Source organism: Pseudonocardia sp. Ae717_Ps2, from assembly GCF_001932475.1.
Classification (GTDB): Bacteria; Actinomycetota; Actinomycetes; order Mycobacteriales; family Pseudonocardiaceae; genus Pseudonocardia.
The window spans coordinates 1-52813 of sequence record NZ_MCIS01000004.1; the positions used below are offsets into that span (position 1 = coordinate 1).

Here is a 52813-nt window from a genome sequence, read left to right on the forward strand (position 1 = left end):
GTGATCTCCACGTCGGAGACCGACAGCCCCGGCCGGCCAACGGAGCCGGGACCTCGCCGTCGAGGGGTCGCCGATCAGCAGCTCGATCCGGACCCACTCCGATCCGCGCGGGTAGACCCGGATCCGTCATAGCCCAGCGCCGCCGCGATCCGCCGCGACGCCTCGTCAGCACGGAAGTCCTCGATGAGCTGGCCGTGGATCTTGCGCACCACCAGCACCGGGTCCGGCCCCGACAGTCCGCCCGGGCCAGGGTCGGGATGACGATCGTGGTGCCGGAGGCGACCTGCACCGTGTGCGAGAGCCCCGAACCCGCTCACAGACCCGGCGCCACGGGTTCACCAGCCGGTCGACGAACTCGCGGGCGGCCCGATCCTCGGCCGCTGCCTGCTCCACATGATCAGTGCTCCTGTCGTGAAGACGGCCCCGGTCCGGGAGGGGGTTCTCCGGGCCGGGGCCGTGTCGAGCGGGGTCAGTTGCTCAGCGGGCGATGAGGGCGGCGACCGCGGTAGTGACGGCGACACCAACAGGGATCTGCACCTGGTGGTGGACGGCCTGATCCATCAGGGCGCGACCGTTCACTCCGTGATCAGCCAGGCCGTGGAACCGCTTCTGTCGGCCGATCCGGGCGCCGTGCTCGTCACGCTGGCGACCCGGGATCGCGGCAAACCGAGCGAGCAGACGGCCGTCATCGATCACCGCATGCACCACGCCCTCCGCCACCACGCCGGTGAGCTGGGCCAGCCACGGGGACCCGGACACCGGCAGTCCGGTAGAACGCCCACTTCGTGACGGCCTGCGCCGCGGCATAGGTGGAGGCGTGCAGAGCAAGTTCCGGCGACCCTGCCCGGTGCGGTGCTGCTTGTGGCCGACATGCAGTCGTCCTGGGCCAAGTAGTCCCCGCCGTGATGACCCAGCAGGGCCCCCAGCGCCGTCAGGACGGTGATCGCGATCCGCTCGGACATGCCTTTGCTCCTTGATCAGCTAGCGACAGCGGTGAGTGGTCGACACGAGTGCGCCGGTGAAAGCCCAGCCGTCGCAGCGGGGCACTGATCCGGCAGGCGGCCGCCGTCGTCCGGATCTCCTCGGCGTGCTGGCACGAGGTGCAGGTCAGCACCACCAGCACGAGGCCCATCTGGCCGTCGAGCACCGGCCACCGGCGGCCCGCCATCACGCGCCTGCTCGTTCTTCCGGCCCGAGCCGCCGATCGGCGGATCGCGTCGGCGCGGTAGTAGACCTGCGCCCCGACGACCTTTGTCCTCACCGGTGTTCTTGTCCTTGATCGTCTTGTCCATCACGCCGACCTCGAAGCCGACCAGCTCGCAGGGCATCCCGGGCTGAAACCCGTGGCGCGGGTCCTCGTGCGACGCGATCGTCACGTTCAGCACCGAAAACGACGGCCGCCCGAACGCCTGGAACCCCACCGTGACCTGGGCAACCCACTTCGGGGTGCCGTTCCGCAAGCACTCCTGATCGGTGTCGCTGCCGAACTTCAGCTTCGGCGCCAGGTCCATGACCATCACCATCGTGAAACTCGTCGGGTCGATCTTGAAGTTCATCGGGCCCTGGTTCGACATGCGCATCTCCCATGTTTTTCGATCCGCCACTCCGGGCCAGACCGTCCTGTGGTTCTTGTCCTCAGTTCGCAGCCTCGAAGGTCTGGACGTCTGGACTGATAGAACTACCGTAGCATGAGTCCCCTCAAAGGTCTAGACGTATGAATCAGAGGAGTCAGACGATGGCCCGGAAGTACGAGAAGATCGCCCGCGAGCTGCGAGAAAGGATCACCAACGGCACCTATCCGCCGGGGTCGACCCTCCCCGCACTCCCCGAGTTGATGGGCGACGTACGAGGTAGCGCGGGAGACCGTGCGCAGCGCGGTGTCGGCCCTTGCCAACGAGGGCCTGGTGACGCCGCTGTCAGGTGTCGGAACAGTCGTGCGCGACCTCGGCACCGTGGACATGCACAGCCAGCCCGGAGACGCGCATCCCGCGTGGGGAGCACCACCGGGGATGACTCAAAGATCGAGACCGTCGAGGCGTCCTACGACGTCGCGAACCACGAAGTAGCGCAGCGCCTCGGCATTGGCCGGGGGGATCGGGTTGTCCACCGAGTCCGGCGGTACTACAAGGGCCGCCACATCGTGTTGCTGCACGATCAGTGGCTCCCCAGGCGGGGATCGGGTTGTCCACGAGTCCGGCGGTACTACAAGGGCCGCCACATCGTGTTGCTGCACGATCAGTGGCTCCAGGCGAGGTAGGTGCGCGAATCCACTCAGAGACCGGGTACGACCGGCGACAAGGACGCCCACGAGCGGACCGACCTGTACTCGTTCATGCGCGAGGCCGGATACCAGCCTGCACAGACAACCGAACGAGTGAGCACTCGGATGCCTGACCCGGACGAACGGGACGTCATGTCGATCCCGCTGGCGTACCGTGCTGATCAGCTGCGGACCACGCGCGACGCGAGCCAGATCGAGCTGGAAACCAGCACCTTCGTAGCAACTGGTGATCGAGCAGAGCAGACCTACACAGTGGCGATGTAGGTTCCTGGCCAATCGCGGCAGAGCCCATCGCCGCGGTTGGCCGGCCAGTCCGGCACTCATCAGTTGTCAGTAATACTGACTGGCAACGTCAGGGCTTCTTGACAGCATTGCCAAGCTGTCTGACAGTTAATTGTCAGGCTATCTTGACGATTGGTTATTTCGCCAGGCAAGCTTGACTGACAGTGTCAAGGAAGGATGACTGACAAATGGCTCCGTGAAGGACTTGAGCGGCCCTGGAACGTCACCACCACGCATCCGGCTGCCGGTGAGCACGAGGGTCACGCGCTGGGGATCGTCGCCGGGCAGGACGAACGAGCCGATCAGCACGACACCGTGGAAGTGCACGTGCGGTAACGCGTCGTGCTCGTGGCGGGTGGTCCGGCCAGCTGCGCCACGCCCGGTGCCCGGCGAGCAGCTTGCGGACCGCCGGTACGGGCTCAGACCGGGAGGTCTGCCGCCCGAGTGGGATGCCACGTCGGTCAGTGGTCCTGAGCCGCTGTCGGCCCCGGACCAACCGAAGAACCCCGCGCCCCGCCGAGCCGCAGGGAGCATCTGAGCGTCCACAGCGACGGCGGCCGAGCAAGCGCGCCAAGCCGGTCGAGCCGACGGCCGCGCCGGAAGCCGCGGCCGTCGTCGTCGAGGACCAGGCGGTGCCGAGCCCGACCCGGAGCTCGTCTAGTCGAGGCCGCTGCCGTCGCCGGTACCGGCAGCCGCGCTGCCCGCCGAGCGAACGACGCCCTCACCGACGCCGTACGCGAAGCGCGCCAAGCCGGGATCTCCTGGGCCAAGATCGGCGCCGCCACGTCGATGAGCCGCCAGGCCGCACACGAGCGCTGGCGCGTCCTCTGACCACAGCCCGTCACTGACCCAGATCAAGATCAAATGCACCACCGCACCACCGCACCACGCACCACCGCACCACCGCACTATGCATCACATGGTCTTGAAGGCCGCGTAGCCACCCACCGTGTTCAGCTGCATCGTCGTCGTATCGACGACACGGCGTTTCCTTAGGAAAACGCCTAACTTGGGTCCGCCGGAGGCGCCCACCCAGACACGCCCCTGGCCGAAGATCATCAGATGATGCATAGGTCCTGGCGGTCCTGGCGGTCCTGGCCGTCGCCTCAGAGCGCCGTAGCGGGCCGGTAGTAGCTCCGGCGCCGTTCCCGGCGCTGTTCGGGGTCTTCGGCCGCGAGCGCGGCTTTGAGCCACGCAAACGGGGCGTCTCCGGGGTCGAGCTGGACGGCGCGTTCGGTGGTGTCAGCCTCGAACTCGAAGGCCAGGCCCGGGCGTCGAGCCAGGCGCGCGCGGCGGGAACTCCGCCGTGGCGAGTCGCGATGATCAGGTCCTCCGCGACCGGGTAGATCTTCTTCCAGCTCCGGGCCGGGAGGACTCCTGCCAGCTCTCCACCTCCGTCTTCTTCGGCGATCTCCTCGTCCTTGACCTCGGTGACCCCGCAGCGCTGCTTGAGGCCGTTGGACCACACGAGCTGCTGCATGCCGTGGCTGCCCTGTTCCACTCCTGCCAGAGCGCGACGTCGCGCTCGTTGCCGGTGTCGATCGCGTCGGCGAGGATCTGGAACGGCGTGCGGGAGCCGCGCTTGCCGCGCTTCCACCGGCCACCGGCGGTCTCGAAGGCCAGCTTCGAGATGTACTTGCCCATCTTCTCCACCGCGCCGTTACCGACCCGCACGTCGATGCCGTGCTCGGCGGTGGCGCTCATGCCCTTCTTCGCCAGCCCCGCGGCCCAGCGGGTGTAGACCTCGCAGGTCAGAGCAGGAATCTCCGCGCTCACATCGGTCGGGAAGATCAACAGGGCGTGGATGTGGAGGTGCCAGCCGTTGAGGTCGGTGTGGGTGCCCTCCACTCCCCGGACATAGTCCATGTCCAGGTCCGTCTTCCACCGCTTCCACCCCGCGACTGTGTGAGGTGTCGCCACGCCGCGCTCAGCGCTCGGCGAAGTTCGCGCAGGCTGTGGCCCCGGTGGTGGCGCATCGTCAGGGTCAGCAGTGCGACCGTGCCCCCCCGGTCGGCGTTCCAGTTGATCAGCTGTTCGAGATCCTTCGAGCGGCGCGCACTGATCTTGGCCGAGCACACCGGGCACGCCCACACGCTGCCGCAGGTCGCCAGGCCGCCGAAGCCTGCGGTGCCCGGTTCCCCTCCGGTCCGGGCGTGTGGTGCAACGAGACCTCTCCACCCTCGTTGGTCGAGACCCGACCGCACTTCTTGACCCGCGACAGGCTCGTGATCGCGGCCAGCTCCCGGCGAGCCCGGTACTTGTCGCGTAGCGCCTGATCCTGGCGGTCCCAGAAGGCCCCCGCGTGGTCCTGACCTGCGGTGGCCGCACTTTTCGCGTCGTTACCAAGCGCGGCCGCCGAAGGGCGCACCGAAGCCAGCGCGGCCGTCACCGCACACCGCCACGACGACGACGGCCGTGTCCGGCACCCGGCAGAGCCGGGCACCGGCCCGCTCAGCCTCCGGCCGGCGGGCCGGGCCCGGCACTGCCAAGCGCACACCTACGGCGACGCCGACAAACGGTCCGGTGCCAGCTGCGAGGGCGTGGTGCCCTCCCTCGAACCGGCCGAGGATCGAATGCTGATCAGAACCCGTCAAGGGCGGCTGCGCCGTCGCTCCGCGATCTTCGACCCTTGACTGAACCTGCCAGCCTTCAAGCGGCCTATATCGAGGAAGGGCAGGCGTCGAGACGGGCTGTGGAGCCGCTGGGGCGAGCCGCTGCCTGTTTCCGGGGTGGGGAAGTGCCCTCGTCGCGTAGCGCCGCGCTGGGGGGCTCTAGGTACGCTGTGGGTAGCCACGTTGGCCGGTGCTCCGATCGCTTCGCAGGGTGACCATTTCCGGCCGACGTGCGGGCCCCCGGGATGCCAGTCCTGGGGGCTCACTTCTGTGTCGACCTGGTTGCTAACTCTGGCCTGATCAGGCCGCTACCTCGTGGAGGCGCGCCGCGCCGTCCGCGATCTCGTCCCAGTAGCGGGCGTAGTCGGCGTCCTCCGAGGGGCCCATCAGCCGCGGTCCGCGGACCCGGCCCAACGGCCGGGCGGGTGCCTGGACCAGCGCGACCCCGGGCGGGGCGAGCTGGTGCTCCTCGAGGTGATCGCGGGCGGACTGGCCGTGGAGCATCACCAGGGCCTCCGGGTCGTCGAGCCGGAAGCTGATCCGCAGGCCGAGCTGACCGCGCTCGAAACCACCGACGACGGTCGCGTCCGCGCGCTGGGTGACCACCATCAGCCGCAGGCCCGCCTTGTGTCCCTCGGAGACCAGGCGGCCGTAGAGCGCGAGGAGCTGCTCACGCATCTTCGGCTGGCCCTTCTCGACCGGGGCCGTCGACGCCAGGCGCAGCAGCCCGGCGAACTCTTCGAGCACGACCACGATCAGCGGGAACCCGGCATGGAAGCGGGTGAACTTGTCCCGGCGAGGCGGCAGGTTCCGGATCCGGGTGTCCATCTCCGCGACCAGGCGGACCAGCAGATCCCGGTGTGCCTCAACGTCGGCCGACCCGGTGGCCTGCCACTCGTGGTGCCGGGTACCCACGTAGGGACGGCCCAGAAGCAACCCAGACAGGTCAGACCCCGCGATCAGGACATCGTCGAGGCGGGCGAGCTGCGCCAGCGCCGAATAGCACCACACGCTCTTGCCCGAGCGGGTCGCGCCCTGAATGCAGACGTGCGGCCCCTCCACCCAGGACTGGCGCAGAGGGTTGCCGAGCTCGTCTCGGGCGATGGTGATCTCCACGTCGGAGACCGACAGCCCGCGGCCGGCCAACGGAGCCGGGACCTCGCCGTCGAGGGGGTCGCCGATCAGCAGCTCGATCCGGACCCACTCCGATCCGCGCGGGTAGACCCGGATCCGGTCATAGCCCAGCGCCGCCGCGATCCGCCGCGACGCCTCGTCAGCACGGAAGTCCTCGATGAGCTGGCCGTGGATCTTGCGCACCACCAGCACCGGGTCCGGCCCCGACAGGTCCGCCCGGGCCAGGGTCGGGATGACGATCGTGGTGCCGGAGGCGACCTGCACCGTGTGCGAGAGCCCGGAACCCGCTCACAGACCCGGCGCCACGGGTTCACCAGCCGGTCGACGAACTCGCGGGCGGCCCGATCCTCGGCGCGCTGCCTGCTCCACATGATCAGTGCTCCTGTCGTGAAGACGGCCCCGGTCCGGGAGGGGGTTCTCCGGGCCGGGGCCGTGGTCGAGCGGGGGTCAGTTGCTCAGCGGGCGATGAGGGCGGCGACCGCGGTAGTGACGGCGACACCAACAGGGATCTGCACCTGGTGGTGGACGGCCTGATCCATCAGGGCGCGACCGTTCACTCCGTGATCAGCCAGGCCGTGGAACCGCTTCTGTCGGCCGATCCGGGCGCCGTGCTCGTCACGCTGGCGACCCGGGATCGCGGCAAACCGAGCGAGCAGACGGCCGTCATCGATCACCGCATGCACCACGCCCTCCGCCACCACGCCGGTGAGCTGGGCCAGCCACGGGACCCGGACACCGGCAGTCCGGTAGAACGCCCACTTCGTGACGGCCTGCGCCGCGGCATAGGTGGAGGCGTGCAGAGCAAGTTCCCGGCGACCCTGCCCGGTGCGGTGCTGCTTGTGGGCCGACATGCAGTCGTCCTGGGCCAAGTAGTCCCCGCCGTGATGACCCAGCAGGGCCCCCAGCGCCGTCAGGACGGTGATCGCGATCCGCTCGGACATGCCTTTGCTCCTTGATCAGCTAGCGACAGCGGTGGAGGTGGTCGACACGAGTGCGCCGGTGAAAGCCCAGCCGTCGCAGCGGGGGCACTGATCCGGCAGGCGGCCGCCGTCGTCCGGGATCTCCTCGGCGTGCTGGCACGAGGTGCAGGTCAGCACCACCAGCACGAGGCCCATCTGGCCGTCGAGCACCGGCCACCGGCGGCCCGCCATCACGCGGCCTGCTCGTTCTTCCGGCCCGAGCCGCCGATCGGGCGGATCGCGTCGGCGCGGTAGTAGACCTGCGCCCCGACGACCTTGTCCTCACCGGTGTTCTTGTCCTTGATCGTCTTGTCCATCACGCCGACCTCGAAGCCGACCAGCTCGCAGGGCATCCCGGGCTGAAACCCGTGGCGCGGGTCCTCGTGCGACGCGATCGTCACGTTCAGCACCGAAAACGACGGCCGCCCGAACGCCTGGAACCCCACCGTGACCTGGGCAACCCACTTCGGGGTGCCGTTCCGCAAGCACTCCTGATCGGTGTCGCTGCCGAACTTCAGCTTCGGCGCCAGGTCCATGACCATCACCATCGTGAAACTCGTCGGGTCGATCTTGAAGTTCATCGGGCCCTGGTTCGACATGCGCATCTCCCATGTTTTTCGATCCGCCACTCCGGGGCCAGACCGTCCTGTGGTTCTTGTCCTCAGTTCGCAGCCTCGAAGGTCTGGACGTCTGGACTGATAGAACTACCGTAGCATGAGTCCCCTCAAAGGTCTAGACGTATGAATCAGAGGAGGTCAGACGATGGCCCGGAAGTACGAGAAGATCGCCCGCGAGCTGCGAGAAAGGATCACCAACGGCACCTATCCGCCGGGGTCGACCCTCCCCGCACTCCCCGAGTTGATGGCGACGTACGAGGTAGCGCGGGAGACCGTGCGCAGCGCGGTGTCGGCCCTTGCCAACGAGGGCCTGGTGACGCCGCTGTCAGGTGTCGGAACAGTCGTGCGCGACCTCGGCACCGTGGACATGCACAGCCAGCCCGGAGACGCGCATCCCGCGTGGGGGAGCACCACCGGGGATGACTCAAAGATCGAGACCGTCGAGGCGTCCTACGACGTCGCGAACCACGAAGTAGCGCAGCGCCTCGGCATTGGCCGGGGGGATCGGGTTGTCCACCGAGTCCGGCGGTACTACAAGGGCCGCCACATCGTGTTGCTGCACGATCAGTGGCTCCCAGGCGAGGTAGGTGCGCGAATCCACTCAGAGACCGGGTACGACCCGGCCGACAAGGACGCCCACGAGCGGACCGACCTGTACTCGTTCATGCGCGAGGCCGGATACCAGCCTGCACAGACAACCGAACGAGTGAGCACTCGGATGCCTGACCCGGACGAACGGGACGTCATGTCGATCCCGCCTGGCGTACCCGTGCTGATCACGCTGCGGACCACGCGCGACGCGAGCCAGATCGAGCTGGAAACCAGCACCTTCGTAGCAACTGGTGATCGAGCAGAGCAGACCTACACAGTGGCGATGTAGGTTCCTGGCCAATCGCGGCAGAGCCCCCATCGCCGCGGTTGGCCGGCCAGTCCGGCACTCATCAGTTGTCAGTAATACCTGACTGGCAACGTCAGGGCTTCTTGACAGCATTGCCAAGCTGTCCTGACAGTTAATTGTCAGGCTATCTTGACGATTGGTTATTTCGCCAGGCAAGCTTGACTGACAGTGTCAAGGAAGGATGACTGACAAATGGCTCCCGTGAAGGACTTGAGCGGCCCCTGGAACGTCACCACCACGCATCCGGCTGCCGGTGAGCACGAGGGTCACGCGCTGGGGATCGTCGCCGGGCAGGACGACGAGCCGATCAGCAACGACACCGTGGAAGTGCACGTGCGGTACGCGTCGTGCTCGTGCGGGTGGTCCGGCCAGCTGCGCACCGCCCCCGGTGCCCGCGAGCAGCCTCTGCGGACCCGCCGGTACCGGGCTCAGACCCGGGAGGTCCTGCGCCCCGAGTGGGATGCCCACGTCGGTCAGTGGCTCCCTGAGCCGCTGTCGGCCCCGGACCCAACCGAAGACACCCCCGCCGCCCCGCCGGAGCCGCAGGGAGCATCTGAGCGTCCACAGCGACGGCGGCCGAGCAAGCGCGCCAAGCCGGTCGAGCCGACGGCCGCGCCGGAAGCCGCGGCCGTCGTCGTCGAGGACCAGGCGGTGCCCGAGCCCGACCCCGGAGCTCGTCTAGTCGAGGCCGCTGCCGTCGCCGGTACCGCAGCCGCCGCTGCCCGCCGAGCGAACGACGCCCTCACCGACGCCGTACGCGAAGCGCGCCAAGCCGGGATCTCCTGGGCCAAGATCGGCGCCGCCACGTCGATGAGCCGCCAGGCCGCACACGAGCGCTGGCGCGTCCTCTGACCACAGCCCGTCACTGACCCAGATCAAGATCAAATGCACCACCGCACCACCGCACCACCGCACCACCGCACCACCGCACCTATGCATCACATGGTCTTGAAGGCCGCGTAGCCACCCACCGTGTTCAGCTGCATCGTCGTCGTATCGACGACACGGCGTTTCCTTAGGAAAACGCCTAACTTGGGTCCGCCGGAGGCGCCCACCCAGACCACGCCCCTGGCCGAAGATCATCAGATGATGCATAGGTCCTGGCGGTCCTGGCGGTCCTGGCCGTCGCCCTCAGAGCGCCGTAGCGGGCCGGTAGTAGCTCCGGCGCCGTTCCCGGCGCTGTTCGGGGTCTTCGGCCGCGAGCGCGGCTTTGAGCCACGCAAACGGGGCGTCTCCGGGGTCGAGCTGGACGGCGCGTTCGGTGGTGTCAGCCTCGAACTCGAAGGCCAGGCCCCGGGCGTCGAGCCAGGCGCGCGCGGCGGGAACTCCGCCGTGGCGAGTCGCGATGATCAGGTCCTCCGCGACCGGGTAGATCTTCTTCCAGCTCCGGGCCGGGAGGACTCCTGCCAGCTCTCCACCTCCGTCTTCTTCGGCGATCTCCTCGTCCTTGACCTCGGTGACCCCGCAGCGCTGCTTGAGGCCGTTGGACCACACGAGCTGCTGCATGCCGTGGCTGCCCTGTTCCCACTCCTGCCAGAGCGCGACGTCGCGCTCGTTGCCGGTGTCGATCGCGTCGGCGAGGATCTGGAACGGCGTGCGGGAGCCGCGCTTGCCGCGCTTCCACCGGCCACCGGCGGTCTCGAAGGCCAGCTTCGAGATGTACTTGCCCATCTTCTCCACCGCGCCGTTACCGACCCGCACGTCGATGCCGTGCTCGGCGGTGGCGCTCATGCCCTTCTTCGCCAGCCCCGCGGCCCAGCGGGTGTAGACCTCGCAGGTCAGAGCAGGAATCTCCGCGCTCACATCGGTCGGGAAGATCAACAGGGCGTGGATGTGGAGGTGCCAGCCGTTGAGGTCGGTGTGGGTGCCCTCCACTCCCCGGACATAGTCCATGTCCAGGTCCGTCTTCCACCGCTTCCACCCCCGCGACTGTGTGAGGTGTCGCCACGCCGCGCTCAGCGCTCGGCGAAGTTCGCGCAGGCTGTGGCCCCGGTGGTGGCGCATCGTCAGGGTCAGCAGTGCGACCGTGCCCCCCCGGTCGGCGTTCCAGTTGATCAGCTGTTCGAGATCCTTCGAGCGGCGCGCACTGATCTTGGCCGAGCACACCGGGCACGCCCACACGCTGCCGCAGGTCGCCAGGCCGCCGAAGCCTGCGGTGCCCGGTTCCCCCTCCGGTCCGGGCGTGTGGTGCAACGAGACCTCTCCACCCTCGTTGGTCGAGACCCGACCGCACTTCTTGACCCGCGACAGGCTCGTGATCGCGGCCAGCTCCCGGCGAGCCCGGTACTTGTCGCGTAGCGCCTGATCCTGGCGGTCCCAGAAGGCCCCCGCGTGGTCCTGACCTGCGGTGGCCGCACTTTTCGCGTCGTTACCAAGCGCGGCCGCCGAAGGGCGCACCGAAGCCAGCGCGGCCGTCACCGCACACCGCCACGACGACGACGGCCGTGTCCGGCACCCGGCAGAGCCGGGCACCGGCCCGCCTCAGCCTCCGGCCGGCGGGCCGGGCCCGGCACTGCCAAGCGCACACCTACGGCGACGCCGACAAACGGTCCGGTGCCAGCTGCGAGGGCGTGGTGCCCTCCCTCGAACCGGCCGAGGATCGAATGCTGATCAGAACCCGTCAAGGGCGGCTGCGCCGTCGCTCCGCGATCTTCGACCCTTGACTGAACCTGCCCAGCCTTCAAGCGGCCTATATCGAGGAAGGGCAGGCGTCGAGACGGGCTGTGGAGCCGCTGGGGCGAGCCGCTGCCTGTTTCCGGGGTGGGGAAGTGCCCTCGTCGCGTAGCGCCGCGCTGGGGGCTCTAGGTACGCTGTGGGTAGCCACGTTGGCCGGTGCTCCGATCGCTTCGCAGGGTGACCATTTCCGGCCGACGTGCGGGCCCCCGGGATGCCAGTCCTGGGGGCTCACTTCTGTGTCGACCTGGTTGCTAACTCTGGCCTGATCAGGCCGCTACCTCGTGGAGGCGCGCCGCGCCGTCCGCGATCTCGTCCCAGTAGCGGGCGTAGTCGGCGTCCTCCGAGGGGCCCATCAGCCGCGGTCCGCGGACCCGGCCCAACGGCCGGGCGGGTGCCTGGACCAGCGCGACCCCGGGCGGGGCGAGCTGGTGCTCCTCGAGGTGATCGCGGGCGGACTGGCCGTGGAGCATCACCAGGGCCTCCGGGTCGTCGAGCCGGAAGCTGATCCGCAGGCCGAGCTGACCGCGCTCGAAACCACCGACGACGGTCGCGTCCGCGCGCTGGGTGACCACCATCAGCCGCAGGCCCGCCTTGTGTCCCTCGGAGACCAGGCGGCCGTAGAGCGCGAGGAGCTGCTCACGCATCTTCGGCTGGCCCTTCTCGACCGGGGCCGTCGACGCCAGGCGCAGCAGCCCGGCGAACTCTTCGAGCACGACCACGATCAGCGGGAACCCGGCATGGAAGCGGGTGAACTTGTCCCGGCGAGGCGGCAGGTTCCGGATCCGGGTGTCCATCTCCGCGACCAGGCGGACCAGCAGATCCCGGTGTGCCTCAACGTCGGCCGACCCGGTGGCCTGCCACTCGTGGTGCCGGGTACCCACGTAGGGACGGCCCAGAAGCAACCCAGACAGGTCAGACCCCGCGATCAGGACATCGTCGAGGCGGGCGAGCTGCGCCAGCGCCGAATAGCACCACACGCTCTTGCCCGAGCGGGTCGCGCCCTGAATGCAGACGTGCGGCCCCTCCACCCAGGACTGGCGCAGAGGGTTGCCGAGCTCGTCTCGGGCGATGGTGATCTCCACGTCGGAGACCGACAGCCCGCGGCCGGCCAACGGAGCCGGGACCTCGCCGTCGAGGGGGTCGCCGATCAGCAGCTCGATCCGGACCCACTCCGATCCGCGCGGGTAGACCCGGATCCGGTCATAGCCCAGCGCCGCCGCGATCCGCCGCGACGCCTCGTCAGCACGGAAGTCCTCGATGAGCTGGCCGTGGATCTTGCGCACCACCAGCACCGGGTCCGGCCCCGACAGGTCCGCCCGGGCCAGGGTCGGGATGACGATCGTGGTGCCGGAGGCGACCTGCACCGTGTGCGAGAGCCCCGGAACCCGCTCACAGACCCGGCGCCACGGGTTCACCAGCCGGTCGACGAACTCGCGGGCGGCCCGATCCTCGGCGCGCTGCCTGCTCCACATGATCAGTGCTCCTGTCGTGAAGACGGCCCCGGTCCGGGAGGGGGTTCTCCGGGCCGGGGCCGTGGTCGAGCGGGGGTCAGTTGCTCAGCGGGCGATGAGGGCGGCGACCGCGGTAGTGACGGCGACACCAACAGGGATCTGCACCTGGTGGTGGACGGCCTGATCCATCAGGGCGCGACCGTTCACTCCGTGATCAGCCAGGCCGTGGAACCGCTTCTGTCGGCCGATCCGGGCGCCGTGCTCGTCACGCTGGCGACCCGGGATCGCGGCAAACCGAGCGAGCAGACGGCCGTCATCGATCACCGCATGCACCACGCCCTCCGCCACCACGCCGGTGAGCTGGGCCAGCCACGGGACCCGGACACCGGCAGTCCGGTAGAACGCCCACTTCGTGACGGCCTGCGCCGCGGCATAGGTGGAGGCGTGCAGAGCAAGTTCCCGGCGACCCTGCCCGGTGCGGTGCTGCTTGTGGGCCGACATGCAGTCGTCCTGGGCCAAGTAGTCCCCGCCGTGATGACCCAGCAGGGCCCCCAGCGCCGTCAGGACGGTGATCGCGATCCGCTCGGACATGCCTTTGCTCCTTGATCAGCTAGCGACAGCGGTGGAGGTGGTCGACACGAGTGCGCCGGTGAAAGCCCAGCCGTCGCAGCGGGGGCACTGATCCGGCAGGCGGCCGCCGTCGTCCGGGATCTCCTCGGCGTGCTGGCACGAGGTGCAGGTCAGCACCACCAGCACGAGGCCCATCTGGCCGTCGAGCACCGGCCACCGGCGGCCCGCCATCACGCGGCCTGCTCGTTCTTCCGGCCCGAGCCGCCGATCGGGCGGATCGCGTCGGCGCGGTAGTAGACCTGCGCCCCGACGACCTTGTCCTCACCGGTGTTCTTGTCCTTGATCGTCTTGTCCATCACGCCGACCTCGAAGCCGACCAGCTCGCAGGGCATCCCGGGCTGAAACCCGTGGCGCGGGTCCTCGTGCGACGCGATCGTCACGTTCAGCACCGAAAACGACGGCCGCCCGAACGCCTGGAACCCCACCGTGACCTGGGCAACCCACTTCGGGGTGCCGTTCCGCAAGCACTCCTGATCGGTGTCGCTGCCGAACTTCAGCTTCGGCGCCAGGTCCATGACCATCACCATCGTGAAACTCGTCGGGTCGATCTTGAAGTTCATCGGGCCCTGGTTCGACATGCGCATCTCCCATGTTTTTCGATCCGCCACTCCGGGGCCAGACCGTCCTGTGGTTCTTGTCCTCAGTTCGCAGCCTCGAAGGTCTGGACGTCTGGACTGATAGAACTACCGTAGCATGAGTCCCCTCAAAGGTCTAGACGTATGAATCAGAGGAGGTCAGACGATGGCCCGGAAGTACGAGAAGATCGCCCGCGAGCTGCGAGAAAGGATCACCAACGGCACCTATCCGCCGGGGTCGACCCTCCCCGCACTCCCCGAGTTGATGGCGACGTACGAGGTAGCGCGGGAGACCGTGCGCAGCGCGGTGTCGGCCCTTGCCAACGAGGGCCTGGTGACGCCGCTGTCAGGTGTCGGAACAGTCGTGCGCGACCTCGGCACCGTGGACATGCACAGCCAGCCCGGAGACGCGCATCCCGCGTGGGGGAGCACCACCGGGGATGACTCAAAGATCGAGACCGTCGAGGCGTCCTACGACGTCGCGAACCACGAAGTAGCGCAGCGCCTCGGCATTGGCCGGGGGGATCGGGTTGTCCACCGAGTCCGGCGGTACTACAAGGGCCGCCACATCGTGTTGCTGCACGATCAGTGGCTCCCAGGCGAGGTAGGTGCGCGAATCCACTCAGAGACCGGGTACGACCCGGCCGACAAGGACGCCCACGAGCGGACCGACCTGTACTCGTTCATGCGCGAGGCCGGATACCAGCCTGCACAGACAACCGAACGAGTGAGCACTCGGATGCCTGACCCGGACGAACGGGACGTCATGTCGATCCCGCCTGGCGTACCCGTGCTGATCACGCTGCGGACCACGCGCGACGCGAGCCAGATCGAGCTGGAAACCAGCACCTTCGTAGCAACTGGTGATCGAGCAGAGCAGACCTACACAGTGGCGATGTAGGTTCCTGGCCAATCGCGGCAGAGCCCCCATCGCCGCGGTTGGCCGGCCAGTCCGGCACTCATCAGTTGTCAGTAATACCTGACTGGCAACGTCAGGGCTTCTTGACAGCATTGCCAAGCTGTCCTGACAGTTAATTGTCAGGCTATCTTGACGATTGGTTATTTCGCCAGGCAAGCTTGACTGACAGTGTCAAGGAAGGATGACTGACAAATGGCTCCCGTGAAGGACTTGAGCGGCCCCTGGAACGTCACCACCACGCATCCGGCTGCCGGTGAGCACGAGGGTCACGCGCTGGGGATCGTCGCCGGGCAGGACGACGAGCCGATCAGCAACGACACCGTGGAAGTGCACGTGCGGTACGCGTCGTGCTCGTGCGGGTGGTCCGGCCAGCTGCGCACCGCCCCCGGTGCCCGCGAGCAGCCTCTGCGGACCCGCCGGTACCGGGCTCAGACCCGGGAGGTCCTGCGCCCCGAGTGGGATGCCCACGTCGGTCAGTGGCTCCCTGAGCCGCTGTCGGCCCCGGACCCAACCGAAGACACCCCCGCCGCCCCGCCGGAGCCGCAGGGAGCATCTGAGCGTCCACAGCGACGGCGGCCGAGCAAGCGCGCCAAGCCGGTCGAGCCGACGGCCGCGCCGGAAGCCGCGGCCGTCGTCGTCGAGGACCAGGCGGTGCCCGAGCCCGACCCCGGAGCTCGTCTAGTCGAGGCCGCTGCCGTCGCCGGTACCGCAGCCGCCGCTGCCCGCCGAGCGAACGACGCCCTCACCGACGCCGTACGCGAAGCGCGCCAAGCCGGGATCTCCTGGGCCAAGATCGGCGCCGCCACGTCGATGAGCCGCCAGGCCGCACACGAGCGCTGGCGCGTCCTCTGACCACAGCCCGTCACTGACCCAGATCAAGATCAAATGCACCACCGCACCACCGCACCACCGCACCACCGCACCACCGCACCACCGCACCTATGCATCACATGGTCTTGAAGGCCGCGTAGCCACCCACCGTGTTCAGCTGCATCGTCGTCGTATCGACGACACGGCGTTTCCTTAGGAAAACGCCTAACTTGGGTCCGCCGGAGGCGCCCACCCAGACCACGCCCCTGGCCGAAGATCATCAGATGATGCATAGGTCCTGGCGGTCCTGGCGGTCCTGGCCGTCGCCCTCAGAGCGCCGTAGCGGGCCGGTAGTAGCTCCGGCGCCGTTCCCGGCGCTGTTCGGGGTCTTCGGCCGCGAGCGCGGCTTTGAGCCACGCAAACGGGGCGTCTCCGGGGTCGAGCTGGACGGCGCGTTCGGTGGTGTCAGCCTCGAACTCGAAGGCCAGGCCCCGGGCGTCGAGCCAGGCGCGCGCGGCGGGAACTCCGCCGTGGCGAGTCGCGATGATCAGGTCCTCCGCGACCGGGTAGATCTTCTTCCAGCTCCGGGCCGGGAGGACTCCTGCCAGCTCTCCACCTCCGTCTTCTTCGGCGATCTCCTCGTCCTTGACCTCGGTGACCCCGCAGCGCTGCTTGAGGCCGTTGGACCACACGAGCTGCTGCATGCCGTGGCTGCCCTGTTCCCACTCCTGCCAGAGCGCGACGTCGCGCTCGTTGCCGGTGTCGATCGCGTCGGCGAGGATCTGGAACGGCGTGCGGGAGCCGCGCTTGCCGCGCTTCCACCGGCCACCGGCGGTCTCGAAGGCCAGCTTCGAGATGTACTTGCCCATCTTCTCCACCGCGCCGTTACCGACCCGCACGTCGATGCCGTGCTCGGCGGTGGCGCTCATGCCCTTCTTCGCCAGCCCCGCGGCCCAGCGGGTGTAGACCTCGCAGGTCAGAGCAGGAATCTCCGCGCTCACATCGGTCGGGAAGATCAACAGGGCGTGGATGTGGAGGTGCCAGCCGTTGAGGTCGGTGTGGGTGCCCTCCACTCCCCGGACATAGTCCATGTCCAGGTCCGTCTTCCACCGCTTCCACCCCCGCGACTGTGTGAGGTGTCGCCACGCCGCGCTCAGCGCTCGGCGAAGTTCGCGCAGGCTGTGGCCCCGGTGGTGGCGCATCGTCAGGGTCAGCAGTGCGACCGTGCCCCCCCGGTCGGCGTTCCAGTTGATCAGCTGTTCGAGATCCTTCGAGCGGCGCGCACTGATCTTGGCCGAGCACACCGGGCACGCCCACACGCTGCCGCAGGTCGCCAGGCCGCCGAAGCCTGCGGTGCCCGGTTCCCCCTCCGGTCCGGGCGTGTGGTGCAACGAGACCTCTCCACCCTCGTTGGTCGAGACCCGACCGCACTTCTTGACCCGCGACAGGCTCGTGATCGCGGCCAGCTCCCGGCGAGCCCGGTACTTGTCGCGTAGCGCCTGATCCTGGCGGTCCCAGAAGGCCCCCGCGTGGTCCTGACCTGCGGTGGCCGCACTTTTCGCGTCGTTACCAAGCGCGGCCGCCGAAGGGCGCACCGAAGCCAGCGCGGCCGTCACCGCACACCGCCACGACGACGACGGCCGTGTCCGGCACCCGGCAGAGCCGGGCACCGGCCCGCCTCAGCCTCCGGCCGGCGGGCCGGGCCCGGCACTGCCAAGCGCACACCTACGGCGACGCCGACAAACGGTCCGGTGCCAGCTGCGAGGGCGTGGTGCCCTCCCTCGAACCGGCCGAGGATCGAATGCTGATCAGAACCCGTCAAGGGCGGCTGCGCCGTCGCTCCGCGATCTTCGACCCTTGACTGAACCTGCCCAGCCTTCAAGCGGCCTATATCGAGGAAGGGCAGGCGTCGAGACGGGCTGTGGAGCCGCTGGGGCGAGCCGCTGCCTGTTTCCGGGGTGGGGAAGTGCCCTCGTCGCGTAGCGCCGCGCTGGGGGGCTCTAGGTACGCTGTGGGTAGCCACGTTGGCCGGTGCTCCGATCGCTTCGCAGGGTGACCATTTCCGGCCGACGTGCGGGCCCCCGGGATGCCAGTCCTGGGGGCTCACTTCTGTGTCGACCTGGTTGCTAACTCTGGCCTGATCAGGCCGCTACCTCGTGGAGGCGCGCCGCGCCGTCCGCGATCTCGTCCCAGTAGCGGGCGTAGTCGGCGTCCTCCGAGGGGCCCATCAGCCGCGGTCCGCGGACCCGGCCCAACGGCCGGGCGGGTGCCTGGACCAGCGCGACCCCGGGCGGGGCGAGCTGGTGCTCCTCGAGGTGATCGCGGGCGGACTGGCCGTGGAGCATCACCAGGGCCTCCGGGTCGTCGAGCCGGAAGCTGATCCGCAGGCCGAGCTGACCGCGCTCGAAACCACCGACGACGGTCGCGTCCGCGCGCTGGGTGACCACCATCAGCCGCAGGCCCGCCTTGTGTCCCTCGGAGACCAGGCGGCCGTAGAGCGCGAGGAGCTGCTCACGCATCTTCGGCTGGCCCTTCTCGACCGGGGCCGTCGACGCCAGGCGCAGCAGCCCGGCGAACTCTTCGAGCACGACCACGATCAGCGGGAACCCGGCATGGAAGCGGGTGAACTTGTCCCGGCGAGGCGGCAGGTTCCGGATCCGGGTGTCCATCTCCGCGACCAGGCGGACCAGCAGATCCCGGTGTGCCTCAACGTCGGCCGACCCGGTGGCCTGCCACTCGTGGTGCCGGGTACCCACGTAGGGACGGCCCAGAAGCAACCCAGACAGGTCAGACCCCGCGATCAGGACATCGTCGAGGCGGGCGAGCTGCGCCAGCGCCGAATAGCACCACACGCTCTTGCCCGAGCGGGTCGCGCCCTGAATGCAGACGTGCGGCCCCTCCACCCAGGACTGGCGCAGAGGGTTGCCGAGCTCGTCTCGGGCGATGGTGATCTCCACGTCGGAGACCGACAGCCCGCGGCCGGCCAACGGAGCCGGGACCTCGCCGTCGAGGGGGTCGCCGATCAGCAGCTCGATCCGGACCCACTCCGATCCGCGCGGGTAGACCCGGATCCGGTCATAGCCCAGCGCCGCCGCGATCCGCCGCGACGCCTCGTCAGCACGGAAGTCCTCGATGAGCTGGCCGTGGATCTTGCGCACCACCAGCACCGGGTCCGGCCCCGACAGGTCCGCCCGGGCCAGGGTCGGGATGACGATCGTGGTGCCGGAGGCGACCTGCACCGTGTGCGAGAGCCCCGGAACCCGCTCACAGACCCGGCGCCACGGGTTCACCAGCCGGTCGACGAAACTCGCGGGCGGCCCGATCCTCGGCGCGCTGCCTGCTCCACATGATCAGTGCTCCTGTCGTGAAGACGGCCCCGGTCCGGGAGGGGGTTCTCCGGGCCGGGGCCGTGGTCGAGCGGGGGTCAGTTGCTCAGCGGGCGATGAGGGCGGCGACCGCGGTAGTGACGGCGACACCAACAGGGATCTGCACCTGGTGGTGGACGGCCTGATCCATCAGGGCGCGACCGTTCACTCCGTGATCAGCCAGGCCGTGGAACCGCTTCTGTCGGCCGATCCGGGCGCCGTGCTCGTCACGCTGGCGACCCGGGATCGCGGCAAACCGAGCGAGCAGACGGCCGTCATCGATCACCGCATGCACCACGCCCTCCGCCACCACGCCGGTGAGCTGGGCCAGCCACGGGACCCGGACACCGGCAGTCCGGTAGAACGCCCACTTCGTGACGGCCTGCGCCGCGGCATAGGTGGAGGCGTGCAGAGCAAGTTCCCGGCGACCCTGCCCGGTGCGGTGCTGCTTGTGGGCCGACATGCAGTCGTCCTGGGCCAAGTAGTCCCCGCCGTGATGACCCAGCAGGGCCCCCAGCGCCGTCAGGACGGTGATCGCGATCCGCTCGGACATGCCTTTGCTCCTTGATCAGCTAGCGACAGCGGTGGAGGTGGTCGACACGAGTGCGCCGGTGAAAGCCCAGCCGTCGCAGCGGGGGCACTGATCCGGCAGGCGGCCGCCGTCGTCCGGGATCTCCTCGGCGTGCTGGCACGAGGTGCAGGTCAGCACCACCAGCACGAGGCCCATCTGGCCGTCGAGCACCGGCCACCGGCGGCCCGCCATCACGCGGCCTGCTCGTTCTTCCGGCCCGAGCCGCCGATCGGGCGGGATCGCGTCGGCGCGGGTAGTAGACCTGCGCCCCGACGACCTTGTCCCTCACCGGTGTTCTTGTCCTTGATCGTCTTGTCCATCACGCCGACCTCGAAGCCGACCAGCTCGCAGGGCATCCCGGGCTGAAACCCGTGGCGCGGGTCCTCGTGCGACGCGATCGTCACGTTCAGCACCGAAAACGACGGCCGCCCGAACGCCTGGAACCCCACCGTGACCTGGGCAACCCACTTCGGGGTGCCGTTCCGCAAGCACTCCTGATCGGTGTCGCTGCCGAACTTCAGCTTCGGCGCCAGGTCCATGACCATCACCATCGTGAAACTCGTCGGGTCGATCTTGAAGTTCATCGGGCCCTGGTTCGACATGCGCATCTCCCATGTTTTTCGATCCGCCACTCCGGGGCCAGACCGTCCTGTGGTTCTTGTCCTCAGTTCGCAGCCTCGAAGGTCTGGACGTCTGGACTGATAGAACTACCGTAGCATGATCCCCTCAAAGGTCTAGACGTATGAATCAGAGGAGGTCAGACGATGGCCCGGAAGTACGAGAAGATCGCCCGCGAGCTGCGAGAAAGGATCACCAACGGCACCTATCCGCCGGGGTCGACCCTCCCCGCACTCCCCGAGTTGATGGCGACGTACGAGGTAGCGCGGGAGACCGTGGCGCAGCGCGGGTGTCGGCCCTTGCCAACGAGGGCCTGGTGACGCCGCTGTCAGGTGTCGGAACAGTCGTGCGCGACCTCGGCACCGTGGACATGCACAGCCAGCCCGGAGACGCGCATCCCGCGTGGGGGAGCACCACCGGGGATGACTCAAAGATCGAGACCGTCGAGGCGTCCTACGACGTCGCGAACCACGAAGTAGCGCAGCGCCTCGGCATTGGCCGGGGGATCGGGTTGTCCACCGAGTCCGGCGGTACTACAAGGGCCGCCACATCGTGTTGCTGCACGATCAGTGGCTCCCAGGCGAGGTAGGTGCGCGAATCCACTCAGAGACCGGGTACGACCCGGCCGACAAGGACGCCCACGAGCGGACCGACCTGTACTCGTTCATGCGCGAGGCCGGATACCAGCCTGCACAGACAACCGAACGAGTGAGCACTCGGATGCCTGACCCGGACGAACGGGACGTCATGTCGATCCCGCCTGGCGTACCCGTGCTGATCACGCTGCGGACCACGCGCGACGCGACCAGATCGAGCTGGAAACCAGCACCTTCGTAGCAACTGGTGATCGAGCAGAGCAGACCTACACAGTGGCGATGTAGGTTCCTGGCCAATCGCGGCAGAGCCCCCATCGCCGCGGTTGGCCGGCCAGTCCGGCACTCATCAGTTGTCAGTAATACCTGACTGGCAACGTCAGGGCTTCTTGACAGCATTGCCAAGCTGTCCTGACAGTTAATTGTCAGGCTATCTTGACGATTGGTTATTTCGCCAGGCAAGCTTGACTGACAGTGTCAAGGAAGGATGACTGACAAATGGCTCCCGTGAAGGACTTGAGCGGCCCCTGGAACGTCACCACCACGCATCCGGCTGCCGGTGAGCACGAGGGTCACGCGCTGGGGATCGTCGCCGGGCAGGACGACGAGCCGATCAGCAACGACACCGTGGAAGTGCACGTGCGGTACGCGTCGTGCTCGTGCGGGTGGTCCGGCCAGCTGCGCACCGCCCCCGGTGCCCGCGAGCAGCCTCTGCGGACCCGCCGGTACCGGGCTCAGACCCGGGAGGTCCTGCGCCCCGAGTGGGATGCCCACGTCGGTCAGTGGCTCCCTGAGCCGCTGTCGGCCCCGGACCCAACCGAAGACACCCCCGCCGCCCCGCCGGAGCCGCAGGGAGCATCTGAGCGTCCACAGCGACGGCGGCCGAGCAAGCGCGCCAAGCCGGTCGAGCCGACGGCCGCGCCGGAAGCCGCGGCCGTCGTCGTCGAGGACCAGGCGGTGCCCGAGCCCGACCCCGGAGCTCGTCTAGTCGAGGCCGCTGCCGTCGCCGGTACCGCAGCCGCCGCTGCCCGCCGAGCGAACGACGCCCTCACCGACGCCGTACGCGAAGCGCGCCAAGCCGGGATCTCCTGGGCCAAGATCGGCGCCGCCACGTCGATGAGCCGCCAGGCCGCACACGAGCGCTGGCGCGTCCTCTGACCACAGCCCGTCACTGACCCAGATCAAGATCAAATGCACCACCGCACCACCGCACCACCGCACCACCGCACCACCGCACCTATGCATCACATGGTCTTGAAGGCCGCGTAGCCACCCACCGTGTTCAGCTGCATCGTCGTCGTATCGACGACACGGCGTTTCCTTAGGAAAACGCCTAACTTGGGTCCGCCGGAGGCGCCCACCCAGACCACGCCCCTGGCCGAAGATCATCAGATGATGCATAGGTCCTGGCGGTCCTGGCGGTCCTGGCCGTCGCCCTCAGAGCGCCGTAGCGGGCCGGTAGTAGCTCCGGCGCCGTTCCCGGCGCTGTTCGGGGTCTTCGGCCGCGAGCGCGGCTTTGAGCCACGCAAACGGGGCGTCTCCGGGGTCGAGCTGGACGGCGCGTTCGGTGGTGTCAGCCTCGAACTCGAAGGCCAGGCCCCGGGCGTCGAGCCAGGCGCGCGCGGCGGGAACTCCGCCGTGGCGAGTCGCGATGATCAGGTCCTCCGCGACCGGGTAGATCTTCTTCCAGCTCCGGGCCGGGAGGACTCCTGCCAGCTCTCCACCTCCGTCTTCTTCGGCGATCTCCTCGTCCTTGACCTCGGTGACCCCGCAGCGCTGCTTGAGGCCGTTGGACCACACGAGCTGCTGCATGCCGTGGCTGCCCTGTTCCCACTCCTGCCAGAGCGCGACGTCGCGCTCGTTGCCGGTGTCGATCGCGTCGGCGAGGATCTGGAACGGCGTGCGGGAGCCGCGCTTGCCGCGCTTCCACCGGCCACCGGCGGTCTCGAAGGCCAGCTTCGAGATGTACTTGCCCATCTTCTCCACCGCGCCGTTACCGACCCGCACGTCGATGCCGTGCTCGGCGGTGGCGCTCATGCCCTTCTTCGCCAGCCCCGCGGCCCAGCGGGTGTAGACCTCGCAGGTCAGAGCAGGAATCTCCGCGCTCACATCGGTCGGGAAGATCAACAGGGCGTGGATGTGGAGGTGCCAGCCGTTGAGGTCGGTGTGGGTGCCCTCCACTCCCCGGACATAGTCCATGTCCAGGTCCGTCTTCCACCGCTTCCACCCCCGCGACTGTGTGAGGTGTCGCCACGCCGCGCTCAGCGCTCGGCGAAGTTCGCGCAGGCTGTGGCCCCGGTGGTGGCGCATCGTCAGGGTCAGCAGTGCGACCGTGCCCCCCCGGTCGGCGTTCCAGTTGATCAGCTGTTCGAGATCCTTCGAGCGGCGCGCACTGATCTTGGCCGAGCACACCGGGCACGCCCACACGCTGCCGCAGGTCGCCAGGCCGCCGAAGCCTGCGGTGCCCGGTTCCCCCTCCGGTCCGGGCGTGTGGTGCAACGAGACCTCTCCACCCTCGTTGGTCGAGACCCGACCGCACTTCTTGACCCGCGACAGGCTCGTGATCGCGGCCAGCTCCCGGCGAGCCCGGTACTTGTCGCGTAGCGCCTGATCCTGGCGGTCCCAGAAGGCCCCCGCGTGGTCCTGACCTGCGGTGGCCGCACTTTTCGCGTCGTTACCAAGCGCGGCCGCCGAAGGGCGCACCGAAGCCAGCGCGGCCGTCACCGCACACCGCCACGACGACGACGGCCGTGTCCGGCACCCGGCAGAGCCGGGCACCGGCCCGCCTCAGCCTCCGGCCGGCGGGCCGGGCCCGGCACTGCCAAGCGCACACCTACGGCGACGCCGACAAACGGTCCGGTGCCAGCTGCGAGGGCGTGGTGCCCTCCCTCGAACCGGCCGAGGATCGAATGCTGATCAGAACCCGTCAAGGGCGGCTGCGCCGTCGCTCCGCGATCTTCGACCCTTGACTGAACCTGCCCAGCCTTCAAGCGGCCTATATCGAGGAAGGGCAGGCGTCGAGACGGGCTGTGGAGCCGCTGGGGCGAGCCGCTGCCTGTTTCCGGGGTGGGGAAGTGCCCTCGTCGCGTAGCGCCGCGCTGGGGGGCTCTAGGTACGCTGTGGGTAGCCACGTTGGCCGGTGCTCCGATCGCTTCGCAGGGTGACCATTTCCGGCCGACGTGCGGGCCCCCGGGATGCCAGTCCTGGGGGCTCACTTCTGTGTCGACCTGGTTGCTAACTCTGGCCTGATCAGGCCGCTACCTCGTGGAGGCGCGCCGCGCCGTCCGCGATCTCGTCCCAGTAGCGGGCGTAGTCGGCGTCCTCCGAGGGGCCCATCAGCCGCGGTCCGCGGACCCGGCCCAACGGCCGGGCGGGTGCCTGGACCAGCGCGACCCCGGGCGGGGCGAGCTGGTGCTCCTCGAGGTGATCGCGGGCGGACTGGCCGTGGAGCATCACCAGGGCCTCCGGGTCGTCGAGCCGGAAGCTGATCCGCAGGCCGAGCTGACCGCGCTCGAAACCACCGACGACGGTCGCGTCCGCGCGCTGGGTGACCACCATCAGCCGCAGGCCCGCCTTGTGTCCCTCGGAGACCAGGCGGCCGTAGAGCGCGAGGAGCTGCTCACGCATCTTCGGCTGGCCCTTCTCGACCGGGGCCGTCGACGCCAGGCGCAGCAGCCCGGCGAACTCTTCGAGCACGACCACGATCAGCGGGAACCCGGCATGGAAGCGGGTGAACTTGTCCCGGCGAGGCGGCAGGTTCCGGATCCGGGTGTCCATCTCCGCGACCAGGCGGACCAGCAGATCCCGGTGTGCCTCAACGTCGGCCGACCCGGTGGCCTGCCACTCGTGGTGCCGGGTACCCACGTAGGGACGGCCCAGAAGCAACCCAGACAGGTCAGACCCCGCGATCAGGACATCGTCGAGGCGGGCGAGCTGCGCCAGCGCCGAATAGCACCACACGCTCTTGCCCGAGCGGGTCGCGCCCTGAATGCAGACGTGCGGCCCCTCCACCCAGGACTGGCGCAGAGGGTTGCCGAGCTCGTCTCGGGCGATGGTGATCTCCACGTCGGAGACCGACAGCCCGCGGCCGGCCAACGGAGCCGGGACCTCGCCGTCGAGGGGGTCGCCGATCAGCAGCTCGATCCGGACCCACTCCGATCCGCGCGGGTAGACCCGGATCCGGTCATAGCCCAGCGCCGCCGCGATCCGCCGCGACGCCTCGTCAGCACGGAAGTCCTCGATGAGCTGGCCGTGGATCTTGCGCACCACCAGCACCGGGTCCGGCCCCGACAGGTCCGCCCGGGCCAGGGTCGGGATGACGATCGTGGTGCCGGAGGCGACCTGCACCGTGTGCGAGAGCCCCGGAACCCGCTCACAGACCCGGCGCCACGGGTTCACCAGCCGGTCGACGAACTCGCGGGCGGCCCGATCCTCGGCGCGCTGCCTGCTCCACATGATCAGTGCTCCTGTCGTGAAGACGGCCCCGGTCCGGGAGGGGGTTCTCCGGGCCGGGGCCGTGGTCGAGCGGGGGTCAGTTGCTCAGCGGGCGATGAGGGCGGCGACCGCGGTAGTGACGGCGACACCAACAGGGATCTGCACCTGGTGGTGGACGGCCTGATCCATCAGGGCGCGACCGTTCACTCCGTGATCAGCCAGGCCGTGGAACCGCTTCTGTCGGCCGATCCGGGCGCCGTGCTCGTCACGCTGGCGACCCGGGATCGCGGCAAACCGAGCGAGCAGACGGCCGTCATCGATCACCGCATGCACCACGCCCTCCGCCACCACGCCGGTGAGCTGGGCCAGCCACGGGACCCGGACACCGGCAGTCCGGTAGAACGCCCACTTCGTGACGGCCTGCGCCGCGGCATAGGTGGAGGCGTGCAGAGCAAGTTCCCGGCGACCCTGCCCGGTGCGGTGCTGCTTGTGGGCCGACATGCAGTCGTCCTGGGCCAAGTAGTCCCCGCCGTGATGACCCAGCAGGGCCCCCAGCGCCGTCAGGACGGTGATCGCGATCCGCTCGGACATGCCTTTGCTCCTTGATCAGCTAGCGACAGCGGTGGAGGTGGTCGACACGAGTGCGCCGGTGAAAGCCCAGCCGTCGCAGCGGGGGCACTGATCCGGCAGGCGGCCGCCGTCGTCCGGGATCTCCTCGGCGTGCTGGCACGAGGTGCAGGTCAGCACCACCAGCACGAGGCCCATCTGGCCGTCGAGCACCGGCCACCGGCGGCCCGCCATCACGCGGCCTGCTCGTTCTTCCGGCCCGAGCCGCCGATCGGGCGGATCGCGTCGGCGCGGTAGTAGACCTGCGCCCCGACGACCTTGTCCTCACCGGTGTTCTTGTCCTTGATCGTCTTGTCCATCACGCCGACCTCGAAGCCGACCAGCTCGCAGGGCATCCCGGGCTGAAACCCGTGGCGCGGGTCCTCGTGCGACGCGATCGTCACGTTCAGCACCGAAAACGACGGCCGCCCGAACGCCTGGAACCCCACCGTGACCTGGGCAACCCACTTCGGGGTGCCGTTCCGCAAGCACTCCTGATCGGTGTCGCTGCCGAACTTCAGCTTCGGCGCCAGGTCCATGACCATCACCATCGTGAAACTCGTCGGGTCGATCTTGAAGTTCATCGGGCCCTGGTTCGACATGCGCATCTCCCATGTTTTTCGATCCGCCACTCCGGGGCCAGACCGTCCTGTGGTTCTTGTCCTCAGTTCGCAGCCTCGAAGGTCTGGACGTCTGGACTGATAGAACTACCGTAGCATGAGTCCCCTCAAAGGTCTAGACGTATGAATCAGAGGAGGTCAGACGATGGCCCGGAAGTACGAGAAGATCGCCCGCGAGCTGCGAGAAAGGATCACCAACGGCACCTATCCGCCGGGGTCGACCCTCCCCGCACTCCCCGAGTTGATGGCGACGTACGAGGTAGCGCGGGAGACCGTGCGCAGCGCGGTGTCGGCCCTTGCCAACGAGGGCCTGGTGACGCCGCTGTCAGGTGTCGGAACAGTCGTGCGCGACCTCGGCACCGTGGACATGCACAGCCAGCCCGGAGACGCGCATCCCGCGTGGGGGAGCACCACCGGGGATGACTCAAAGATCGAGACCGTCGAGGCGTCCTACGACGTCGCGAACCACGAAGTAGCGCAGCGCCTCGGCATTGGCCGGGGGGATCGGGTTGTCCACCGAGTCCGGCGGTACTACAAGGGCCGCCACATCGTGTTGCTGCACGATCAGTGGCTCCCAGGCGAGGTAGGTGCGCGAATCCACTCAGAGACCGGGTACGACCCGGCCGACAAGGACGCCCACGAGCGGACCGACCTGTACTCGTTCATGCGCGAGGCCGGATACCAGCCTGCACAGACAACCGAACGAGTGAGCACTCGGATGCCTGACCCGGACGAACGGGACGTCATGTCGATCCCGCCTGGCGTACCCGTGCTGATCACGCTGCGGACCACGCGCGACGCGAGCCAGATCGAGCTGGAAACCAGCACCTTCGTAGCAACTGGTGATCGAGCAGAGCAGACCTACACAGTGGCGATGTAGGTTCCTGGCCAATCGCGGCAGAGCCCCCATCGCCGCGGTTGGCCGGCCAGTCCGGCACTCATCAGTTGTCAGTAATACCTGACTGGCAACGTCAGGGCTTCTTGACAGCATTGCCAAGCTGTCCTGACAGTTAATTGTCAGGCTATCTTGACGATTGGTTATTTCGCCAGGCAAGCTTGACTGACAGTGTCAAGGAAGGATGACTGACAAATGGCTCCCGTGAAGGACTTGAGCGGCCCCTGGAACGTCACCACCACGCATCCGGCTGCCGGTGAGCACGAGGGTCACGCGCTGGGGATCGTCGCCGGGCAGGACGACGAGCCGATCAGCAACGACACCGTGGAAGTGCACGTGCGGTACGCGTCGTGCTCGTGCGGGTGGTCCGGCCAGCTGCGCACCGCCCCCGGTGCCCGCGAGCAGCCTCTGCGGACCCGCCGGTACCGGGCTCAGACCCGGGAGGTCCTGCGCCCCGAGTGGGATGCCCACGTCGGTCAGTGGCTCCCTGAGCCGCTGTCGGCCCCGGACCCAACCGAAGACACCCCCGCCGCCCCGCCGGAGCCGCAGGGAGCATCTGAGCGTCCACAGCGACGGCGGCCGAGCAAGCGCGCCAAGCCGGTCGAGCCGACGGCCGCGCCGGAAGCCGCGGCCGTCGTCGTCGAGGACCAGGCGGTGCCCGAGCCCGACCCCGGAGCTCGTCTAGTCGAGGCCGCTGCCGTCGCCGGTACCGCAGCCGCCGCTGCCCGCCGAGCGAACGACGCCCTCACCGACGCCGTACGCGAAGCGCGCCAAGCCGGGATCTCCTGGGCCAAGATCGGCGCCGCCACGTCGATGAGCCGCCAGGCCGCACACGAGCGCTGGCGCGTCCTCTGACCACAGCCCGTCACTGACCCAGATCAAGATCAAATGCACCACCGCACCACCGCACCACCGCACCACCGCACCACCGCACCTATGCATCACATGGTCTTGAAGGCCGCGTAGCCACCCACCGTGTTCAGCTGCATCGTCGTCGTATCGACGACACGGCGTTTCCTTAGGAAAACGCCTAACTTGGGTCCGCCGGAGGCGCCCACCCAGACCACGCCCCTGGCCGAAGATCATCAGATGATGCATAGGTCCTGGCGGTCCTGGCGGTCCTGGCCGTCGCCCTCAGAGCGCCGTAGCGGGCCGGTAGTAGCTCCGGCGCCGTTCCCGGCGCTGTTCGGGGTCTTCGGCCGCGAGCGCGGCTTTGAGCCACGCAAACGGGGCGTCTCCGGGGTCGAGCTGGACGGCGCGTTCGGTGGTGTCAGCCTCGAACTCGAAGGCCAGGCCCCGGGCGTCGAGCCAGGCGCGCGCGGCGGGAACTCCGCCGTGGCGAGTCGCGATGATCAGGTCCTCCGCGACCGGGTAGATCTTCTTCCAGCTCCGGGCCGGGAGGACTCCTGCCAGCTCTCCACCTCCGTCTTCTTCGGCGATCTCCTCGTCCTTGACCTCGGTGACCCCGCAGCGCTGCTTGAGGCCGTTGGACCACACGAGCTGCTGCATGCCGTGGCTGCCCTGTTCCCACTCCTGCCAGAGCGCGACGTCGCGCTCGTTGCCGGTGTCGATCGCGTCGGCGAGGATCTGGAACGGCGTGCGGGAGCCGCGCTTGCCGCGCTTCCACCGGCCACCGGCGGTCTCGAAGGCCAGCTTCGAGATGTACTTGCCCATCTTCTCCACCGCGCCGTTACCGACCCGCACGTCGATGCCGTGCTCGGCGGTGGCGCTCATGCCCTTCTTCGCCAGCCCCGCGGCCCAGCGGGTGTAGACCTCGCAGGTCAGAGCAGGAATCTCCGCGCTCACATCGGTCGGGAAGATCAACAGGGCGTGGATGTGGAGGTGCCAGCCGTTGAGGTCGGTGTGGGTGCCCTCCACTCCCCGGACATAGTCCATGTCCAGGTCCGTCTTCCACCGCTTCCACCCCCGCGACTGTGTGAGGTGTCGCCACGCCGCGCTCAGCGCTCGGCGAAGTTCGCGCAGGCTGTGGCCCCGGTGGTGGCGCATCGTCAGGGTCAGCAGTGCGACCGTGCCCCCCCGGTCGGCGTTCCAGTTGATCAGCTGTTCGAGATCCTTCGAGCGGCGCGCACTGATCTTGGCCGAGCACACCGGGCACGCCCACACGCTGCCGCAGGTCGCCAGGCCGCCGAAGCCTGCGGTGCCCGGTTCCCCCTCCGGTCCGGGCGTGTGGTGCAACGAGACCTCTCCACCCTCGTTGGTCGAGACCCGACCGCACTTCTTGACCCGCGACAGGCTCGTGATCGCGGCCAGCTCCCGGCGAGCCCGGTACTTGTCGCGTAGCGCCTGATCCTGGCGGTCCCAGAAGGCCCCCGCGTGGTCCTGACCTGCGGTGGCCGCACTTTTCGCGTCGTTACCAAGCGCGGCCGCCGAAGGGCGCACCGAAGCCAGCGCGGCCGTCACCGCACACCGCCACGACGACGACGGCCGTGTCCGGCACCCGGCAGAGCCGGGCACCGGCCCGCCTCAGCCTCCGGCCGGCGGGCCGGGCCCGGCACTGCCAAGCGCACACCTACGGCGACGCCGACAAACGGTCCGGTGCCAGCTGCGAGGGCGTGGTGCCCTCCCTCGAACCGGCCGAGGATCGAATGCTGATCAGAACCCGTCAAGGGCGGCTGCGCCGTCGCTCCGCGATCTTCGACCCTTGACTGAACCTGCCCAGCCTTCAAGCGGCCTATATCGAGGAAGGGCAGGCGTCGAGACGGGCTGTGGAGCCGCTGGGGCGAGCCGCTGCCTGTTTCCGGGGTGGGGAAGTGCCCTCGTCGCGTAGCGCCGCGCTGGGGGGCTCTAGGTACGCTGTGGGTAGCCACGTTGGCCGGTGCTCCGATCGCTTCGCAGGGTGACCATTTCCGGCCGACGTGCGGGCCCCCGGGATGCCAGTCCTGGGGGCTCACTTCTGTGTCGACCTGGTTGCTAACTCTGGCCTGATCAGGCCGCTACCTCGTGGAGGCGCGCCGCGCCGTCCGCGATCTCGTCCCAGTAGCGGGCGTAGTCGGCGTCCTCCGAGGGGCCCATCAGCCGCGGTCCGCGGACCCGGCCCAACGGCCGGGCGGGTGCCTGGACCAGCGCGACCCCGGGCGGGGCGAGCTGGTGCTCCTCGAGGTGATCGCGGGCGGACTGGCCGTGGAGCATCACCAGGGCCTCCGGGTCGTCGAGCCGGAAGCTGATCCGCAGGCCGAGCTGACCGCGCTCGAAACCACCGACGACGGTCGCGTCCGCGCGCTGGGTGACCACCATCAGCCGCAGGCCCGCCTTGTGTCCCTCGGAGACCAGGCGGCCGTAGAGCGCGAGGAGCTGCTCACGCATCTTCGGCTGGCCCTTCTCGACCGGGGCCGTCGACGCCAGGCGCAGCAGCCCGGCGAACTCTTCGAGCACGACCACGATCAGCGGGAACCCGGCATGGAAGCGGGTGAACTTGTCCCGGCGAGGCGGCAGGTTCCGGATCCGGGTGTCCATCTCCGCGACCAGGCGGACCAGCAGATCCCGGTGTGCCTCAACGTCGGCCGACCCGGTGGCCTGCCACTCGTGGTGCCGGGTACCCACGTAGGGACGGCCCAGAAGCAACCCAGACAGGTCAGACCCCGCGATCAGGACATCGTCGAGGCGGGCGAGCTGCGCCAGCGCCGAATAGCACCACACGCTCTTGCCCGAGCGGGTCGCGCCCTGAATGCAGACGTGCGGCCCCTCCACCCAGGACTGGCGCAGAGGGTTGCCGAGCTCGTCTCGGGCGATGGTGATCTCCACGTCGGAGACCGACAGCCCGCGGCCGGCCAACGGAGCCGGGACCTCGCCGTCGAGGGGGTCGCCGATCAGCAGCTCGATCCGGACCCACTCCGATCCGCGCGGGTAGACCCGGATCCGGTCATAGCCCAGCGCCGCCGCGATCCGCCGCGACGCCTCGTCAGCACGGAAGTCCTCGATGAGCTGGCCGTGGATCTTGCGCACCACCAGCACCGGGTCCGGCCCCGACAGGTCCGCCCGGGCCAGGGTCGGGATGACGATCGTGGTGCCGGAGGCGACCTGCACCGTGTGCGAGAGCCCCGGAACCCGCTCACAGACCCGGCGCCACGGGTTCACCAGCCGGTCGACGAACTCGCGGGCGGCCCGATCCTCGGCGCGCTGCCTGCTCCACATGATCAGTGCTCCTGTCGTGAAGACGGCCCCGGTCCGGGAGGGGGTTCTCCGGGCCGGGGCCGTGGTCGAGCGGGGGTCAGTTGCTCAGCGGGCGATGAGGGCGGCGACCGCGGTAGTGACGGCGACACCAACAGGGATCTGCACCTGGTGGTGGACGGCCTGATCCATCAGGGCGCGACCGTTCACTCCGTGATCAGCCAGGCCGTGGAACCGCTTCTGTCGGCCGATCCGGGCGCCGTGCTCGTCACGCTGGCGACCCGGGATCGCGGCAAACCGAGCGAGCAGACGGCCGTCATCGATCACCGCATGCACCACGCCCTCCGCCACCACGCCGGTGAGCTGGGCCAGCCACGGGACCCGGACACCGGCAGTCCGGTAGAACGCCCACTTCGTGACGGCCTGCGCCGCGGCATAGGTGGAGGCGTGCAGAGCAAGTTCCCGGCGACCCTGCCCGGTGCGGTGCTGCTTGTGGGCCGACATGCAGTCGTCCTGGGCCAAGTAGTCCCCGCCGTGATGACCCAGCAGGGCCCCCAGCGCCGTCAGGACGGTGATCGCGATCCGCTCGGACATGCCTTTGCTCCTTGATCAGCTAGCGACAGCGGTGGAGGTGGTCGACACGAGTGCGCCGGTGAAAGCCCAGCCGTCGCAGCGGGGGCACTGATCCGGCAGGCGGCCGCCGTCGTCCGGGATCTCCTCGGCGTGCTGGCACGAGGTGCAGGTCAGCACCACCAGCACGAGGCCCATCTGGCCGTCGAGCACCGGCCACCGGCGGCCCGCCATCACGCGGCCTGCTCGTTCTTCCGGCCCGAGCCGCCGATCGGGCGGATCGCGTCGGCGCGGTAGTAGACCTGCGCCCCGACGACCTTGTCCTCACCGGTGTTCTTGTCCTTGATCGTCTTGTCCATCACGCCGACCTCGAAGCCGACCAGCTCGCAGGGCATCCCGGGCTGAAACCCGTGGCGCGGGTCCTCGTGCGACGCGATCGTCACGTTCAGCACCGAAAACGACGGCCGCCCGAACGCCTGGAACCCCACCGTGACCTGGGCAACCCACTTCGGGGTGCCGTTCCGCAAGCACTCCTGATCGGTGTCGCTGCCGAACTTCAGCTTCGGCGCCAGGTCCATGACCATCACCATCGTGAAACTCGTCGGGTCGATCTTGAAGTTCATCGGGCCCTGGTTCGACATGCGCATCTCCCATGTTTTTCGATCCGCCACTCCGGGGCCAGACCGTCCTGTGGTTCTTGTCCTCAGTTCGCAGCCTCGAAGGTCTGGACGTCTGGACTGATAGAACTACCGTAGCATGAGTCCCCTCAAAGGTCTAGACGTATGAATCAGAGGAGGTCAGACGATGGCCCGGAAGTACGAGAAGATCGCCCGCGAGCTGCGAGAAAGGATCACCAACGGCACCTATCCGCCGGGGTCGACCCTCCCCGCACTCCCCGAGTTGATGGCGACGTACGAGGTAGCGCGGGAGACCGTGCGCAGCGCGGTGTCGGCCCTTGCCAACGAGGGCCTGGTGACGCCGCTGTCAGGTGTCGGAACAGTCGTGCGCGACCTCGGCACCGTGGACATGCACAGCCAGCCCGGAGACGCGCATCCCGCGTGGGGGAGCACCACCGGGGATGACTCAAAGATCGAGACCGTCGAGGCGTCCTACGACGTCGCGAACCACGAAGTAGCGCAGCGCCTCGGCATTGGCCGGGGGGATCGGGTTGTCCACCGAGTCCGGCGGTACTACAAGGGCCGCCACATCGTGTTGCTGCACGATCAGTGGCTCCCAGGCGAGGTAGGTGCGCGAATCCACTCAGAGACCGGGTACGACCCGGCCGACAAGGACGCCCACGAGCGGACCGACCTGTACTCGTTCATGCGCGAGGCCGGATACCAGCCTGCACAGACAACCGAACGAGTGAGCACTCGGATGCCTGACCCGGACGAACGGGACGTCATGTCGATCCCGCCTGGCGTACCCGTGCTGATCACGCTGCGGACCACGCGCGACGCGAGCCAGATCGAGCTGGAAACCAGCACCTTCGTAGCAACTGGTGATCGAGCAGAGCAGACCTACACAGTGGCGATGTAGGTTCCTGGCCAATCGCGGCAGAGCCCCCATCGCCGCGGTTGGCCGGCCAGTCCGGCACTCATCAGTTGTCAGTAATACCTGACTGGCAACGTCAGGGCTTCTTGACAGCATTGCCAAGCTGTCCTGACAGTTAATTGTCAGGCTATCTTGACGATTGGTTATTTCGCCAGGCAAGCTTGACTGACAGTGTCAAGGAAGGATGACTGACAAATGGCTCCCGTGAAGGACTTGAGCGGCCCCTGGAACGTCACCACCACGCATCCGGCTGCCGGTGAGCACGAGGGTCACGCGCTGGGGATCGTCGCCGGGCAGGACGACGAGCCGATCAGCAACGACACCGTGGAAGTGCACGTGCGGTACGCGTCGTGCTCGTGCGGGTGGTCCGGCCAGCTGCGCACCGCCCCCGGTGCCCGCGAGCAGCCTCTGCGGACCCGCCGGTACCGGGCTCAGACCCGGGAGGTCCTGCGCCCCGAGTGGGATGCCCACGTCGGTCAGTGGCTCCCTGAGCCGCTGTCGGCCCCGGACCCAACCGAAGACACCCCCGCCGCCCCGCCGGAGCCGCAGGGAGCATCTGAGCGTCCACAGCGACGGCGGCCGAGCAAGCGCGCCAAGCCGGTCGAGCCGACGGCCGCGCCGGAAGCCGCGGCCGTCGTCGTCGAGGACCAGGCGGTGCCCGAGCCCGACCCCGGAGCTCGTCTAGTCGAGGCCGCTGCCGTCGCCGGTACCGCAGCCGCCGCTGCCCGCCGAGCGAACGACGCCCTCACCGACGCCGTACGCGAAGCGCGCCAAGCCGGGATCTCCTGGGCCAAGATCGGCGCCGCCACGTCGATGAGCCGCCAGGCCGCACACGAGCGCTGGCGCGTCCTCTGACCACAGCCCGTCACTGACCCAGATCAAGATCAAATGCACCACCGCACCACCGCACCACCGCACCACCGCACCACCGCACCTATGCATCACATGGTCTTGAAGGCCGCGTAGCCACCCACCGTGTTCAGCTGCATCGTCGTCGTATCGACGACACGGCGTTTCCTTAGGAAAACGCCTAACTTGGGTCCGCCGGAGGCGCCCACCCAGACCACGCCCCTGGCCGAAGATCATCAGATGATGCATAGGTCCTGGCGGTCCTGGCGGTCCTGGCCGTCGCCCTCAGAGCGCCGTAGCGGGCCGGTAGTAGCTCCGGCGCCGTTCCCGGCGCTGTTCGGGGTCTTCGGCCGCGAGCGCGGCTTTGAGCCACGCAAACGGGGCGTCTCCGGGGTCGAGCTGGACGGCGCGTTCGGTGGTGTCAGCCTCGAACTCGAAGGCCAGGCCCCGGGCGTCGAGCCAGGCGCGCGCGGCGGGAACTCCGCCGTGGCGAGTCGCGATGATCAGGTCCTCCGCGACCGGGTAGATCTTCTTCCAGCTCCGGGCCGGGAGGACTCCTGCCAGCTCTCCACCTCCGTCTTCTTCGGCGATCTCCTCGTCCTTGACCTCGGTGACCCCGCAGCGCTGCTTGAGGCCGTTGGACCACACGAGCTGCTGCATGCCGTGGCTGCCCTGTTCCCACTCCTGCCAGAGCGCGACGTCGCGCTCGTTGCCGGTGTCGATCGCGTCGGCGAGGATCTGGAACGGCGTGCGGGAGCCGCGCTTGCCGCGCTTCCACCGGCCACCGGCGGTCTCGAAGGCCAGCTTCGAGATGTACTTGCCCATCTTCTCCACCGCGCCGTTACCGACCCGCACGTCGATGCCGTGCTCGGCGGTGGCGCTCATGCCCTTCTTCGCCAGCCCCGCGGCCCAGCGGGTGTAGACCTCGCAGGTCAGAGCAGGAATCTCCGCGCTCACATCGGTCGGGAAGATCAACAGGGCGTGGATGTGGAGGTGCCAGCCGTTGAGGTCGGTGTGGGTGCCCTCCACTCCCCGGACATAGTCCATGTCCAGGTCCGTCTTCCACCGCTTCCACCCCCGCGACTGTGTGAGGTGTCGCCACGCCGCGCTCAGCGCTCGGCGAAGTTCGCGCAGGCTGTGGCCCCGGTGGTGGCGCATCGTCAGGGTCAGCAGTGCGACCGTGCCCCCCCGGTCGGCGTTCCAGTTGATCAGCTGTTCGAGATCCTTCGAGCGGCGCGCACTGATCTTGGCCGAGCACACCGGGCACGCCCACACGCTGCCGCAGGTCGCCAGGCCGCCGAAGCCTGCGGTGCCCGGTTCCCCCTCCGGTCCGGGCGTGTGGTGCAACGAGACCTCTCCACCCTCGTTGGTCGAGACCCGACCGCACTTCTTGACCCGCGACAGGCTCGTGATCGCGGCCAGCTCCCGGCGAGCCCGGTACTTGTCGCGTAGCGCCTGATCCTGGCGGTCCCAGAAGGCCCCCGCGTGGTCCTGACCTGCGGTGGCCGCACTTTTCGCGTCGTTACCAAGCGCGGCCGCCGAAGGGCGCACCGAAGCCAGCGCGGCCGTCACCGCACACCGCCACGACGACGACGGCCGTGTCCGGCACCCGGCAGAGCCGGGCACCGGCCCGCCTCAGCCTCCGGCCGGCGGGCCGGGCCCGGCACTGCCAAGCGCACACCTACGGCGACGCCGACAAACGGTCCGGTGCCAGCTGCGAGGGCGTGGTGCCCTCCCTCGAACCGGCCGAGGATCGAATGCTGATCAGAACCCGTCAAGGGCGGCTGCGCCGTCGCTCCGCGATCTTCGACCCTTGACTGAACCTGCCCAGCCTTCAAGCGGCCTATATCGAGGAAGGGCAGGCGTCGAGACGGGCTGTGGAGCCGCTGGGGCGAGCCGCTGCCTGTTTCCGGGGTGGGGAAGTGCCCTCGTCGCGTAGCGCCGCGCTGGGGGGCTCTAGGTACGCTGTGGGTAGCCACGTTGGCCGGTGCTCCGATCGCTTCGCAGGGTGACCATTTCCGGCCGACGTGCGGGCCCCCGGGATGCCAGTCCTGGGGGCTCACTTCTGTGTCGACCTGGTTGCTAACTCTGGCCTGATCAGGCCGCTACCTCGTGGAGGCGCGCCGCGCCGTCCGCGATCTCGTCCCAGTAGCGGGCGTAGTCGGCGTCCTCCGAGGGGCCCATCAGCCGCGGTCCGCGGACCCGGCCCAACGGCCGGGCGGGTGCCTGGACCAGCGCGACCCCGGGCGGGGCGAGCTGGTGCTCCTCGAGGTGATCGCGGGCGGACTGGCCGTGGAGCATCACCAGGGCCTCCGGGTCGTCGAGCCGGAAGCTGATCCGCAGGCCGAGCTGACCGCGCTCGAAACCACCGACGACGGTCGCGTCCGCGCGCTGGGTGACCACCATCAGCCGCAGGCCCGCCTTGTGTCCCTCGGAGACCAGGCGGCCGTAGAGCGCGAGGAGCTGCTCACGCATCTTCGGCTGGCCCTTCTCGACCGGGGCCGTCGACGCCAGGCGCAGCAGCCCGGCGAACTCTTCGAGCACGACCACGATCAGCGGGAACCCGGCATGGAAGCGGGTGAACTTGTCCCGGCGAGGCGGCAGGTTCCGGATCCGGGTGTCCATCTCCGCGACCAGGCGGACCAGCAGATCCCGGTGTGCCTCAACGTCGGCCGACCCGGTGGCCTGCCACTCGTGGTGCCGGGTACCCACGTAGGGACGGCCCAGAAGCAACCCAGACAGGTCAGACCCCGCGATCAGGACATCGTCGAGGCGGGCGAGCTGCGCCAGCGCCGAATAGCACCACACGCTCTTGCCCGAGCGGGTCGCGCCCTGAATGCAGACGTGCGGCCCCTCCACCCAGGACTGGCGCAGAGGGTTGCCGAGCTCGTCTCGGGCGATGGTGATCTCCACGTCGGAGACCGACAGCCCGCGGCCGGCCAACGGAGCCGGGACCTCGCCGTCGAGGGGGTCGCCGATCAGCAGCTCGATCCGGACCCACTCCGATCCGCGCGGGTAGACCCGGATCCGGTCATAGCCCAGCGCCGCCGCGATCCGCCGCGACGCCTCGTCAGCACGGAAGTCCTCGATGAGCTGGCCGTGGATCTTGCGCACCACCAGCACCGGGTCCGGCCCCGACAGGTCCGCCCGGGCCAGGGTCGGGATGACGATCGTGGTGCCGGAGGCGACCTGCACCGTGTGCGAGAGCCCCGGAACCCGCTCACAGACCCGGCGCCACGGGTTCACCAGCCGGTCGACGAACTCGCGGGCGGCCCGATCCTCGGCGCGCTGCCTGCTCCACATGATCAGTGCTCCTGTCGTGAAGACGGCCCCGGTCCGGGAGGGGGTTCTCCGGGCCGGGGCCGTGGTCGAGCGGGGGTCAGTTGCTCAGCGGGCGATGAGGGCGGCGACCGCGGTAGTGACGGCGACACCAACAGGGATCTGCACCTGGTGGTGGACGGCCTGATCCATCAGGGCGCGACCGTTCACTCCGTGATCAGCCAGGCCGTGGAACCGCTTCTGTCGGCCGATCCGGGCGCCGTGCTCGTCACGCTGGCGACCCGGGATCGCGGCAAACCGAGCGAGCAGACGGCCGTCATCGATCACCGCATGCACCACGCCCTCCGCCACCACGCCGGTGAGCTGGGCCAGCCACGGGACCCGGACACCGGCAGTCCGGTAGAACGCCCACTTCGTGACGGCCTGCGCCGCGGCATAGGTGGAGGCGTGCAGAGCAAGTTCCCGGCGACCCTGCCCGGTGCGGTGCTGCTTGTGGGCCGACATGCAGTCGTCCTGGGCCAAGTAGTCCCCGCCGTGATGACCCAGCAGGGCCCCCAGCGCCGTCAGGACGGTGATCGCGATCCGCTCGGACATGCCTTTGCTCCTTGATCAGCTAGCGACAGCGGTGGAGGTGGTCGACACGAGTGCGCCGGTGAAAGCCCAGCCGTCGCAGCGGGGGCACTGATCCGGCAGGCGGCCGCCGTCGTCCGGGATCTCCTCGGCGTGCTGGCACGAGGTGCAGGTCAGCACCACCAGCACGAGGCCCATCTGGCCGTCGAGCACCGGCCACCGGCGGCCCGCCATCACGCGGCCTGCTCGTTCTTCCGGCCCGAGCCGCCGATCGGGCGGATCGCGTCGGCGCGGTAGTAGACCTGCGCCCCGACGACCTTGTCCTCACCGGTGTTCTTGTCCTTGATCGTCTTGTCCATCACGCCGACCTCGAAGCCGACCAGCTCGCAGGGCATCCCGGGCTGAAACCCGTGGCGCGGGTCCTCGTGCGACGCGATCGTCACGTTCAGCACCGAAAACGACGGCCGCCCGAACGCCTGGAACCCCACCGTGACCTGGGCAACCCACTTCGGGGTGCCGTTCCGCAAGCACTCCTGATCGGTGTCGCTGCCGAACTTCAGCTTCGGCGCCAGGTCCATGACCATCACCATCGTGAAACTCGTCGGGTCGATCTTGAAGTTCATCGGGCCCTGGTTCGACATGCGCATCTCCCATGTTTTTCGATCCGCCACTCCGGGGCCAGACCGTCCTGTGGTTCTTGTCCTCAGTTCGCAGCCTCGAAGGTCTGGACGTCTGGACTGATAGAACTACCGTAGCATGAGTCCCCTCAAAGGTCTAGACGTATGAATCAGAGGAGGTCAGACGATGGCCCGGAAGTACGAGAAGATCGCCCGCGAGCTGCGAGAAAGGATCACCAACGGCACCTATCCGCCGGGGTCGACCCTCCCCGCACTCCCCGAGTTGATGGCGACGTACGAGGTAGCGCGGGAGACCGTGCGCAGCGCGGTGTCGGCCCTTGCCAACGAGGGCCTGGTGACGCCGCTGTCAGGTGTCGGAACAGTCGTGCGCGACCTCGGCACCGTGGACATGCACAGCCAGCCCGGAGACGCGCATCCCGCGTGGGGGAGCACCACCGGGGATGACTCAAAGATCGAGACCGTCGAGGCGTCCTACGACGTCGCGAACCACGAAGTAGCGCAGCGCCTCGGCATTGGCCGGGGGGATCGGGTTGTCCACCGAGTCCGGCGGTACTACAAGGGCCGCCACATCGTGTTGCTGCACGATCAGTGGCTCCCAGGCGAGGTAGGTGCGCGAATCCACTCAGAGACCGGGTACGACCCGGCCGACAAGGACGCCCACGAGCGGACCGACCTGTACTCGTTCATGCGCGAGGCCGGATACCAGCCTGCACAGACAACCGAACGAGTGAGCACTCGGATGCCTGACCCGGACGAACGGGACGTCATGTCGATCCCGCCTGGCGTACCCGTGCTGATCACGCTGCGGACCACGCGCGACGCGAGCCAGATCGAGCTGGAAACCAGCACCTTCGTAGCAACTGGTGATCGAGCAGAGCAGACCTACACAGTGGCGATGTAGGTTCCTGGCCAATCGCGGCAGAGCCCCCATCGCCGCGGTTGGCCGGCCAGTCCGGCACTCATCAGTTGTCAGTAATACCTGACTGGCAACGTCAGGGCTTCTTGACAGCATTGCCAAGCTGTCCTGACAGTTAATTGTCAGGCTATCTTGACGATTGGTTATTTCGCCAGGCAAGCTTGACTGACAGTGTCAAGGAAGGATGACTGACAAATGGCTCCCGTGAAGGACTTGAGCGGCCCCTGGAACGTCACCACCACGCATCCGGCTGCCGGTGAGCACGAGGGTCACGCGCTGGGGATCGTCGCCGGGCAGGACGACGAGCCGATCAGCAACGACACCGTGGAAGTGCACGTGCGGTACGCGTCGTGCTCGTGCGGGTGGTCCGGCCAGCTGCGCACCGCCCCCGGTGCCCGCGAGCAGCCTCTGCGGACCCGCCGGTACCGGGCTCAGACCCGGGAGGTCCTGCGCCCCGAGTGGGATGCCCACGTCGGTCAGTGGCTCCCTGAGCCGCTGTCGGCCCCGGACCCAACCGAAGACACCCCCGCCGCCCCGCCGGAGCCGCAGGGAGCATCTGAGCGTCCACAGCGACGGCGGCCGAGCAAGCGCGCCAAGCCGGTCGAGCCGACGGCCGCGCCGGAAGCCGCGGCCGTCGTCGTCGAGGACCAGGCGGTGCCCGAGCCCGACCCCGGAGCTCGTCTAGTCGAGGCCGCTGCCGTCGCCGGTACCGCAGCCGCCGCTGCCCGCCGAGCGAACGACGCCCTCACCGACGCCGTACGCGAAGCGCGCCAAGCCGGGATCTCCTGGGCCAAGATCGGCGCCGCCACGTCGATGAGCCGCCAGGCCGCACACGAGCGCTGGCGCGTCCTCTGACCACAGCCCGTCACTGACCCAGATCAAGATCAAATGCACCACCGCACCACCGCACCACCGCACCACCGCACCACCGCACCTATGCATCACATGGTCTTGAAGGCCGCGTAGCCACCCACCGTGTTCAGCTGCATCGTCGTCGTATCGACGACACGGCGTTTCCTTAGGAAAACGCCTAACTTGGGTCCGCCGGAGGCGCCCACCCAGACCACGCCCCTGGCCGAAGATCATCAGATGATGCATAGGTCCTGGCGGTCCTGGCGGTCCTGGCCGTCGCCCTCAGAGCGCCGTAGCGGGCCGGTAGTAGCTCCGGCGCCGTTCCCGGCGCTGTTCGGGGTCTTCGGCCGCGAGCGCGGCTTTGAGCCACGCAAACGGGGCGTCTCCGGGGTCGAGCTGGACGGCGCGTTCGGTGGTGTCAGCCTCGAACTCGAAGGCCAGGCCCCGGGCGTCGAGCCAGGCGCGCGCGGCGGGAACTCCGCCGTGGCGAGTCGCGATGATCAGGTCCTCCGCGACCGGGTAGATCTTCTTCCAGCTCCGGGCCGGGAGGACTCCTGCCAGCTCTCCACCTCCGTCTTCTTCGGCGATCTCCTCGTCCTTGACCTCGGTGACCCCGCAGCGCTGCTTGAGGCCGTTGGACCACACGAGCTGCTGCATGCCGTGGCTGCCCTGTTCCCACTCCTGCCAGAGCGCGACGTCGCGCTCGTTGCCGGTGTCGATCGCGTCGGCGAGGATCTGGAACGGCGTGCGGGAGCCGCGCTTGCCGCGCTTCCACCGGCCACCGGCGGTCTCGAAGGCCAGCTTCGAGATGTACTTGCCCATCTTCTCCACCGCGCCGTTACCGACCCGCACGTCGATGCCGTGCTCGGCGGTGGCGCTCATGCCCTTCTTCGCCAGCCCCGCGGCCCAGCGGGTGTAGACCTCGCAGGTCAGAGCAGGAATCTCCGCGCTCACATCGGTCGGGAAGATCAACAGGGCGTGGATGTGGAGGTGCCAGCCGTTGAGGTCGGTGTGGGTGCCCTCCACTCCCCGGACATAGTCCATGTCCAGGTCCGTCTTCCACCGCTTCCACCCCCGCGACTGTGTGAGGTGTCGCCACGCCGCGCTCAGCGCTCGGCGAAGTTCGCGCAGGCTGTGGCCCCGGTGGTGGCGCATCGTCAGGGTCAGCAGTGCGACCGTGCCCCCCCGGTCGGCGTTCCAGTTGATCAGCTGTTCGAGATCCTTCGAGCGGCGCGCACTGATCTTGGCCGAGCACACCGGGCACGCCCACACGCTGCCGCAGGTCGCCAGGCCGCCGAAGCCTGCGGTGCCCGGTTCCCCCTCCGGTCCGGGCGTGTGGTGCAACGAGACCTCTCCACCCTCGTTGGTCGAGACCCGACCGCACTTCTTGACCCGCGACAGGCTCGTGATCGCGGCCAGCTCCCGGCGAGCCCGGTACTTGTCGCGTAGCGCCTGATCCTGGCGGTCCCAGAAGGCCCCCGCGTGGTCCTGACCTGCGGTGGCCGCACTTTTCGCGTCGTTACCAAGCGCGGCCGCCGAAGGGCGCACCGAAGCCAGCGCGGCCGTCACCGCACACCGCCACGACGACGACGGCCGTGTCCGGCACCCGGCAGAGCCGGGCACCGGCCCGCCTCAGCCTCCGGCCGGCGGGCCGGGCCCGGCACTGCCAAGCGCACACCTACGGCGACGCCGACAAACGGTCCGGTGCCAGCTGCGAGGGCGTGGTGCCCTCCCTCGAACCGGCCGAGGATCGAATGCTGATCAGAACCCGTCAAGGGCGGCTGCGCCGTCGCTCCGCGATCTTCGACCCTTGACTGAACCTGCCCAGCCTTCAAGCGGCCTATATCGAGGAAGGGCAGGCGTCGAGACGGGCTGTGGAGCCGCTGGGGCGAGCCGCTGCCTGTTTCCGGGGTGGGGAAGTGCCCTCGTCGCGTAGCGCCGCGCTGGGGGGCTCTAGGTACGCTGTGGGTAGCCACGTTGGCCGGTGCTCCGATCGCTTCGCAGGGTGACCATTTCCGGCCGACGTGCGGGCCCCCGGGATGCCAGTCCTGGGGGCTCACTTCTGTGTCGACCTGGTTGCTAACTCTGGCCTGATCAGGCCGCTACCTCGTGGAGGCGCGCCGCGCCGTCCGCGATCTCGTCCCAGTAGCGGGCGTAGTCGGCGTCCTCCGAGGGGCCCATCAGCCGCGGTCCGCGGACCCGGCCCAACGGCCGGGCGGGTGCCTGGACCAGCGCGACCCCGGGCGGGGCGAGCTGGTGCTCCTCGAGGTGATCGCGGGCGGACTGGCCGTGGAGCATCACCAGGGCCTCCGGGTCGTCGAGCCGGAAGCTGATCCGCAGGCCGAGCTGACCGCGCTCGAAACCACCGACGACGGTCGCGTCCGCGCGCTGGGTGACCACCATCAGCCGCAGGCCCGCCTTGTGTCCCTCGGAGACCAGGCGGCCGTAGAGCGCGAGGAGCTGCTCACGCATCTTCGGCTGGCCCTTCTCGACCGGGGCCGTCGACGCCAGGCGCAGCAGCCCGGCGAACTCTTCGAGCACGACCACGATCAGCGGGAACCCGGCATGGAAGCGGGTGAACTTGTCCCGGCGAGGCGGCAGGTTCCGGATCCGGGTGTCCATCTCCGCGACCAGGCGGACCAGCAGATCCCGGTGTGCCTCAACGTCGGCCGACCCGGTGGCCTGCCACTCGTGGTGCCGGGTACCCACGTAGGGACGGCCCAGAAGCAACCCAGACAGGTCAGACCCCGCGATCAGGACATCGTCGAGGCGGGCGAGCTGCGCCAGCGCCGAATAGCACCACACGCTCTTGCCCGAGCGGGTCGCGCCCTGAATGCAGACGTGCGGCCCCTCCACCCAGGACTGGCGCAGAGGGTTGCCGAGCTCGTCTCGGGCGATGGTGATCTCCACGTCGGAGACCGACAGCCCGCGGCCGGCCAACGGAGCCGGGACCTCGCCGTCGAGGGGGTCGCCGATCAGCAGCTCGATCCGGACCCACTCCGATCCGCGCGGGTAGACCCGGATCCGGTCATAGCCCAGCGCCGCCGCGATCCGCCGCGACGCCTCGTCAGCACGGAAGTCCTCGATGAGCTGGCCGTGGATCTTGCGCACCACCAGCACCGGGTCCGGCCCCGACAGGTCCGCCCGGGCCAGGGTCGGGATGACGATCGTGGTGCCGGAGGCGACCTGCACCGTGTGCGAGAGCCCCGGAACCCGCTCACAGACCCGGCGCCACGGGTTCACCAGCCGGTCGACGAACTCGCGGGCGGCCCGATCCTCGGCGCGCTGCCTGCTCCACATGATCAGTGCTCCTGTCGTGAAGACGGCCCCGGTCCGGGAGGGGGTTCTCCGGGCCGGGGCCGTGGTCGAGCGGGGGTCAGTTGCTCAGCGGGCGATGAGGGCGGCGACCGCGGTAGTGACGGCGACACCAACAGGGATCTGCACCTGGTGGTGGACGGCCTGATCCATCAGGGCGCGACCGTTCACTCCGTGATCAGCCAGGCCGTGGAACCGCTTCTGTCGGCCGATCCGGGCGCCGTGCTCGTCACGCTGGCGACCCGGGATCGCGGCAAACCGAGCGAGCAGACGGCCGTCATCGATCACCGCATGCACCACGCCCTCCGCCACCACGCCGGTGAGCTGGGCCAGCCACGGGACCCGGACACCGGCAGTCCGGTAGAACGCCCACTTCGTGACGGCCTGCGCCGCGGCATAGGTGGAGGCGTGCAGAGCAAGTTCCCGGCGACCCTGCCCGGTGCGGTGCTGCTTGTGGGCCGACATGCAGTCGTCCTGGGCCAAGTAGTCCCCGCCGTGATGACCCAGCAGGGCCCCCAGCGCCGTCAGGACGGTGATCGCGATCCGCTCGGACATGCCTTTGCTCCTTGATCAGCTAGCGACAGCGGTGGAGGTGGTCGACACGAGTGCGCCGGTGAAAGCCCAGCCGTCGCAGCGGGGGCACTGATCCGGCAGGCGGCCGCCGTCGTCCGGGATCTCCTCGGCGTGCTGGCACGAGGTGCAGGTCAGCACCACCAGCACGAGGCCCATCTGGCCGTCGAGCACCGGCCACCGGCGGCCCGCCATCACGCGGCCTGCTCGTTCTTCCGGCCCGAGCCGCCGATCGGGCGGATCGCGTCGGCGCGGTAGTAGACCTGCGCCCCGACGACCTTGTCCTCACCGGTGTTCTTGTCCTTGATCGTCTTGTCCATCACGCCGACCTCGAAGCCGACCAGCTCGCAGGGCATCCCGGGCTGAAACCCGTGGCGCGGGTCCTCGTGCGACGCGATCGTCACGTTCAGCACCGAAAACGACGGCCGCCCGAACGCCTGGAACCCCACCGTGACCTGGGCAACCCACTTCGGGGTGCCGTTCCGCAAGCACTCCTGATCGGTGTCGCTGCCGAACTTCAGCTTCGGCGCCAGGTCCATGACCATCACCATCGTGAAACTCGTCGGGTCGATCTTGAAGTTCATCGGGCCCTGGTTCGACATGCGCATCTCCCATGTTTTTCGATCCGCCACTCCGGGGCCAGACCGTCCTGTGGTTCTTGTCCTCAGTTCGCAGCCTCGAAGGTCTGGACGTCTGGACTGATAGAACTACCGTAGCATGAGTCCCCTCAAAGGTCTAGACGTATGAATCAGAGGAGGTCAGACGATGGCCCGGAAGTACGAGAAGATCGCCCGCGAGCTGCGAGAAAGGATCACCAACGGCACCTATCCGCCGGGGTCGACCCTCCCCGCACTCCCCGAGTTGATGGCGACGTACGAGGTAGCGCGGGAGACCGTGCGCAGCGCGGTGTCGGCCCTTGCCAACGAGGGCCTGGTGACGCCGCTGTCAGGTGTCGGAACAGTCGTGCGCGACCTCGGCACCGTGGACATGCACAGCCAGCCCGGAGACGCGCATCCCGCGTGGGGGAGCACCACCGGGGATGACTCAAAGATCGAGACCGTCGAGGCGTCCTACGACGTCGCGAACCACGAAGTAGCGCAGCGCCTCGGCATTGGCCGGGGGGATCGGGTTGTCCACCGAGTCCGGCGGTACTACAAGGGCCGCCACATCGTGTTGCTGCACGATCAGTGGCTCCCAGGCGAGGTAGGTGCGCGAATCCACTCAGAGACCGGGTACGACCCGGCCGACAAGGACGCCCACGAGCGGACCGACCTGTACTCGTTCATGCGCGAGGCCGGATACCAGCCTGCACAGACAACCGAACGAGTGAGCACTCGGATGCCTGACCCGGACGAACGGGACGTCATGTCGATCCCGCCTGGCGTACCCGTGCTGATCACGCTGCGGACCACGCGCGACGCGAGCCAGATCGAGCTGGAAACCAGCACCTTCGTAGCAACTGGTGATCGAGCAGAGCAGACCTACACAGTGGCGATGTAGGTTCCTGGCCAATCGCGGCAGAGCCCCCATCGCCGCGGTTGGCCGGCCAGTCCGGCACTCATCAGTTGTCAGTAATACCTGACTGGCAACGTCAGGGCTTCTTGACAGCATTGCCAAGCTGTCCTGACAGTTAATTGTCAGGCTATCTTGACGATTGGTTATTTCGCCAGGCAAGCTTGACTGACAGTGTCAAGGAAGGATGACTGACAAATGGCTCCCGTGAAGGACTTGAGCGGCCCCTGGAACGTCACCACCACGCATCCGGCTGCCGGTGAGCACGAGGGTCACGCGCTGGGGATCGTCGCCGGGCAGGACGACGAGCCGATCAGCAACGACACCGTGGAAGTGCACGTGCGGTACGCGTCGTGCTCGTGCGGGTGGTCCGGCCAGCTGCGCACCGCCCCCGGTGCCCGCGAGCAGCCTCTGCGGACCCGCCGGTACCGGGCTCAGACCCGGGAGGTCCTGCGCCCCGAGTGGGATGCCCACGTCGGTCAGTGGCTCCCTGAGCCGCTGTCGGCCCCGGACCCAACCGAAGACACCCCCGCCGCCCCGCCGGAGCCGCAGGGAGCATCTGAGCGTCCACAGCGACGGCGGCCGAGCAAGCGCGCCAAGCCGGTCGAGCCGACGGCCGCGCCGGAAGCCGCGGCCGTCGTCGTCGAGGACCAGGCGGTGCCCGAGCCCGACCCCGGAGCTCGTCTAGTCGAGGCCGCTGCCGTCGCCGGTACCGCAGCCGCCGCTGCCCGCCGAGCGAACGACGCCCTCACCGACGCCGTACGCGAAGCGCGCCAAGCCGGGATCTCCTGGGCCAAGATCGGCGCCGCCACGTCGATGAGCCGCCAGGCCGCACACGAGCGCTGGCGCGTCCTCTGACCACAGCCCGTCACTGACCCAGATCAAGATCAAATGCACCACCGCACCACCGCACCACCGCACCACCGCACCACCGCACCTATGCATCACATGGTCTTGAAGGCCGCGTAGCCACCCACCGTGTTCAGCTGCATCGTCGTCGTATCGACGACACGGCGTTTCCTTAGGAAAACGCCTAACTTGGGTCCGCCGGAGGCGCCCACCCAGACCACGCCCCTGGCCGAAGATCATCAGATGATGCATAGGTCCTGGCGGTCCTGGCGGTCCTGGCCGTCGCCCTCAGAGCGCCGTAGCGGGCCGGTAGTAGCTCCGGCGCCGTTCCCGGCGCTGTTCGGGGTCTTCGGCCGCGAGCGCGGCTTTGAGCCACGCAAACGGGGCGTCTCCGGGGTCGAGCTGGACGGCGCGTTCGGTGGTGTCAGCCTCGAACTCGAAGGCCAGGCCCCGGGCGTCGAGCCAGGCGCGCGCGGCGGGAACTCCGCCGTGGCGAGTCGCGATGATCAGGTCCTCCGCGACCGGGTAGATCTTCTTCCAGCTCCGGGCCGGGAGGACTCCTGCCAGCTCTCCACCTCCGTCTTCTTCGGCGATCTCCTCGTCCTTGACCTCGGTGACCCCGCAGCGCTGCTTGAGGCCGTTGGACCACACGAGCTGCTGCATGCCGTGGCTGCCCTGTTCCCACTCCTGCCAGAGCGCGACGTCGCGCTCGTTGCCGGTGTCGATCGCGTCGGCGAGGATCTGGAACGGCGTGCGGGAGCCGCGCTTGCCGCGCTTCCACCGGCCACCGGCGGTCTCGAAGGCCAGCTTCGAGATGTACTTGCCCATCTTCTCCACCGCGCCGTTACCGACCCGCACGTCGATGCCGTGCTCGGCGGTGGCGCTCATGCCCTTCTTCGCCAGCCCCGCGGCCCAGCGGGTGTAGACCTCGCAGGTCAGAGCAGGAATCTCCGCGCTCACATCGGTCGGGAAGATCAACAGGGCGTGGATGTGGAGGTGCCAGCCGTTGAGGTCGGTGTGGGTGCCCTCCACTCCCCGGACATAGTCCATGTCCAGGTCCGTCTTCCACCGCTTCCACCCCCGCGACTGTGTGAGGTGTCGCCACGCCGCGCTCAGCGCTCGGCGAAGTTCGCGCAGGCTGTGGCCCCGGTGGTGGCGCATCGTCAGGGTCAGCAGTGCGACCGTGCCCCCCCGGTCGGCGTTCCAGTTGATCAGCTGTTCGAGATCCTTCGAGCGGCGCGCACTGATCTTGGCCGAGCACACCGGGCACGCCCACACGCTGCCGCAGGTCGCCAGGCCGCCGAAGCCTGCGGTGCCCGGTTCCCCCTCCGGTCCGGGCGTGTGGTGCAACGAGACCTCTCCACCCTCGTTGGTCGAGACCCGACCGCACTTCTTGACCCGCGACAGGCTCGTGATCGCGGCCAGCTCCCGGCGAGCCCGGTACTTGTCGCGTAGCGCCTGATCCTGGCGGTCCCAGAAGGCCCCCGCGTGGTCCTGACCTGCGGTGGCCGCACTTTTCGCGTCGTTACCAAGCGCGGCCGCCGAAGGGCGCACCGAAGCCAGCGCGGCCGTCACCGCACACCGCCACGACGACGACGGCCGTGTCCGGCACCCGGCAGAGCCGGGCACCGGCCCGCCTCAGCCTCCGGCCGGCGGGCCGGGCCCGGCACTGCCAAGCGCACACCTACGGCGACGCCGACAAACGGTCCGGTGCCAGCTGCGAGGGCGTGGTGCCCTCCCTCGAACCGGCCGAGGATCGAATGCTGATCAGAACCCGTCAAGGGCGGCTGCGCCGTCGCTCCGCGATCTTCGACCCTTGACTGAACCTGCCCAGCCTTCAAGCGGCCTATATCGAGGAAGGGCAGGCGTCGAGACGGGCTGTGGAGCCGCTGGGGCGAGCCGCTGCCTGTTTCCGGGGTGGGGAAGTGCCCTCGTCGCGTAGCGCCGCGCTGGGGGGCTCTAGGTACGCTGTGGGTAGCCACGTTGGCCGGTGCTCCGATCGCTTCGCAGGGTGACCATTTCCGGCCGACGTGCGGGCCCCCGGGATGCCAGTCCTGGGGGCTCACTTCTGTGTCGACCTGGTTGCTAACTCTGGCCTGATCAGGCCGCTACCTCGTGGAGGCGCGCCGCGCCGTCCGCGATCTCGTCCCAGTAGCGGGCGTAGTCGGCGTCCTCCGAGGGGCCCATCAGCCGCGGTCCGCGGACCCGGCCCAACGGCCGGGCGGGTGCCTGGACCAGCGCGACCCCGGGCGGGGCGAGCTGGTGCTCCTCGAGGTGATCGCGGGCGGACTGGCCGTGGAGCATCACCAGGGCCTCCGGGTCGTCGAGCCGGAAGCTGATCCGCAGGCCGAGCTGACCGCGCTCGAAACCACCGACGACGGTCGCGTCCGCGCGCTGGGTGACCACCATCAGCCGCAGGCCCGCCTTGTGTCCCTCGGAGACCAGGCGGCCGTAGAGCGCGAGGAGCTGCTCACGCATCTTCGGCTGGCCCTTCTCGACCGGGGCCGTCGACGCCAGGCGCAGCAGCCCGGCGAACTCTTCGAGCACGACCACGATCAGCGGGAACCCGGCATGGAAGCGGGTGAACTTGTCCCGGCGAGGCGGCAGGTTCCGGATCCGGGTGTCCATCTCCGCGACCAGGCGGACCAGCAGATCCCGGTGTGCCTCAACGTCGGCCGACCCGGTGGCCTGCCACTCGTGGTGCCGGGTACCCACGTAGGGACGGCCCAGAAGCAACCCAGACAGGTCAGACCCCGCGATCAGGACATCGTCGAGGCGGGCGAGCTGCGCCAGCGCCGAATAGCACCACACGCTCTTGCCCGAGCGGGTCGCGCCCTGAATGCAGACGTGCGGCCCCTCCACCCAGGACTGGCGCAGAGGGTTGCCGAGCTCGTCTCGGGCGATGGTGATCTCCACGTCGGAGACCGACAGCCCGCGGCCGGCCAACGGAGCCGGGACCTCGCCGTCGAGGGGGTCGCCGATCAGCAGCTCGATCCGGACCCACTCCGATCCGCGCGGGTAGACCCGGATCCGGTCATAGCCCAGCGCCGCCGCGATCCGCCGCGACGCCTCGTCAGCACGGAAGTCCTCGATGAGCTGGCCGTGGATCTTGCGCACCACCAGCACCGGGTCCGGCCCCGACAGGTCCGCCCGGGCCAGGGTCGGGATGACGATCGTGGTGCCGGAGGCGACCTGCACCGTGTGCGAGAGCCCCGGAACCCGCTCACAGACCCGGCGCCACGGGTTCACCAGCCGGTCGACGAACTCGCGGGCGGCCCGATCCTCGGCGCGCTGCCTGCTCCACATGATCAGTGCTCCTGTCGTGAAGACGGCCCCGGTCCGGGAGGGGGTTCTCCGGGCCGGGGCCGTGGTCGAGCGGGGGTCAGTTGCTCAGCGGGCGATGAGGGCGGCGACCGCGGTAGTGACGGCGACACCAACAGGGATCTGCACCTGGTGGTGGACGGCCTGATCCATCAGGGCGCGACCGTTCACTCCGTGATCAGCCAGGCCGTGGAACCGCTTCTGTCGGCCGATCCGGGCGCCGTGCTCGTCACGCTGGCGACCCGGGATCGCGGCAAACCGAGCGAGCAGACGGCCGTCATCGATCACCGCATGCACCACGCCCTCCGCCACCACGCCGGTGAGCTGGGCCAGCCACGGGACCCGGACACCGGCAGTCCGGTAGAACGCCCACTTCGTGACGGCCTGCGCCGCGGCATAGGTGGAGGCGTGCAGAGCAAGTTCCCGGCGACCCTGCCCGGTGCGGTGCTGCTTGTGGGCCGACATGCAGTCGTCCTGGGCCAAGTAGTCCCCGCCGTGATGACCCAGCAGGGCCCCCAGCGCCGTCAGGACGGTGATCGCGATCCGCTCGGACATGCCTTTGCTCCTTGATCAGCTAGCGACAGCGGTGGAGGTGGTCGACACGAGTGCGCCGGTGAAAGCCCAGCCGTCGCAGCGGGGGCACTGATCCGGCAGGCGGCCGCCGTCGTCCGGGATCTCCTCGGCGTGCTGGCACGAGGTGCAGGTCAGCACCACCAGCACGAGGCCCATCTGGCCGTCGAGCACCGGCCACCGGCGGCCCGCCATCACGCGGCCTGCTCGTTCTTCCGGCCCGAGCCGCCGATCGGGCGGATCGCGTCGGCGCGGTAGTAGACCTGCGCCCCGACGACCTTGTCCTCACCGGTGTTCTTGTCCTTGATCGTCTTGTCCATCACGCCGACCTCGAAGCCGACCAGCTCGCAGGGCATCCCGGGCTGAAACCCGTGGCGCGGGTCCTCGTGCGACGCGATCGTCACGTTCAGCACCGAAAACGACGGCCGCCCGAACGCCTGGAACCCCACCGTGACCTGGGCAACCCACTTCGGGGTGCCGTTCCGCAAGCACTCCTGATCGGTGTCGCTGCCGAACTTCAGCTTCGGCGCCAGGTCCATGACCATCACCATCGTGAAACTCGTCGGGTCGATCTTGAAGTTCATCGGGCCCTGGTTCGACATGCGCATCTCCCATGTTTTTCGATCCGCCACTCCGGGGCCAGACCGTCCTGTGGTTCTTGTCCTCAGTTCGCAGCCTCGAAGGTCTGGACGTCTGGACTGATAGAACTACCGTAGCATGAGTCCCCTCAAAGGTCTAGACGTATGAATCAGAGGAGGTCAGACGATGGCCCGGAAGTACGAGAAGATCGCCCGCGAGCTGCGAGAAAGGATCACCAACGGCACCTATCCGCCGGGGTCGACCCTCCCCGCACTCCCCGAGTTGATGGCGACGTACGAGGTAGCGCGGGAGACCGTGCGCAGCGCGGTGTCGGCCCTTGCCAACGAGGGCCTGGTGACGCCGCTGTCAGGTGTCGGAACAGTCGTGCGCGACCTCGGCACCGTGGACATGCACAGCCAGCCCGGAGACGCGCATCCCGCGTGGGGGAGCACCACCGGGGATGACTCAAAGATCGAGACCGTCGAGGCGTCCTACGACGTCGCGAACCACGAAGTAGCGCAGCGCCTCGGCATTGGCCGGGGGGATCGGGTTGTCCACCGAGTCCGGCGGTACTACAAGGGCCGCCACATCGTGTTGCTGCACGATCAGTGGCTCCCAGGCGAGGTAGGTGCGCGAATCCACTCAGAGACCGGGTACGACCCGGCCGACAAGGACGCCCACGAGCGGACCGACCTGTACTCGTTCATGCGCGAGGCCGGATACCAGCCTGCACAGACAACCGAACGAGTGAGCACTCGGATGCCTGACCCGGACGAACGGGACGTCATGTCGATCCCGCCTGGCGTACCCGTGCTGATCACGCTGCGGACCACGCGCGACGCGAGCCAGATCGAGCTGGAAACCAGCACCTTCGTAGCAACTGGTGATCGAGCAGAGCAGACCTACACAGTGGCGATGTAGGTTCCTGGCCAATCGCGGCAGAGCCCCCATCGCCGCGGTTGGCCGGCCAGTCCGGCACTCATCAGTTGTCAGTAATACCTGACTGGCAACGTCAGGGCTTCTTGACAGCATTGCCAAGCTGTCCTGACAGTTAATTGTCAGGCTATCTTGACGATTGGTTATTTCGCCAGGCAAGCTTGACTGACAGTGTCAAGGAAGGATGACTGACAAATGGCTCCCGTGAAGGACTTGAGCGGCCCCTGGAACGTCACCACCACGCATCCGGCTGCCGGTG

63 protein-coding genes (1 of these 63 cut by a window edge) are annotated in these 52813 nt (G+C 68.6%); 20 read left to right on the forward strand and 43 right to left on the reverse strand.

From position 1 onward, the window contains the following. Positions 1-477 precede the first annotated feature (477 nt). Both Ae717Ps2_RS39520 and Ae717Ps2_RS29890 read right to left on the reverse strand, forming a co-directional pair. A complete protein-coding gene (locus tag Ae717Ps2_RS39520) occupies positions 478-759 on the reverse strand; it encodes a hypothetical protein (RefSeq protein WP_075334482.1) in 282 nt (93 codons plus the stop codon). A gap of 218 nt (positions 760-977) precedes the next feature. Next, complete coding sequence (locus Ae717Ps2_RS29890; protein WP_075334483.1) at positions 978-1580, reverse strand: hypothetical protein; 603 nt, start codon at positions 1578-1580, stop codon at positions 978-980. A 410-nt stretch (positions 1581-1990) separates the two neighbouring features. Here Ae717Ps2_RS29890 and Ae717Ps2_RS39525 point away from each other — a divergent pair, with 410 nt between their 5' ends. Then, positions 1991-2257: a UTRA domain-containing protein gene (locus tag Ae717Ps2_RS39525; RefSeq protein ID WP_233147837.1), complete on the forward strand. Its 267-nt coding sequence runs from the start codon at positions 1991-1993 to the stop codon at positions 2255-2257. Further along, positions 2258-2545: a hypothetical protein gene (locus Ae717Ps2_RS29900; RefSeq protein ID WP_075334485.1), complete on the forward strand. Its 288-nt coding sequence runs from the start codon at positions 2258-2260 to the stop codon at positions 2543-2545. A gap of 933 nt (positions 2546-3478) precedes the next feature. Here Ae717Ps2_RS29900 and Ae717Ps2_RS37560 read toward each other — a convergent pair. The 6 genes from Ae717Ps2_RS37560 to Ae717Ps2_RS29925 form a co-directional block, all read right to left on the reverse strand. After that, positions 3479-3622 carry a hypothetical protein gene (locus Ae717Ps2_RS37560; RefSeq protein ID WP_158071575.1) on the reverse strand — a complete coding sequence of 48 codons (144 nt, stop codon included), beginning with the start codon at positions 3620-3622 and terminating at the stop codon, positions 3479-3481. 264 nt (positions 3623-3886) lie between these two features. Next, positions 3887-4429, reverse strand: a complete 543-nt coding sequence (locus Ae717Ps2_RS36630) for a hypothetical protein (protein WP_143510658.1) — start codon at positions 4427-4429, stop codon at positions 3887-3889. A gap of 1046 nt (positions 4430-5475) precedes the next feature. Further along, entirely contained in the window at positions 5476-6573 is a 1098-nt protein-coding gene (locus tag Ae717Ps2_RS29910; RefSeq protein WP_075334487.1) for a hypothetical protein, read from the reverse strand. Positions 6574-6764: 191 nt separating this feature from the next. Next, on the reverse strand, positions 6765-7250 hold the full coding sequence (locus tag Ae717Ps2_RS29915) for a DUF3307 domain-containing protein (protein WP_075334488.1): 486 nt from the start codon (positions 7248-7250) through the stop codon (positions 6765-6767). Positions 7251-7265: 15 nt separating this feature from the next. Then, positions 7266-7460, reverse strand: a complete 195-nt coding sequence (locus Ae717Ps2_RS29920) for a hypothetical protein (RefSeq protein WP_075334489.1) — start codon at positions 7458-7460, stop codon at positions 7266-7268. Continuing rightward, positions 7460-7873: a hypothetical protein gene (locus Ae717Ps2_RS29925; protein ID WP_075334490.1), complete on the reverse strand. Its 414-nt coding sequence runs from the start codon at positions 7871-7873 to the stop codon at positions 7460-7462. The genes Ae717Ps2_RS29920 and Ae717Ps2_RS29925 overlap by 1 nt, the downstream gene beginning before the upstream one ends. Positions 7874-8030: 157 nt before the next feature. Here Ae717Ps2_RS29925 and Ae717Ps2_RS29930 point away from each other — a divergent pair, with 157 nt between their 5' ends. Together Ae717Ps2_RS29930 and Ae717Ps2_RS29935 are read left to right on the forward strand one after the other, a co-directional pair. After that, the gene (locus tag Ae717Ps2_RS29930; protein WP_075334491.1) at positions 8031-8765 is read left to right on the forward strand and encodes a GntR family transcriptional regulator; all 735 of its coding nucleotides are present in this window, start codon (positions 8031-8033) and stop codon (positions 8763-8765) included. Between the two features lie 210 nt (positions 8766-8975). Next, positions 8976-9635 (forward strand): hypothetical protein, encoded by a 660-nt coding sequence (locus tag Ae717Ps2_RS29935; protein WP_143510659.1) that lies wholly within the window; start codon positions 8976-8978, stop codon positions 9633-9635. Between the two features lie 279 nt (positions 9636-9914). On the opposite strand, the gene Ae717Ps2_RS29940 is transcribed toward Ae717Ps2_RS29935, so the two are convergent. From Ae717Ps2_RS29940 to Ae717Ps2_RS29960, 5 genes are all read right to left on the reverse strand, one after another. After that, positions 9915-11201: a protein rep gene (locus tag Ae717Ps2_RS29940; protein ID WP_143510661.1), complete on the reverse strand. Its 1287-nt coding sequence runs from the start codon at positions 11199-11201 to the stop codon at positions 9915-9917. A 524-nt stretch (positions 11202-11725) separates the two neighbouring features. Beyond that, positions 11726-12931, reverse strand: coding sequence for a hypothetical protein (locus tag Ae717Ps2_RS29945; RefSeq protein ID WP_075334494.1), 1206 nt, complete (start codon positions 12929-12931; stop codon positions 11726-11728). An 84-nt stretch (positions 12932-13015) separates the two neighbouring features. Further along, entirely contained in the window at positions 13016-13501 is a 486-nt protein-coding gene (locus Ae717Ps2_RS29950) for a DUF3307 domain-containing protein (protein ID WP_075334488.1), read from the reverse strand. Positions 13502-13516: 15 nt separating this feature from the next. After that, complete coding sequence (locus tag Ae717Ps2_RS29955) at positions 13517-13711, reverse strand: hypothetical protein (protein ID WP_075334489.1); 195 nt, start codon at positions 13709-13711, stop codon at positions 13517-13519. After that, positions 13711-14124 (reverse strand): hypothetical protein, encoded by a 414-nt coding sequence (locus tag Ae717Ps2_RS29960; RefSeq protein WP_075334490.1) that lies wholly within the window; start codon positions 14122-14124, stop codon positions 13711-13713. Before Ae717Ps2_RS29960 ends, Ae717Ps2_RS29955 begins: the two co-directional genes overlap by 1 nt. A gap of 157 nt (positions 14125-14281) precedes the next feature. On the opposite strand from Ae717Ps2_RS29960, the gene Ae717Ps2_RS29965 reads away from it, so the two are divergent. Together Ae717Ps2_RS29965 and Ae717Ps2_RS29970 are read left to right on the forward strand one after the other, a co-directional pair. Next, entirely contained in the window at positions 14282-15016 is a 735-nt protein-coding gene (locus Ae717Ps2_RS29965; RefSeq protein WP_075334491.1) for a GntR family transcriptional regulator, read from the forward strand. A 210-nt stretch (positions 15017-15226) separates the two neighbouring features. Continuing rightward, the gene (locus tag Ae717Ps2_RS29970; protein WP_143510659.1) at positions 15227-15886 is read left to right on the forward strand and encodes a hypothetical protein; all 660 of its coding nucleotides are present in this window, start codon (positions 15227-15229) and stop codon (positions 15884-15886) included. Between the two features lie 287 nt (positions 15887-16173). Here the strand turns inward: Ae717Ps2_RS29970 and Ae717Ps2_RS29975 are convergent, their stop codons facing one another. From Ae717Ps2_RS29975 to Ae717Ps2_RS29995, 5 genes are all read right to left on the reverse strand, one after another. Next, positions 16174-17460: a protein rep gene (locus Ae717Ps2_RS29975; RefSeq protein ID WP_143510661.1), complete on the reverse strand. Its 1287-nt coding sequence runs from the start codon at positions 17458-17460 to the stop codon at positions 16174-16176. A gap of 525 nt (positions 17461-17985) precedes the next feature. Beyond that, entirely contained in the window at positions 17986-19134 is a 1149-nt protein-coding gene (locus tag Ae717Ps2_RS29980; protein ID WP_075334495.1) for a hypothetical protein, read from the reverse strand. Between the two features lie 142 nt (positions 19135-19276). After that, complete coding sequence (locus Ae717Ps2_RS29985) at positions 19277-19762, reverse strand: DUF3307 domain-containing protein (RefSeq protein ID WP_075334488.1); 486 nt, start codon at positions 19760-19762, stop codon at positions 19277-19279. Between the two features lie 15 nt (positions 19763-19777). Next, entirely contained in the window at positions 19778-19972 is a 195-nt protein-coding gene (locus tag Ae717Ps2_RS29990; protein WP_075334489.1) for a hypothetical protein, read from the reverse strand. Beyond that, entirely contained in the window at positions 19972-20388 is a 417-nt protein-coding gene (locus Ae717Ps2_RS29995; RefSeq protein WP_075334496.1) for a hypothetical protein, read from the reverse strand. Before Ae717Ps2_RS29995 ends, Ae717Ps2_RS29990 begins: the two co-directional genes overlap by 1 nt. A gap of 156 nt (positions 20389-20544) precedes the next feature. Here Ae717Ps2_RS29995 and Ae717Ps2_RS30000 point away from each other — a divergent pair, with 156 nt between their 5' ends. The 4 genes from Ae717Ps2_RS30000 to Ae717Ps2_RS30015 all read left to right on the forward strand — a co-directional run bounded on the left by Ae717Ps2_RS30000 (position 20545) and on the right by Ae717Ps2_RS30015 (position 22149). Beyond that, positions 20545-20718 (forward strand): GntR family transcriptional regulator, encoded by a 174-nt coding sequence (locus Ae717Ps2_RS30000; RefSeq protein WP_083702643.1) that lies wholly within the window; start codon positions 20545-20547, stop codon positions 20716-20718. Beyond that, positions 20715-20987, forward strand: a complete 273-nt coding sequence (locus tag Ae717Ps2_RS30005; protein WP_143510663.1) for a hypothetical protein — start codon at positions 20715-20717, stop codon at positions 20985-20987. Before Ae717Ps2_RS30000 ends, Ae717Ps2_RS30005 begins: the two co-directional genes overlap by 4 nt. Then, the gene (locus Ae717Ps2_RS30010; RefSeq protein WP_075334498.1) at positions 20951-21235 is read left to right on the forward strand and encodes a UTRA domain-containing protein; all 285 of its coding nucleotides are present in this window, start codon (positions 20951-20953) and stop codon (positions 21233-21235) included. Before Ae717Ps2_RS30005 ends, Ae717Ps2_RS30010 begins: the two co-directional genes overlap by 37 nt. Positions 21236-21489: 254 nt before the next feature. Next, positions 21490-22149, forward strand: a complete 660-nt coding sequence (locus tag Ae717Ps2_RS30015; RefSeq protein ID WP_143510659.1) for a hypothetical protein — start codon at positions 21490-21492, stop codon at positions 22147-22149. 279 nt (positions 22150-22428) lie between these two features. Here Ae717Ps2_RS30015 and Ae717Ps2_RS30020 read toward each other — a convergent pair whose 3' ends face one another. The 5 genes from Ae717Ps2_RS30020 to Ae717Ps2_RS30040 all read right to left on the reverse strand — a co-directional run bounded on the left by Ae717Ps2_RS30020 (position 22429) and on the right by Ae717Ps2_RS30040 (position 26639). Further along, entirely contained in the window at positions 22429-23715 is a 1287-nt protein-coding gene (locus Ae717Ps2_RS30020; RefSeq protein WP_143510661.1) for a protein rep, read from the reverse strand. 525 nt (positions 23716-24240) lie between these two features. Beyond that, complete coding sequence (locus Ae717Ps2_RS30025; protein ID WP_075334494.1) at positions 24241-25446, reverse strand: hypothetical protein; 1206 nt, start codon at positions 25444-25446, stop codon at positions 24241-24243. 84 nt (positions 25447-25530) lie between these two features. Further along, on the reverse strand, positions 25531-26016 hold the full coding sequence (locus Ae717Ps2_RS30030) for a DUF3307 domain-containing protein (RefSeq protein ID WP_075334488.1): 486 nt from the start codon (positions 26014-26016) through the stop codon (positions 25531-25533). A 15-nt stretch (positions 26017-26031) separates the two neighbouring features. Next, complete coding sequence (locus tag Ae717Ps2_RS30035) at positions 26032-26226, reverse strand: hypothetical protein (RefSeq protein WP_075334489.1); 195 nt, start codon at positions 26224-26226, stop codon at positions 26032-26034. Beyond that, on the reverse strand, positions 26226-26639 hold the full coding sequence (locus Ae717Ps2_RS30040) for a hypothetical protein (RefSeq protein ID WP_075334490.1): 414 nt from the start codon (positions 26637-26639) through the stop codon (positions 26226-26228). Before Ae717Ps2_RS30040 ends, Ae717Ps2_RS30035 begins: the two co-directional genes overlap by 1 nt. Positions 26640-26796: 157 nt before the next feature. Between Ae717Ps2_RS30040 and Ae717Ps2_RS30045 the strand changes: the two genes are divergently transcribed. Both Ae717Ps2_RS30045 and Ae717Ps2_RS30050 read left to right on the forward strand, forming a co-directional pair. Beyond that, complete coding sequence (locus Ae717Ps2_RS30045) at positions 26797-27531, forward strand: GntR family transcriptional regulator (protein WP_075334491.1); 735 nt, start codon at positions 26797-26799, stop codon at positions 27529-27531. Positions 27532-27741: 210 nt separating this feature from the next. Next, positions 27742-28401 (forward strand): hypothetical protein, encoded by a 660-nt coding sequence (locus Ae717Ps2_RS30050; RefSeq protein ID WP_143510659.1) that lies wholly within the window; start codon positions 27742-27744, stop codon positions 28399-28401. A 279-nt stretch (positions 28402-28680) separates the two neighbouring features. Here Ae717Ps2_RS30050 and Ae717Ps2_RS30055 read toward each other — a convergent pair whose 3' ends face one another. The 5 genes from Ae717Ps2_RS30055 to Ae717Ps2_RS30075 all read right to left on the reverse strand — a co-directional run bounded on the left by Ae717Ps2_RS30055 (position 28681) and on the right by Ae717Ps2_RS30075 (position 32891). Next, the gene (locus Ae717Ps2_RS30055) at positions 28681-29967 is read right to left on the reverse strand and encodes a protein rep (RefSeq protein ID WP_143510661.1); all 1287 of its coding nucleotides are present in this window, start codon (positions 29965-29967) and stop codon (positions 28681-28683) included. Positions 29968-30492: 525 nt separating this feature from the next. Next, positions 30493-31698, reverse strand: coding sequence for a hypothetical protein (locus Ae717Ps2_RS30060; protein WP_075334494.1), 1206 nt, complete (start codon positions 31696-31698; stop codon positions 30493-30495). Between the two features lie 84 nt (positions 31699-31782). After that, positions 31783-32268 (reverse strand): DUF3307 domain-containing protein, encoded by a 486-nt coding sequence (locus Ae717Ps2_RS30065; RefSeq protein ID WP_075334488.1) that lies wholly within the window; start codon positions 32266-32268, stop codon positions 31783-31785. Positions 32269-32283: 15 nt separating this feature from the next. Next, positions 32284-32478 carry a hypothetical protein gene (locus tag Ae717Ps2_RS30070; RefSeq protein WP_075334489.1) on the reverse strand — a complete coding sequence of 65 codons (195 nt, stop codon included), beginning with the start codon at positions 32476-32478 and terminating at the stop codon, positions 32284-32286. Then, a complete protein-coding gene (locus Ae717Ps2_RS30075) occupies positions 32478-32891 on the reverse strand; it encodes a hypothetical protein (RefSeq protein ID WP_075334490.1) in 414 nt (137 codons plus the stop codon). The genes Ae717Ps2_RS30070 and Ae717Ps2_RS30075 overlap by 1 nt, the downstream gene beginning before the upstream one ends. A gap of 157 nt (positions 32892-33048) precedes the next feature. Between Ae717Ps2_RS30075 and Ae717Ps2_RS30080 the strand changes: the two genes are divergently transcribed. Continuing rightward, a complete protein-coding gene (locus tag Ae717Ps2_RS30080; protein WP_075334491.1) occupies positions 33049-33783 on the forward strand; it encodes a GntR family transcriptional regulator in 735 nt (244 codons plus the stop codon). 210 nt (positions 33784-33993) lie between these two features. Beyond that, positions 33994-34653, forward strand: a complete 660-nt coding sequence (locus Ae717Ps2_RS30085) for a hypothetical protein (protein WP_143510659.1) — start codon at positions 33994-33996, stop codon at positions 34651-34653. 279 nt (positions 34654-34932) lie between these two features. Here Ae717Ps2_RS30085 and Ae717Ps2_RS30090 read toward each other — a convergent pair whose 3' ends face one another. The 5 genes from Ae717Ps2_RS30090 to Ae717Ps2_RS30110 all read right to left on the reverse strand — a co-directional run bounded on the left by Ae717Ps2_RS30090 (position 34933) and on the right by Ae717Ps2_RS30110 (position 39143). Beyond that, the gene (locus tag Ae717Ps2_RS30090; RefSeq protein ID WP_143510661.1) at positions 34933-36219 is read right to left on the reverse strand and encodes a protein rep; all 1287 of its coding nucleotides are present in this window, start codon (positions 36217-36219) and stop codon (positions 34933-34935) included. Between the two features lie 525 nt (positions 36220-36744). Further along, positions 36745-37950, reverse strand: coding sequence for a hypothetical protein (locus Ae717Ps2_RS30095; protein ID WP_075334494.1), 1206 nt, complete (start codon positions 37948-37950; stop codon positions 36745-36747). An 84-nt stretch (positions 37951-38034) separates the two neighbouring features. Continuing rightward, a complete protein-coding gene (locus tag Ae717Ps2_RS30100) occupies positions 38035-38520 on the reverse strand; it encodes a DUF3307 domain-containing protein (protein ID WP_075334488.1) in 486 nt (161 codons plus the stop codon). A 15-nt stretch (positions 38521-38535) separates the two neighbouring features. Continuing rightward, complete coding sequence (locus tag Ae717Ps2_RS30105) at positions 38536-38730, reverse strand: hypothetical protein (RefSeq protein WP_075334489.1); 195 nt, start codon at positions 38728-38730, stop codon at positions 38536-38538. Beyond that, positions 38730-39143 (reverse strand): hypothetical protein, encoded by a 414-nt coding sequence (locus tag Ae717Ps2_RS30110; protein ID WP_075334490.1) that lies wholly within the window; start codon positions 39141-39143, stop codon positions 38730-38732. The genes Ae717Ps2_RS30105 and Ae717Ps2_RS30110 overlap by 1 nt, the downstream gene beginning before the upstream one ends. A gap of 157 nt (positions 39144-39300) precedes the next feature. On the opposite strand from Ae717Ps2_RS30110, the gene Ae717Ps2_RS30115 reads away from it, so the two are divergent. Beyond that, positions 39301-40035: a GntR family transcriptional regulator gene (locus Ae717Ps2_RS30115; protein WP_075334491.1), complete on the forward strand. Its 735-nt coding sequence runs from the start codon at positions 39301-39303 to the stop codon at positions 40033-40035. 210 nt (positions 40036-40245) lie between these two features. After that, complete coding sequence (locus Ae717Ps2_RS30120; RefSeq protein ID WP_143510659.1) at positions 40246-40905, forward strand: hypothetical protein; 660 nt, start codon at positions 40246-40248, stop codon at positions 40903-40905. Positions 40906-41184: 279 nt separating this feature from the next. On the opposite strand, the gene Ae717Ps2_RS30125 is transcribed toward Ae717Ps2_RS30120, so the two are convergent. From Ae717Ps2_RS30125 to Ae717Ps2_RS30145, 5 genes are all read right to left on the reverse strand, one after another. After that, positions 41185-42471, reverse strand: a complete 1287-nt coding sequence (locus tag Ae717Ps2_RS30125; protein WP_143510661.1) for a protein rep — start codon at positions 42469-42471, stop codon at positions 41185-41187. Between the two features lie 525 nt (positions 42472-42996). Next, on the reverse strand, positions 42997-44202 hold the full coding sequence (locus Ae717Ps2_RS30130) for a hypothetical protein (protein ID WP_075334494.1): 1206 nt from the start codon (positions 44200-44202) through the stop codon (positions 42997-42999). 84 nt (positions 44203-44286) lie between these two features. After that, positions 44287-44772, reverse strand: a complete 486-nt coding sequence (locus tag Ae717Ps2_RS30135) for a DUF3307 domain-containing protein (RefSeq protein WP_075334488.1) — start codon at positions 44770-44772, stop codon at positions 44287-44289. 15 nt (positions 44773-44787) lie between these two features. Continuing rightward, positions 44788-44982 carry a hypothetical protein gene (locus tag Ae717Ps2_RS30140; protein WP_075334489.1) on the reverse strand — a complete coding sequence of 65 codons (195 nt, stop codon included), beginning with the start codon at positions 44980-44982 and terminating at the stop codon, positions 44788-44790. After that, complete coding sequence (locus Ae717Ps2_RS30145; protein ID WP_075334490.1) at positions 44982-45395, reverse strand: hypothetical protein; 414 nt, start codon at positions 45393-45395, stop codon at positions 44982-44984. The genes Ae717Ps2_RS30140 and Ae717Ps2_RS30145 overlap by 1 nt, the downstream gene beginning before the upstream one ends. Before the next feature lie 157 nt (positions 45396-45552). Here Ae717Ps2_RS30145 and Ae717Ps2_RS30150 point away from each other — a divergent pair, with 157 nt between their 5' ends. Next, positions 45553-46287 (forward strand): GntR family transcriptional regulator, encoded by a 735-nt coding sequence (locus tag Ae717Ps2_RS30150; RefSeq protein ID WP_075334491.1) that lies wholly within the window; start codon positions 45553-45555, stop codon positions 46285-46287. Positions 46288-46497: 210 nt separating this feature from the next. Beyond that, complete coding sequence (locus Ae717Ps2_RS30155) at positions 46498-47157, forward strand: hypothetical protein (RefSeq protein ID WP_143510659.1); 660 nt, start codon at positions 46498-46500, stop codon at positions 47155-47157. Positions 47158-47436: 279 nt separating this feature from the next. On the opposite strand, the gene Ae717Ps2_RS30160 is transcribed toward Ae717Ps2_RS30155, so the two are convergent. The 5 genes from Ae717Ps2_RS30160 to Ae717Ps2_RS30180 all read right to left on the reverse strand — a co-directional run bounded on the left by Ae717Ps2_RS30160 (position 47437) and on the right by Ae717Ps2_RS30180 (position 51647). Next, a complete protein-coding gene (locus tag Ae717Ps2_RS30160) occupies positions 47437-48723 on the reverse strand; it encodes a protein rep (protein ID WP_143510661.1) in 1287 nt (428 codons plus the stop codon). 525 nt (positions 48724-49248) lie between these two features. Continuing rightward, positions 49249-50454 (reverse strand): hypothetical protein, encoded by a 1206-nt coding sequence (locus Ae717Ps2_RS30165; RefSeq protein WP_075334494.1) that lies wholly within the window; start codon positions 50452-50454, stop codon positions 49249-49251. 84 nt (positions 50455-50538) lie between these two features. Then, positions 50539-51024: a DUF3307 domain-containing protein gene (locus tag Ae717Ps2_RS30170; RefSeq protein WP_075334488.1), complete on the reverse strand. Its 486-nt coding sequence runs from the start codon at positions 51022-51024 to the stop codon at positions 50539-50541. Positions 51025-51039: 15 nt separating this feature from the next. After that, positions 51040-51234, reverse strand: coding sequence for a hypothetical protein (locus tag Ae717Ps2_RS30175; protein ID WP_075334489.1), 195 nt, complete (start codon positions 51232-51234; stop codon positions 51040-51042). Further along, entirely contained in the window at positions 51234-51647 is a 414-nt protein-coding gene (locus Ae717Ps2_RS30180; RefSeq protein WP_075334490.1) for a hypothetical protein, read from the reverse strand. Before Ae717Ps2_RS30180 ends, Ae717Ps2_RS30175 begins: the two co-directional genes overlap by 1 nt. A gap of 157 nt (positions 51648-51804) precedes the next feature. Here Ae717Ps2_RS30180 and Ae717Ps2_RS30185 point away from each other — a divergent pair, with 157 nt between their 5' ends. Both Ae717Ps2_RS30185 and Ae717Ps2_RS30190 read left to right on the forward strand, forming a co-directional pair. Then, positions 51805-52539, forward strand: a complete 735-nt coding sequence (locus Ae717Ps2_RS30185) for a GntR family transcriptional regulator (protein ID WP_075334491.1) — start codon at positions 51805-51807, stop codon at positions 52537-52539. Between the two features lie 210 nt (positions 52540-52749). Beyond that, positions 52750-52813, forward strand: partial view of a hypothetical protein gene (locus tag Ae717Ps2_RS30190; RefSeq protein WP_143510659.1) — the 5' portion only. It continues 596 nt past the right edge of the window; 64 of the gene's 660 nt are visible here — the first part of the coding sequence; its start codon is at positions 52750-52752; its stop codon lies beyond the right edge, outside the window.

Excerpts from the sequence above, each read along its gene's own strand:
- Ae717Ps2_RS29890 (WP_075334483.1), bottom strand. The coding sequence starts at position 1,580 with ATGCGCATGTCGAACCAGGGCCCGATGAACTTCAAGATCGACCCGACG.
- Ae717Ps2_RS37560 (WP_158071575.1), bottom strand. The coding sequence starts at position 3,622 with ATGATCTTCGGCCAGGGGCGTGTCTGGGTGGGCGCCTCCGGCGGACCC.
- Ae717Ps2_RS36630 (WP_143510658.1), bottom strand. The coding sequence starts at position 4,429 with ATGGACTATGTCCGGGGAGTGGAGGGCACCCACACCGACCTCAACGGC.
- Ae717Ps2_RS29915 (WP_075334488.1), bottom strand. The coding sequence starts at position 7,250 with ATGTCCGAGCGGATCGCGATCACCGTCCTGACGGCGCTGGGGGCCCTG.
- Ae717Ps2_RS29920 (WP_075334489.1), bottom strand. The coding sequence starts at position 7,460 with ATGGCGGGCCGCCGGTGGCCGGTGCTCGACGGCCAGATGGGCCTCGTG.
- Ae717Ps2_RS29925 (WP_075334490.1), bottom strand. The coding sequence starts at position 7,873 with ATGCGCATGTCGAACCAGGGCCCGATGAACTTCAAGATCGACCCGACG.
- Ae717Ps2_RS29930 (WP_075334491.1), top strand. The coding sequence starts at position 8,031 with ATGGCCCGGAAGTACGAGAAGATCGCCCGCGAGCTGCGAGAAAGGATC.
- Ae717Ps2_RS29935 (WP_143510659.1), top strand. The coding sequence starts at position 8,976 with ATGGCTCCCGTGAAGGACTTGAGCGGCCCCTGGAACGTCACCACCACG.
- Ae717Ps2_RS29945 (WP_075334494.1), bottom strand. The coding sequence starts at position 12,931 with ATGTGGAGCAGGCAGCGCGCCGAGGATCGGGCCGCCCGCGAGTTCGTC.
- Ae717Ps2_RS29950 (WP_075334488.1), bottom strand. The coding sequence starts at position 13,501 with ATGTCCGAGCGGATCGCGATCACCGTCCTGACGGCGCTGGGGGCCCTG.
- Ae717Ps2_RS29955 (WP_075334489.1), bottom strand. The coding sequence starts at position 13,711 with ATGGCGGGCCGCCGGTGGCCGGTGCTCGACGGCCAGATGGGCCTCGTG.
- Ae717Ps2_RS29960 (WP_075334490.1), bottom strand. The coding sequence starts at position 14,124 with ATGCGCATGTCGAACCAGGGCCCGATGAACTTCAAGATCGACCCGACG.
- Ae717Ps2_RS29965 (WP_075334491.1), top strand. The coding sequence starts at position 14,282 with ATGGCCCGGAAGTACGAGAAGATCGCCCGCGAGCTGCGAGAAAGGATC.
- Ae717Ps2_RS29970 (WP_143510659.1), top strand. The coding sequence starts at position 15,227 with ATGGCTCCCGTGAAGGACTTGAGCGGCCCCTGGAACGTCACCACCACG.
- Ae717Ps2_RS29985 (WP_075334488.1), bottom strand. The coding sequence starts at position 19,762 with ATGTCCGAGCGGATCGCGATCACCGTCCTGACGGCGCTGGGGGCCCTG.
- Ae717Ps2_RS29990 (WP_075334489.1), bottom strand. The coding sequence starts at position 19,972 with ATGGCGGGCCGCCGGTGGCCGGTGCTCGACGGCCAGATGGGCCTCGTG.
- Ae717Ps2_RS29995 (WP_075334496.1), bottom strand. The coding sequence starts at position 20,388 with ATGCGCATGTCGAACCAGGGCCCGATGAACTTCAAGATCGACCCGACG.
- Ae717Ps2_RS30000 (WP_083702643.1), top strand. The coding sequence starts at position 20,545 with ATGGCCCGGAAGTACGAGAAGATCGCCCGCGAGCTGCGAGAAAGGATC.
- Ae717Ps2_RS30015 (WP_143510659.1), top strand. The coding sequence starts at position 21,490 with ATGGCTCCCGTGAAGGACTTGAGCGGCCCCTGGAACGTCACCACCACG.
- Ae717Ps2_RS30025 (WP_075334494.1), bottom strand. The coding sequence starts at position 25,446 with ATGTGGAGCAGGCAGCGCGCCGAGGATCGGGCCGCCCGCGAGTTCGTC.
- Ae717Ps2_RS30030 (WP_075334488.1), bottom strand. The coding sequence starts at position 26,016 with ATGTCCGAGCGGATCGCGATCACCGTCCTGACGGCGCTGGGGGCCCTG.
- Ae717Ps2_RS30035 (WP_075334489.1), bottom strand. The coding sequence starts at position 26,226 with ATGGCGGGCCGCCGGTGGCCGGTGCTCGACGGCCAGATGGGCCTCGTG.
- Ae717Ps2_RS30040 (WP_075334490.1), bottom strand. The coding sequence starts at position 26,639 with ATGCGCATGTCGAACCAGGGCCCGATGAACTTCAAGATCGACCCGACG.
- Ae717Ps2_RS30045 (WP_075334491.1), top strand. The coding sequence starts at position 26,797 with ATGGCCCGGAAGTACGAGAAGATCGCCCGCGAGCTGCGAGAAAGGATC.
- Ae717Ps2_RS30050 (WP_143510659.1), top strand. The coding sequence starts at position 27,742 with ATGGCTCCCGTGAAGGACTTGAGCGGCCCCTGGAACGTCACCACCACG.
- Ae717Ps2_RS30060 (WP_075334494.1), bottom strand. The coding sequence starts at position 31,698 with ATGTGGAGCAGGCAGCGCGCCGAGGATCGGGCCGCCCGCGAGTTCGTC.
- Ae717Ps2_RS30065 (WP_075334488.1), bottom strand. The coding sequence starts at position 32,268 with ATGTCCGAGCGGATCGCGATCACCGTCCTGACGGCGCTGGGGGCCCTG.
- Ae717Ps2_RS30070 (WP_075334489.1), bottom strand. The coding sequence starts at position 32,478 with ATGGCGGGCCGCCGGTGGCCGGTGCTCGACGGCCAGATGGGCCTCGTG.
- Ae717Ps2_RS30075 (WP_075334490.1), bottom strand. The coding sequence starts at position 32,891 with ATGCGCATGTCGAACCAGGGCCCGATGAACTTCAAGATCGACCCGACG.
- Ae717Ps2_RS30080 (WP_075334491.1), top strand. The coding sequence starts at position 33,049 with ATGGCCCGGAAGTACGAGAAGATCGCCCGCGAGCTGCGAGAAAGGATC.
- Ae717Ps2_RS30085 (WP_143510659.1), top strand. The coding sequence starts at position 33,994 with ATGGCTCCCGTGAAGGACTTGAGCGGCCCCTGGAACGTCACCACCACG.
- Ae717Ps2_RS30095 (WP_075334494.1), bottom strand. The coding sequence starts at position 37,950 with ATGTGGAGCAGGCAGCGCGCCGAGGATCGGGCCGCCCGCGAGTTCGTC.
- Ae717Ps2_RS30100 (WP_075334488.1), bottom strand. The coding sequence starts at position 38,520 with ATGTCCGAGCGGATCGCGATCACCGTCCTGACGGCGCTGGGGGCCCTG.
- Ae717Ps2_RS30105 (WP_075334489.1), bottom strand. The coding sequence starts at position 38,730 with ATGGCGGGCCGCCGGTGGCCGGTGCTCGACGGCCAGATGGGCCTCGTG.
- Ae717Ps2_RS30110 (WP_075334490.1), bottom strand. The coding sequence starts at position 39,143 with ATGCGCATGTCGAACCAGGGCCCGATGAACTTCAAGATCGACCCGACG.
- Ae717Ps2_RS30115 (WP_075334491.1), top strand. The coding sequence starts at position 39,301 with ATGGCCCGGAAGTACGAGAAGATCGCCCGCGAGCTGCGAGAAAGGATC.
- Ae717Ps2_RS30120 (WP_143510659.1), top strand. The coding sequence starts at position 40,246 with ATGGCTCCCGTGAAGGACTTGAGCGGCCCCTGGAACGTCACCACCACG.
- Ae717Ps2_RS30130 (WP_075334494.1), bottom strand. The coding sequence starts at position 44,202 with ATGTGGAGCAGGCAGCGCGCCGAGGATCGGGCCGCCCGCGAGTTCGTC.
- Ae717Ps2_RS30135 (WP_075334488.1), bottom strand. The coding sequence starts at position 44,772 with ATGTCCGAGCGGATCGCGATCACCGTCCTGACGGCGCTGGGGGCCCTG.
- Ae717Ps2_RS30140 (WP_075334489.1), bottom strand. The coding sequence starts at position 44,982 with ATGGCGGGCCGCCGGTGGCCGGTGCTCGACGGCCAGATGGGCCTCGTG.
- Ae717Ps2_RS30145 (WP_075334490.1), bottom strand. The coding sequence starts at position 45,395 with ATGCGCATGTCGAACCAGGGCCCGATGAACTTCAAGATCGACCCGACG.
- Ae717Ps2_RS30150 (WP_075334491.1), top strand. The coding sequence starts at position 45,553 with ATGGCCCGGAAGTACGAGAAGATCGCCCGCGAGCTGCGAGAAAGGATC.
- Ae717Ps2_RS30155 (WP_143510659.1), top strand. The coding sequence starts at position 46,498 with ATGGCTCCCGTGAAGGACTTGAGCGGCCCCTGGAACGTCACCACCACG.
- Ae717Ps2_RS30165 (WP_075334494.1), bottom strand. The coding sequence starts at position 50,454 with ATGTGGAGCAGGCAGCGCGCCGAGGATCGGGCCGCCCGCGAGTTCGTC.
- Ae717Ps2_RS30170 (WP_075334488.1), bottom strand. The coding sequence starts at position 51,024 with ATGTCCGAGCGGATCGCGATCACCGTCCTGACGGCGCTGGGGGCCCTG.
- Ae717Ps2_RS30175 (WP_075334489.1), bottom strand. The coding sequence starts at position 51,234 with ATGGCGGGCCGCCGGTGGCCGGTGCTCGACGGCCAGATGGGCCTCGTG.
- Ae717Ps2_RS30180 (WP_075334490.1), bottom strand. The coding sequence starts at position 51,647 with ATGCGCATGTCGAACCAGGGCCCGATGAACTTCAAGATCGACCCGACG.
- Ae717Ps2_RS30185 (WP_075334491.1), top strand. The coding sequence starts at position 51,805 with ATGGCCCGGAAGTACGAGAAGATCGCCCGCGAGCTGCGAGAAAGGATC.